Source organism: Nitrosospira sp. Nsp18 (assembly GCF_900103145.1).
GTDB lineage: Bacteria > Pseudomonadota > Gammaproteobacteria > Burkholderiales > Nitrosomonadaceae > Nitrosospira.
Map to the genome: position 1 here is coordinate 1 of NZ_FMWY01000017.1, position 57671 is coordinate 57671.

At 50.8% G+C, this 57671-nt stretch carries 53 protein-coding genes (1 of these 53 running past the window's edge); 33 read left to right on the plus strand and 20 right to left on the minus strand.

Annotation, left to right across the window (positions count from 1 at the left end; translation table 11 throughout):
- Positions 1 to 188: 188 nt before the first annotated feature.
- The 3 genes from BLS94_RS08900 to BLS94_RS14580 form a co-directional block, all read right to left on the minus strand.
- Complete coding sequence (locus BLS94_RS08900) at positions 189 to 671, minus strand: hypothetical protein (protein ID WP_090959897.1); 483 nt, start codon at positions 669 to 671, stop codon at positions 189 to 191.
- 258 nt (positions 672 to 929) lie between these two features.
- Complete coding sequence (locus BLS94_RS08905; RefSeq protein WP_176767840.1) at positions 930 to 3542, minus strand: bifunctional diguanylate cyclase/phosphodiesterase; 2613 nt, start codon at positions 3540 to 3542, stop codon at positions 930 to 932.
- 148 nt (positions 3543 to 3690) lie between these two features.
- On the minus strand, positions 3691 to 3897 hold the full coding sequence (locus BLS94_RS14580; protein WP_143021673.1) for a hypothetical protein: 207 nt from the start codon (positions 3895 to 3897) through the stop codon (positions 3691 to 3693).
- Positions 3898 to 4068: 171 nt separating this feature from the next.
- On the opposite strand from BLS94_RS14580, the gene epsA reads away from it, so the two are divergent.
- Positions 4069 to 4926, plus strand: a complete 858-nt coding sequence (gene epsA / locus BLS94_RS08910) for an XrtB/PEP-CTERM-associated transcriptional regulator EpsA (protein ID WP_090959900.1) — start codon at positions 4069 to 4071, stop codon at positions 4924 to 4926.
- Positions 4927 to 5590: 664 nt separating this feature from the next.
- Entirely contained in the window at positions 5591 to 6001 is a 411-nt protein-coding gene (locus BLS94_RS08915; protein WP_090959904.1) for a PEP-CTERM sorting domain-containing protein, read from the plus strand.
- A 132-nt stretch (positions 6002 to 6133) separates the two neighbouring features.
- On the opposite strand, the gene BLS94_RS08920 is transcribed toward BLS94_RS08915, so the two are convergent.
- The 4 genes from BLS94_RS08920 to purL all read right to left on the minus strand — a co-directional run bounded on the left by BLS94_RS08920 (position 6134) and on the right by purL (position 14081).
- A complete protein-coding gene (locus tag BLS94_RS08920) occupies positions 6134 to 6334 on the minus strand; it encodes a hypothetical protein (RefSeq protein WP_090959907.1) in 201 nt (66 codons plus the stop codon).
- 287 nt (positions 6335 to 6621) lie between these two features.
- Positions 6622 to 8712, minus strand: a complete 2091-nt coding sequence (locus BLS94_RS08925; protein WP_256325359.1) for a M1 family metallopeptidase — start codon at positions 8710 to 8712, stop codon at positions 6622 to 6624.
- Positions 8709 to 9947 (minus strand): ChaN family lipoprotein, encoded by a 1239-nt coding sequence (locus tag BLS94_RS08930; protein ID WP_090959909.1) that lies wholly within the window; start codon positions 9945 to 9947, stop codon positions 8709 to 8711. Before BLS94_RS08930 ends, BLS94_RS08925 begins: the two co-directional genes overlap by 4 nt.
- A gap of 99 nt (positions 9948 to 10046) precedes the next feature.
- Positions 10047 to 14081 carry a phosphoribosylformylglycinamidine synthase gene (gene purL, locus BLS94_RS08935; protein WP_090959914.1) on the minus strand — a complete coding sequence of 1345 codons (4035 nt, stop codon included), beginning with the start codon at positions 14079 to 14081 and terminating at the stop codon, positions 10047 to 10049.
- A 243-nt stretch (positions 14082 to 14324) separates the two neighbouring features.
- Here purL and BLS94_RS08940 point away from each other — a divergent pair, with 243 nt between their 5' ends.
- The 3 genes from BLS94_RS08940 (at position 14325) to BLS94_RS08950 (ending at position 17290) form a co-directional block, all read left to right on the plus strand.
- A complete protein-coding gene (locus BLS94_RS08940) occupies positions 14325 to 15869 on the plus strand; it encodes an NAD(P)H-hydrate dehydratase (protein WP_090960045.1) in 1545 nt (514 codons plus the stop codon).
- Between the two features lie 162 nt (positions 15870 to 16031).
- Positions 16032 to 16634, plus strand: coding sequence for a peroxiredoxin (locus BLS94_RS08945; protein ID WP_072768212.1), 603 nt, complete (start codon positions 16032 to 16034; stop codon positions 16632 to 16634).
- Positions 16635 to 16810: 176 nt separating this feature from the next.
- The gene (locus BLS94_RS08950; RefSeq protein WP_090959917.1) at positions 16811 to 17290 is read left to right on the plus strand and encodes a ferritin-like domain-containing protein; all 480 of its coding nucleotides are present in this window, start codon (positions 16811 to 16813) and stop codon (positions 17288 to 17290) included.
- A 126-nt stretch (positions 17291 to 17416) separates the two neighbouring features.
- Here the strand turns inward: BLS94_RS08950 and BLS94_RS08955 are convergent, their stop codons facing one another.
- From BLS94_RS08955 to hemP, 11 genes are all read right to left on the minus strand, one after another.
- On the minus strand, positions 17417 to 17635 hold the full coding sequence (locus tag BLS94_RS08955) for a hypothetical protein (RefSeq protein WP_143021674.1): 219 nt from the start codon (positions 17633 to 17635) through the stop codon (positions 17417 to 17419).
- A gap of 708 nt (positions 17636 to 18343) precedes the next feature.
- Positions 18344 to 18808: a hypothetical protein gene (locus BLS94_RS08965; protein ID WP_090959925.1), complete on the minus strand. Its 465-nt coding sequence runs from the start codon at positions 18806 to 18808 to the stop codon at positions 18344 to 18346.
- Positions 18805 to 19380: an acyl-homoserine-lactone synthase gene (locus BLS94_RS08970; RefSeq protein WP_256325360.1), complete on the minus strand. Its 576-nt coding sequence runs from the start codon at positions 19378 to 19380 to the stop codon at positions 18805 to 18807. Before BLS94_RS08970 ends, BLS94_RS08965 begins: the two co-directional genes overlap by 4 nt.
- A 767-nt stretch (positions 19381 to 20147) precedes the next feature.
- The gene (locus BLS94_RS08980; RefSeq protein ID WP_090959931.1) at positions 20148 to 22367 is read right to left on the minus strand and encodes a TonB-dependent receptor; all 2220 of its coding nucleotides are present in this window, start codon (positions 22365 to 22367) and stop codon (positions 20148 to 20150) included.
- A 159-nt stretch (positions 22368 to 22526) separates the two neighbouring features.
- The gene (locus BLS94_RS08985; protein WP_090959934.1) at positions 22527 to 23267 is read right to left on the minus strand and encodes a PepSY-associated TM helix domain-containing protein; all 741 of its coding nucleotides are present in this window, start codon (positions 23265 to 23267) and stop codon (positions 22527 to 22529) included.
- Positions 23264 to 23923 carry a hypothetical protein gene (locus BLS94_RS08990; RefSeq protein ID WP_090959937.1) on the minus strand — a complete coding sequence of 220 codons (660 nt, stop codon included), beginning with the start codon at positions 23921 to 23923 and terminating at the stop codon, positions 23264 to 23266. Before BLS94_RS08990 ends, BLS94_RS08985 begins: the two co-directional genes overlap by 4 nt.
- A gap of 65 nt (positions 23924 to 23988) precedes the next feature.
- Positions 23989 to 25005, minus strand: coding sequence for a multicopper oxidase domain-containing protein (locus BLS94_RS08995; protein ID WP_090959940.1), 1017 nt, complete (start codon positions 25003 to 25005; stop codon positions 23989 to 23991).
- A 136-nt stretch (positions 25006 to 25141) separates the two neighbouring features.
- Positions 25142 to 26164 (minus strand): DUF2325 domain-containing protein, encoded by a 1023-nt coding sequence (locus tag BLS94_RS09000; protein ID WP_143021675.1) that lies wholly within the window; start codon positions 26162 to 26164, stop codon positions 25142 to 25144.
- A gap of 98 nt (positions 26165 to 26262) precedes the next feature.
- Complete coding sequence (gene bfr, locus BLS94_RS09005; RefSeq protein WP_090959946.1) at positions 26263 to 26727, minus strand: bacterioferritin; 465 nt, start codon at positions 26725 to 26727, stop codon at positions 26263 to 26265.
- 2 nt (positions 26728 to 26729) lie between these two features.
- Complete coding sequence (locus BLS94_RS09010) at positions 26730 to 26963, minus strand: bacterioferritin-associated ferredoxin (RefSeq protein ID WP_090959949.1); 234 nt, start codon at positions 26961 to 26963, stop codon at positions 26730 to 26732.
- Positions 26964 to 26991: 28 nt separating this feature from the next.
- A complete protein-coding gene (hemP, locus tag BLS94_RS09015; RefSeq protein WP_072768224.1) occupies positions 26992 to 27177 on the minus strand; it encodes a hemin uptake protein HemP in 186 nt (61 codons plus the stop codon).
- 767 nt (positions 27178 to 27944) lie between these two features.
- Here hemP and BLS94_RS09020 point away from each other — a divergent pair.
- From BLS94_RS09020 to arfB, 28 genes are all read left to right on the plus strand, one after another.
- A complete protein-coding gene (locus tag BLS94_RS09020; protein WP_090959952.1) occupies positions 27945 to 28766 on the plus strand; it encodes an ABC transporter permease in 822 nt (273 codons plus the stop codon).
- On the plus strand, positions 28756 to 30243 hold the full coding sequence (locus tag BLS94_RS09025; RefSeq protein ID WP_090959955.1) for an ABC transporter ATP-binding protein: 1488 nt from the start codon (positions 28756 to 28758) through the stop codon (positions 30241 to 30243). Before BLS94_RS09020 ends, BLS94_RS09025 begins: the two co-directional genes overlap by 11 nt.
- A 12-nt stretch (positions 30244 to 30255) precedes the next feature.
- Positions 30256 to 31032: a class I SAM-dependent methyltransferase gene (locus tag BLS94_RS09030; protein WP_090959959.1), complete on the plus strand. Its 777-nt coding sequence runs from the start codon at positions 30256 to 30258 to the stop codon at positions 31030 to 31032.
- Positions 31029 to 32114 carry a DegT/DnrJ/EryC1/StrS family aminotransferase gene (locus BLS94_RS09035; protein WP_090959962.1) on the plus strand — a complete coding sequence of 362 codons (1086 nt, stop codon included), beginning with the start codon at positions 31029 to 31031 and terminating at the stop codon, positions 32112 to 32114. The genes BLS94_RS09030 and BLS94_RS09035 overlap by 4 nt, the downstream gene beginning before the upstream one ends.
- Positions 32111 to 32836, plus strand: coding sequence for a WbqC family protein (locus tag BLS94_RS09040; protein WP_090959965.1), 726 nt, complete (start codon positions 32111 to 32113; stop codon positions 32834 to 32836). The genes BLS94_RS09035 and BLS94_RS09040 overlap by 4 nt, the downstream gene beginning before the upstream one ends.
- Positions 32837 to 33036: 200 nt before the next feature.
- On the plus strand, positions 33037 to 33753 hold the full coding sequence (locus BLS94_RS09045; RefSeq protein ID WP_090959970.1) for a class I SAM-dependent methyltransferase: 717 nt from the start codon (positions 33037 to 33039) through the stop codon (positions 33751 to 33753).
- Positions 33754 to 33761: 8 nt separating this feature from the next.
- Positions 33762 to 34973, plus strand: coding sequence for an aminotransferase class I/II-fold pyridoxal phosphate-dependent enzyme (locus tag BLS94_RS09050; RefSeq protein ID WP_090959973.1), 1212 nt, complete (start codon positions 33762 to 33764; stop codon positions 34971 to 34973).
- Between the two features lies 1 nt (position 34974).
- The gene (locus tag BLS94_RS09055; RefSeq protein WP_218124775.1) at positions 34975 to 36177 is read left to right on the plus strand and encodes a DegT/DnrJ/EryC1/StrS family aminotransferase; all 1203 of its coding nucleotides are present in this window, start codon (positions 34975 to 34977) and stop codon (positions 36175 to 36177) included.
- 37 nt (positions 36178 to 36214) lie between these two features.
- Positions 36215 to 40564, plus strand: a complete 4350-nt coding sequence (locus BLS94_RS09060; protein WP_090959979.1) for a glycosyltransferase — start codon at positions 36215 to 36217, stop codon at positions 40562 to 40564.
- 15 nt (positions 40565 to 40579) lie between these two features.
- On the plus strand, positions 40580 to 41425 hold the full coding sequence (locus BLS94_RS09065) for an NAD-dependent epimerase/dehydratase family protein (RefSeq protein ID WP_090959982.1): 846 nt from the start codon (positions 40580 to 40582) through the stop codon (positions 41423 to 41425).
- Between the two features lie 20 nt (positions 41426 to 41445).
- A complete protein-coding gene (locus BLS94_RS09070) occupies positions 41446 to 42456 on the plus strand; it encodes a GDP-mannose 4,6-dehydratase (protein WP_090959984.1) in 1011 nt (336 codons plus the stop codon).
- Between the two features lie 10 nt (positions 42457 to 42466).
- A complete protein-coding gene (locus tag BLS94_RS09075; protein WP_090959987.1) occupies positions 42467 to 43492 on the plus strand; it encodes a GHMP family kinase ATP-binding protein in 1026 nt (341 codons plus the stop codon).
- Positions 43492 to 44076 (plus strand): D-sedoheptulose 7-phosphate isomerase, encoded by a 585-nt coding sequence (locus BLS94_RS09080; RefSeq protein WP_090959990.1) that lies wholly within the window; start codon positions 43492 to 43494, stop codon positions 44074 to 44076. The genes BLS94_RS09075 and BLS94_RS09080 overlap by 1 nt, the downstream gene beginning before the upstream one ends.
- Entirely contained in the window at positions 44076 to 44768 is a 693-nt protein-coding gene (locus BLS94_RS09085) for a nucleotidyltransferase family protein (RefSeq protein WP_090959993.1), read from the plus strand. The genes BLS94_RS09080 and BLS94_RS09085 overlap by 1 nt, the downstream gene beginning before the upstream one ends.
- Positions 44765 to 45316 carry a D-glycero-alpha-D-manno-heptose-1,7-bisphosphate 7-phosphatase gene (locus BLS94_RS09090; RefSeq protein WP_218124776.1) on the plus strand — a complete coding sequence of 184 codons (552 nt, stop codon included), beginning with the start codon at positions 44765 to 44767 and terminating at the stop codon, positions 45314 to 45316. The genes BLS94_RS09085 and BLS94_RS09090 overlap by 4 nt, the downstream gene beginning before the upstream one ends.
- A gap of 108 nt (positions 45317 to 45424) precedes the next feature.
- Positions 45425 to 46837, plus strand: a complete 1413-nt coding sequence (locus tag BLS94_RS09095) for a glycosyltransferase (RefSeq protein WP_090959995.1) — start codon at positions 45425 to 45427, stop codon at positions 46835 to 46837.
- A gap of 23 nt (positions 46838 to 46860) precedes the next feature.
- Positions 46861 to 47598 (plus strand): hypothetical protein, encoded by a 738-nt coding sequence (locus BLS94_RS09100; protein WP_090959998.1) that lies wholly within the window; start codon positions 46861 to 46863, stop codon positions 47596 to 47598.
- Between the two features lie 33 nt (positions 47599 to 47631).
- Positions 47632 to 48639, plus strand: a complete 1008-nt coding sequence (locus BLS94_RS09105; protein WP_090960001.1) for a glycosyltransferase family 2 protein — start codon at positions 47632 to 47634, stop codon at positions 48637 to 48639.
- 45 nt (positions 48640 to 48684) lie between these two features.
- Positions 48685 to 49794: a non-hydrolyzing UDP-N-acetylglucosamine 2-epimerase gene (wecB, locus tag BLS94_RS09110; protein WP_090960004.1), complete on the plus strand. Its 1110-nt coding sequence runs from the start codon at positions 48685 to 48687 to the stop codon at positions 49792 to 49794.
- 164 nt (positions 49795 to 49958) lie between these two features.
- Complete coding sequence (locus tag BLS94_RS09115) at positions 49959 to 50891, plus strand: glycosyltransferase family protein (protein ID WP_218124777.1); 933 nt, start codon at positions 49959 to 49961, stop codon at positions 50889 to 50891.
- A gap of 148 nt (positions 50892 to 51039) precedes the next feature.
- Positions 51040 to 51252, plus strand: a complete 213-nt coding sequence (locus BLS94_RS15455; protein WP_371130261.1) for a UTRA domain-containing protein — start codon at positions 51040 to 51042, stop codon at positions 51250 to 51252.
- Positions 51253 to 51268: 16 nt separating this feature from the next.
- Positions 51269 to 52129 (plus strand): sulfite exporter TauE/SafE family protein, encoded by an 861-nt coding sequence (locus tag BLS94_RS09125; RefSeq protein ID WP_090960012.1) that lies wholly within the window; start codon positions 51269 to 51271, stop codon positions 52127 to 52129.
- Positions 52130 to 52134: 5 nt separating this feature from the next.
- Positions 52135 to 52443 carry a DUF1634 domain-containing protein gene (locus tag BLS94_RS09130; RefSeq protein WP_218124778.1) on the plus strand — a complete coding sequence of 103 codons (309 nt, stop codon included), beginning with the start codon at positions 52135 to 52137 and terminating at the stop codon, positions 52441 to 52443.
- 156 nt (positions 52444 to 52599) lie between these two features.
- Entirely contained in the window at positions 52600 to 52842 is a 243-nt protein-coding gene (locus tag BLS94_RS09135) for an AbrB/MazE/SpoVT family DNA-binding domain-containing protein (RefSeq protein ID WP_090960018.1), read from the plus strand.
- Complete coding sequence (gene mazF / locus BLS94_RS09140; protein ID WP_090960021.1) at positions 52842 to 53180, plus strand: endoribonuclease MazF; 339 nt, start codon at positions 52842 to 52844, stop codon at positions 53178 to 53180. The genes BLS94_RS09135 and mazF overlap by 1 nt, the downstream gene beginning before the upstream one ends.
- 81 nt (positions 53181 to 53261) lie before the next feature.
- A complete protein-coding gene (locus BLS94_RS09145; RefSeq protein WP_090960024.1) occupies positions 53262 to 54188 on the plus strand; it encodes a glycosyltransferase family 2 protein in 927 nt (308 codons plus the stop codon).
- Between the two features lie 19 nt (positions 54189 to 54207).
- Positions 54208 to 55146: an SDR family oxidoreductase gene (locus BLS94_RS09150; RefSeq protein ID WP_256325361.1), complete on the plus strand. Its 939-nt coding sequence runs from the start codon at positions 54208 to 54210 to the stop codon at positions 55144 to 55146.
- A gap of 115 nt (positions 55147 to 55261) precedes the next feature.
- Complete coding sequence (gene arfB, locus BLS94_RS09155; protein ID WP_218124780.1) at positions 55262 to 55696, plus strand: alternative ribosome rescue aminoacyl-tRNA hydrolase ArfB; 435 nt, start codon at positions 55262 to 55264, stop codon at positions 55694 to 55696.
- Positions 55697 to 55781: 85 nt separating this feature from the next.
- Here arfB and BLS94_RS09160 read toward each other — a convergent pair whose 3' ends face one another.
- The gene (locus BLS94_RS09160) at positions 55782 to 57317 is read right to left on the minus strand and encodes a sensor histidine kinase (RefSeq protein ID WP_090960031.1); all 1536 of its coding nucleotides are present in this window, start codon (positions 57315 to 57317) and stop codon (positions 55782 to 55784) included.
- 38 nt (positions 57318 to 57355) lie between these two features.
- Positions 57356 to 57671, minus strand: the 3' portion of a protein-coding gene (locus tag BLS94_RS09165; protein ID WP_072768239.1) for a response regulator transcription factor. The gene runs 149 nt beyond the window's last position; only the last 316 of its 465 coding nucleotides appear in the window; its start codon lies beyond the right edge, outside the window — the gene reads right to left on this strand; it ends in the stop codon at positions 57356 to 57358.

A 57671-nucleotide genomic window follows, 5' to 3' on the forward strand; every position in this document is an offset into this window, starting at 1 on the left:
AAATCATCTTCGATGCACTAAAATGAATTCCTTTCCTTATGGCACAACGTTAACTGCAAAACTGTTTCGGTAACCTTTTTCTATGGCGCAACGCGGAAGATAACCGCGACTGGAAGGCGCCGTTATTTCTCCGGCTCCGCGCCATATCGTGACTCATCTTCGACGCTTTTCAGCTCATGAGGAACTTACTATTCTCCCGTTCCTGAAGTGGCTCCCGGAGCAGTTGATCCTCCGCCCGGCGCTACCCCGGTAAAGCCGTAACCTTGCCGCTCCGACCCACTTGTCGGGGAGGTCGCGGGACTTGGCGGCGCCTCCCCCGAAACGGCGCTGCCCGATGCGTAGGGGGGGCGTCCTCCCATGGGACCGTGTTGTCCAGTCATCGAATCAACCGCCTTCGGGCTAACCATGCCACCTGCGCCACCTGCGCTGCCTGCGTCACCCACGCCGCCTGGGATACCGATGGTACCTTCGTTAGCCGCACCCGGGACACCTACGCTGCCTGCGTCACCTGCGCCGCCTCCGATACCTGCGCCGCCTCCGATACCAGCGCCGCCTACACCACCTCCGCCAGCCCCGCCAACTTGAGCAGAAACAACGCCGGCGAGCCCCAGCATCATGCCAGCGAGCCCAACGAATGTAGCAGTATCTTTCAAGAAGGAAATAGATTTCATGATATGCCTCCCAATAATTCAGCGAGATTGCTGTATCGAAAGCGTACGCTCGCCCCTGAGTTATTCCGTTCGTTTCCGCACGAATGCACGAATACAACCCGCGCTTGAAACCGGCCAGAACCAGGGGTGAGCATCAGAGGAGTATAGGGCTCGCTCCGGCTAATACAGAAATTGTATTAGCGAGGGATTTCACGATGGATCAGTCGCGTCCGTATTGACGATAGGGGAGGTCGAATTTTTGATGTACGGCTTTATGATCTACGCCGATAGATTTGCGTCACTGTGGGCTTCATCCATGAATTTCCCGAATCTGTCCGCCGCCAGCGGTTCGGAGAACAAATTGCCCTGACCATAATCGCACCCGGCGAAGGCCAGAAGGTAACGTTGTTCTGATGTCTCTATCCCTTCAGCGATCACTTTTATCCCCAGCTTATGTGCCATCACGATGATGGCCTCGCATAATGCGAGATCATCGGAATCCGGAGCCAGGCTTTGCACGAAGGATTGGTCTATCTTCAGGTGATCGATGTCGAATTTCTTGAGGTAGCTCAGGGAGGAATAACCGGTTCCAAAATCATCCATGGAAACCTCGATACCCGCCTCCCTGAAGCTACGCAGCTTCGAGGTAACGTCGGGGCTGACGTCCATCAGCAAACCTTCAGTAATCTCGATGGCAATACTTTGCCCAGGCAACTCCAGTTCCTGTAAAAAATCAAGCCATGGCTTGTGGAGATCGACATTCTTGCGAAACTGTACGGGAGAAGTATTGATGCTGATCTGAAACGAAGCAGAGTGCGATGCACGCCAAACCTTGGCTTGCTGCGCTGCCATCCGAAATACCCAATCGCCGATATCGATGATCATTCCGGTTTCTTCCGCGATGGAAATAAAATCGACGGGACTTACGAGGCCAAGCCTAGGATGGTGCCAGCGCAACAACGCTTCCGCCTTATGAACTCGCCCGGTTTCGAGTTCCACGATAGGCTGATAGTGTAGTTGAAGCTGGTTGCCAGCCAAAGCGCTACGCAAGTCTCCGGCCAAGCGCATGCGGATCTGTGCAGCTTCCTGCAGTGTATGGGTAAAGTAGCTAAAGCAGTTCCGGCCCTTATTTTTGGCGGCATACATGGCTTGGTCGGCATTCCTCACCATGGATTCGGCGTCGGCGCCGTCATGCGGGTAAAAAGTTACGCCTATACTGGCGGACACATAAGCTATCTCATCCCCTAACTTGAAGGGTTCGGACATCCTGTGCAGGATGTCCCGGATGACGCGGTTGATACTGATGAGGCTTTTTAGCGACCCCAGGATCACAGTGAATTCGTCCCCGCCAAGTCGCCCTACCGGATCAACGCCGCGAACGCAACTGCTCAGGCGCCACGCCGCTTCTTTGAGCAAAAGATCACCCACGTTATGTCCGTAGGCGTCATTGACCGCTTTGAAATTGTCCAGATCCAGAAGAATCAAAGCTATCGATGATTCAAAGCGATCCGCTTTCCTGATTTCCTGCTCCAGCTGGTTATGGAACATATGGCGGTTGGGCAGACTCGTCAGGGGATCGAAATTGGCTTGCTGCCAGATCAGTTCTTCCGATTTCTTCTTTGCGGTAATGTCCGAGAACAAGGTTACCCACCGATGTACGGAACCATCATCATTGTAGATGGCATTCATCGTACGCCACTCGATGTAGACTTCCTTGTTCTTGCGCCGGCCTGCCATTTCTCCCTCCCAATGGCCGTTGGTCTCCAGAGAGGTTTTCATTGCTAAAAAAGAAGATTCTCCTTGAAGACCGGCATTCAGAATGTCGGGATTCTGTCCCGAGATTTCATCAAACGTATAGCCCGTCACCCTGGTAAAGGCCGGGTTTACGGCGACGACGACATTTTCGGCATCGGTCACTATCATTGCCTCGCTGCTGTTCTCAAATATCGCGATAGCCTGCCGCATGGATTCCTCGGCTTTCTCGCGCTTGCGAATGTCCTGCTCCATTGCCAAAGCCATGGAGTTGAATGCACTGCCGAGCTCGGCCAATTCATTATGCGTTTCGATATGGCAGCGGACAGCGTAATCGCCTTGTGCGATATTTATTACCTTGCTACGGAGCTGGGCCAATGGAAGCAGTACGGCGCGGCGGGCGTAGAAAATCGTAGCGGCGACGGCAAGCATCGCGATAACGATGAGCGCCATTACTAACAGAATGTGGCGATGCAGGCGAGCGAGTCCAGCCTTTACTTCCGCTTGCGTTCGTGTATCAAGCAAATCGGTAAATTGCTGAATTGGCGCCATGACGGCGGCTTTTTCAGCGATGTAGCGTTCTCCGAACAAAAGGTCAATGGAAAGTTGCCGTTCAGGTAGCCGATGGTTTGTGAGTTTATTCTTGCTACCCCTCTCTCGTATCTCGTCCACCACGGCAATTGCCTGTTTCTCCAGCATGGTTAATTTATCGGAATTTATTTTGGCTTCCCATAGCAGGGCGGTTTCCTGCTTGTCGAGACCTTCTTTACGCATCATCTCGAATAAGGAAACAGGCCTGCTCAGCTCAGCGGCAGAACTTTTTCCCGCACCTGCAAGATGCCAGTATGTGTTGGGATAATCTTGCAGGCGCGGCTTGATACCTTCCCGGATGTCGAGAATATCGAAAAAATAATGCTTATAAATCGGATTTCCTGTGATTACGTAGGTGCGGGCCATACGCGTGAGGTCTTCAGAGCTTTGAAACAACTCACCAGCAAGCAGCAGAGAGCGATAGCGGTGATCCTCGCTGGCGGCGACGTCATCGCGAATACCCAACGCCTGGAAAACCATTATTCCAATTGCGAAAAGAAGCAGCATCAGGATGACGGTGAACAGCTTGGTAAAAAAACCAATTCTCATGAAATCGTCCCCCACCTCGTCAAATTATGCATTTGCAACTTTTGTCATTTTTCTTCGCATCGCAGATGTTGTATGGATTGAAGCATGAGCATGCCCCGCTACTCATATTTTGAGCTGCATGGACAATAACGGCTGTAATACAGGGCCACTAAAGCCGATGGGTAAATTTACCTCGAAGACGAGAGGAATGACCTGCTGTGAAATACTGCGCCTGAGTCTTTATCTCCATCTTCAGGTAGTGGCTCTTGCGCCCGCTCGCCACCCCGCTATCCAAATGGGGGTTGCGCCTCAATAGCCCAGGTCCAGCCATACCGACCTGTACCGCACCTGCGCAAGGAGAAGCAATGGTAAGCACGAACTCCTGCACTAGTCGGTATTTCTTACAGTATATGAAGTCAGTGCGAATTTATTTGCTTGCCTATTGATCCAATAAGGTTTTTTTTCTGGAATGATTTTTGCTTAACAAAAAAGGGCCCATCATCTCGACATTTCATTCAATTACCTGACTTAGGCAGATCTATCGCAAATGGTTATTCCTTCCTCCTTCTCTTTTCCGTCCTCGCTCTCCGACGAGCATCTGGAACGGTACTTCCGAGTTATCCGCGAAGGAATAGCTGTGCAAAGCCATTCCGACCTTTTGAAGTGGCTGCAGGGAGAGATACAGCATTATCTTCCCCACGAAATCATGCTCGCGGTCTGGAATGATGCTGGCGCGAACCATCTTCGACACGACCTTGTTTCTGTATTGCCCGGAGTCAGAACCGAGCATTTACATTTGGAGAATCTTTTGGCCTTGCAACGGGGGCTATATAGCTGCTGGGTCGAATTGGGCAAGGCGCCCTATAGATTAAGCCTTGGTGCATGCGGCTTTCGATTTGGCGACCGCGGGCCGCTATGCGCTTTTCGCGAAGCATTGCACGACATGCGGTCTCTGCTCGTACACGGTATCAGCGACGAACGCGGAGGCCAGGATTGCCTCTATGTAATATTCAGTTCAGCCGGCAACCTCAATGATTCCCCGCTGGGCGCAATGGAGAACCTGCTGCCTTATCTTGACACTGCATTGCGCCGGGTCCGACCCCTGGTTCGTCAGAATAGCGCTGCACCATCCCCGGCAGATGCGTCCCAAAACAGCGAAAATTACGGATTGAGCACGCGTGAAGTCGAAATACTCGATTGGGTAAGGACGGGTAAAACGAACGCCGAGATCGCATCCATTCTGGCCATCAGCATTTATACGGTTAAAAATCATTTGCGGCACATCTTCAAAAAGCTGGATGTTTACAATCGGGTGCAGGCCATTTCCAAGACTGGCCCGGTCCCACATATGCCTGAAGCTAATTCGGCGCTTCCCCGTCAGTCTGTTTCCACCTTAAACCGCTAAAGCTCATTCGACATTAAGTATTGAGCCTCCACCACGCAGTTCCGCTTACAGGTTTAGGGCGGAGGGACCATTCACCATCCCAGACTGGCAACCGTTTATCTGGCTGCCGGCCTCGCTTGGGCCATCGGTTTACACCAAACCTTTCTCAAACTCCTATCTGTTCTTGTTTTATAGCTCCCAAGCATAGTTCTCATATCACTGACGAGCTATTACTCCCGACTAGTCGTGCTATTTCATCTTCCTGTTTTTACGCGAATAATAACCACTGAATTAATGGGGCCAAGCTCGGAAAGTCCGTCAAGCAAACTGTGATGGCTTCCACGTGAGGCCAACCTACTCCGCACGGTGCCTTTACCGGCCATGGGGTGTATCCGCTGACAGCGTTTGATGTGAGAGTTTTACGGCAAAACTAAAAATGGCTACGACGTCTCATCGGAAACATTTCCGCGGATGTTTCGAGGCATTAGTCAAACACCACAATTGAAAAATAAGGAAGATAAAATGAACAAAAAAAAATAAATTCTTTTCCACGATACTCGCAACACTGGTTGGCACAGCCATCTGGATACCGTCTGCACAAGCGGCTTTCATACCTTACATACTTGACATCAAAATAGGAGAGGCTCGTCTTAAAGAATCCGGAGATGCGACTGAGCTCGCCAAAATGGAATTTTTTGCCGGTAATACCAATCTGGTACAAGACCTCAAGGACAAGTCGTTCACCGCTGTTGAGAACGGTACAGATTCAGGTCAATGGTACCTGGATGTCGGCCCGACTGGGCCAGGTTATTTTCTTTTGAAATTTGGCACCGGTAACCATAAAGATATGGCGAATACTTATTTCTTTCAAAACACCGGGGAGATGACAAAACTGGTATGGTCCAACGAGCAGGTGAATTTCCTTTCCGGAGGGGGTAACATCAAAGGCAATATTGGTAAGCTAAGCCATTACACAACGTATGACGCTGCATTTGGCCAAACTGGCGAGATCCCGGAACCAGCGACTCTTGCCCTGGTTGGGCTCGGCCTTTTTGCTATCGGGGCCGTACGCAGGCGTAGATCATCACATTCCTGACTCGACGAGCGAACAAACCCGCTTCGGCGGGTTTTTTTTTGCCGCCGTTCCCGCCCGACCTTAAAAATTGTACAAGGTACCTGTACATTTACCAAAACTTATCAAAGCGCGGTGCAACTCGTGCCACTTTAGCTATTGCTTATCTATCCATGCGCGAGCTTCTACGTTAGCAGCTTCACCCGCCTGATCCTGATCGGGCAACGGCTCGACAAAGCTTTCATAAACAACGATTCCTTTGTCATCAAGAATCCTGTAACGGCCGTTCCAAAGACCCGTGGTATCGTCGTGATCCGCCCCGGCAACAATACTGTATCCTTTATAATCAGCGTTCATATTTTCTCCATAAAGAGTAAGTGTATGAAGAAATAATAGTCAAGTTTCACTGAAACATCCATGCTCACAGATAAATACTTGCCTCTATGGCCAGTCGCATCCTCCCGATGGCCGTTTTCTTTCTCAGCTCTATTACAGTTTCAATTGACTTCGCATTAGAAGGGAGCGGGAGCGAATGCGGGAAAATGATGCGAATCGCTAAATTCACGATTGCGGCGCAGGTTTCCCGGTCGCCGCGCAGCAGACAGCACAGCCGAAAACAACGTATAGCGTGCCGCTAGTGGCTATTAGTCGAGCTTTACCATCGGCGCACGTGTTGGCCATGCGCCGCGTCCGATCACCTTCGAACCATTGAATATTACATAGCTCTGGCGGCCATAGTGCGGTAGCGGCCGCGTTAGCGCAGCGAGAGATTCGATATCCCGCGCCGATATTACTGCGAGTGTCACGCCATCGGAACGGCTCACCGTCCAGGCTTGCGCCGTACCTTTGCCGCGCACGATGTCAGGCCGTGCAGGCAATCGATGTCTTGCGAGCCATGTATCCACTTGCTCTTCGAGACCGATCACCAGCACCGGCACAGCCGGTGGCGCCTCCTTTCCCGGAACCAGGTTTGGGGTGCGCTGTTGAAGTTTTTCCGCCAGCGTTCCGGCGGTACTTTGCGCATCCCCGCTTTCAGGAAGCAGAACGGTAGCGGCTGTCCTGTCCACCATCACCTGCCGCAGGATCGGGGGCGCCTCATCGGGCATCAAGCGCCGGAACAACCGTAAATCCGGATCGAGCGTCACCTGCAGCGGTTGGGCGCCAACGTCAAGCGTGAATACTTGACGCGCTTTCTCAAGGTCAAGCGTGCGAAATTCTTCGCCCTCGGCGGTACGCACCGCGACAGGTACATGTAATCGGTATGCAGGCTCCGCTTGCTCAAGCGTCACCGTAACACGATGATTTGCGGAAGCAGCCGGGTCCGGCTTTGCGCGTCTCGCCTCTGCAATGCGTATGACCGGCGCACCTCCACGAGTGAGCCACTGGTCGAAGAAACCACTCAGGTCCTTCCCCGAAGATGCCTCGAATGCGCGCTGCAAATCTATCCATGATGCAAGGTGGAAGCGTTGCTCCTGCCAGAATGCCTGGAGAGCACGATCGAAAGTTTCGCGCCCCAGCATATCGCGCAGCATGAGGAAGACCATTGCCGATTTGTTGTAGCCAACTATCTGGGTCGCCCCATGCGTACGCGAGGTGAATGTGCTGAGCGGTGCGTCCTGCCCGGACGATAGCGCGGCGAAGTCGCGCAGCCACCCGCGCCGCATGTCCAGCGCAGCTTCGGGATTTTCACGCTCCTTATATGCATAATCCGCCATAAAGGTGGTCAGTCCCTCTGACCAGTTGCCGTGTGCGTAGTCGGTGTATACGCCATTTCCCCACCAGTTATGCAACACCTCATGGCCCAACGATGTATAACGAATGAACGGAAGCCGCAGCACCTCCGTCCCAAGATAGGTGAGCGTCGGCATGCCAAAGCCTGTCGGCGTAGGACTGGAGACGACACTGAATTCGGTAAATGGATACTCGCCGATCCAGGATTCGTAGAGATCTATATAGCCCTTCACCGAATCGAGATATCCGCTTGCGAGATCTGCGATCTGCGGGTGAAAGTAGGTTCGCAACTGGATTGGCTTGCCGCCGGCGCCGCGCATCGTATGCGTTTCGATGCTATAGGGGCCGGCCATGAGGTCGATACCGCCCGTCGGTGACAGGAATTCAAAACGTGCCCGGTATCCGTCAGTCGATTCGGATTCTTCCACCAGACGACCTGGAACAATCGCCCGTTGCCCCGCCGGAAGTTCGATGCTCACCCGATAACTGGCGAGCTTTCCCGCAATGTACGGATACCAGCCGCTTGAATCAGGCAGGAAGGTTCCGGCCTCGCCACTTGTCGGCTCGTCCCGGCCCAGCGTTTGCGCATGATCGAGTGAAGTATCGAGCGGCGTTAACTGGCCGCGCCAGTACACTTCGATACGGCGCGGCAGACCCTTGTCGTTGAAAACCCGCCAGGCCCGGACTTTCCCCATGCTTGCAGCGGGCCCCAGCGATGTGCCATTGACCTGCGCACTCAGCACGCCAAAACGACGGCCCAGCACGAGAGTCAGTTCTTCCGACGAGTTCGCTACAATGACGCTGCGACCCTCGATACTGTGTGCCACCGGATCTATTCGAACCTCAATTTCATAGGTGACCTCAACGGCGTCGGCCGCCTCGGGGGATGTGGCGGATGCGCTGTTTGAAACAAGTGTCGACAAAATCAAAAACAGAAAAGAGACGATGGAGACGTTGCTTCCATGGATATTCAAAATATGCCACCCTGTCATCAGCCTTGTCATTCGCCTCCCCTCAGCATCGCCGGAAACTTGGCAATAATCTCGATTGTATCCCCGCCGCGCTTCAATTTGAGCGGCAGCCACGTTCCCGGGGCCTGTCGTTTGACTATTTCGACGATATCATCCATTTGCGTGACCGACACCCCGGCGGCTTCCCTTATCACGTCACTGTCGCGTATACCCGCCGCCTCGGCAATGCTTCCCTTCTCTACCTGCAGTACTCGCGCGCCGCCATCCTGTGCCATTTCAAAACGGATGCCAAGGCGCTGCCGTGGACGTTCATGCGATACCACCGATGGCAAGGCAACACCGAATACTGCATCGGCCAGCCCCGCGGTAATTTGTCCGCACGCGATACCGCTATTCCAGGGGAGTAGCGCGCCAACGTCGGTCACCCCCAGGTCTTTCAGCTGGTGGGGAACGCCATAACCGTATTTGATATGCCCCGAACCCATGATTCCAATGACAAGAGGACGCTCTGCGCGGCCCACCGCTGAATTTAACGCTTGAGCCATGGCCCGGTCCCAGAGCTGCTGGCTCTCGACAAAACGCAGGAAATTCGGATTATCACGGCTGGCCTCGCCGTTCTTCTTACCGCCGCGCTCGTGCTCACCGTAAATCGGCAACAGATAGTCAAGATAAGCCGTGCTCGCAGCAGCGGGGGCCATTACGCCTTCGCGTTCATTCTCCGGCACGCCAGCCAAACCTTGTGCCGCAACCGATTTTCTCAAACGCGTATCGATATTGAGAGCCAGCATCGGTATCCGATTCATGCGCGCAAAACGGAACAACGGCAGGTAGAGATTCGCATCCGTGCTCCAGACGGCATTCCAGTCGGAGGCAGCAAGAAACTGCGATTCGGTAAGCTCGCCGGCTACCCATTGGTCCAGGGCCTTCTGTACGCGTCTCGGAAACATTTCAAAACCGATAATCATGTCCGGCCGCAACGCGTGCAGCGCGGCCAGCGTCTGCAATTGCCAGCGGTGGTGTTCGGGGTTGTCGTGCATCTCACCCAGCAGCACTACCGAACGCCTGGCAGCGCGATTGATGACTTCAGTGCCGGATATTTTCCCATTGCCAGGCACGACCCAGTTCCCGGCCGGCACGCAGTCCGGGTTGTCCTTCGCAGGGGCTTTCGTCTGCGCGGACGCGATATCGAGGGAGAGGCCGGAGGCGATCAATGCGAGACTAACATAGGCAAAAAAGGGAGCAAGGAACGCGCTCCGAAAGATTTTCAAACCGGATACTCCTTCATCGAACTCTCCTTTTCATATCCAGATTATATGATCCGGCAAACACCGGCGGCCAGCCGTAACAAGCACCGGTATGCCGATGCCTCAGCCCACCCACTTACGCGCATTCCTGAACATTCGCATCCACGGCGCATCCTCACGCCAACCGGGATGCCACGAATGCTGGACAGCGCGAAACCCGCGCTCCGGGTGAGGCATGAGTATGCTGAACCGTCCGTCTGCTGTCGTCACGCCGGTAATACCTTGAGAAGAGCCGCTGGGATTAAGCGGATAAATCTCGGTAGGTGTTCCGCGATTATCCACGAAACGCAACGTAACCAGCGGCGAGATTAACGAGACTTCGTTCTTATCGGTAAATTCAGCATAACCTTCACCGTGCGCAACGGCAACAGGCACCCGGCTCCCCGCCATGCCGTCGAAAAACAGCGAAGGACTTTGCTGGACCTCCACCATGACGAGACGCGCCTCGAATTGCTCGGATTTATTTCGCACGAACCTTGGCCAATGCTCAGTCCCGGGAATGATTTCATGCAGGTTGCTCATCATTTGGCAGCCATTACATACCCCTAGCGCAAAGGTGTCATCTCGCGAAAAAAAAGCCTCAAACTCATCGCGGGCATGCGCGTTAAACAGGATTGAGCTGGCCCACCCTTCCCCTGCCCCGAGCACGTCGCCATACGAAAAGCCGCCGCAAGCGGCGAAGCCCTTGTAACCACTAAGCGAAACACGCCCCGCAATGATATCGCTCATGTGTACGTCGGTCGCATCAAATCCGGCACGATCAAACGCTGCGGCCATTTCGACGTGACCATTCACGCCCTGCTCGCGCAAAATCGCAATTCGGGGTCTGGCGCCGAGAGCATACGGCGCCGCAATATCACTTTCTACATCGAAGCTCAGTTGCGCGTGCAGTCCGGGGTCACGGACATCGAGTATACGATCGTACTCCTGTTGAGCGCACTCGGGGTTATCGCGTAGCTTTTGCATCTGATAAGTCGTCTCCGACCAGGCGCGATGCAAGTCCACGCGCTTCTCTGAGAATATCGGCTTGTTGTTGCGCAAAAACCGGATTTCATCCCCGCCATCGACGCTGCCGATAATAAAGCTCAGGTCGCGCAAACCTTCTGCCGATAAAATATCGAGTACATGCTGGCGCTGCGTAGCCTCTATCTGGATCACGGCGCCCAATTCCTCATTGAACAGCGTTGATATGATGCGCTCCAGGAACCTTCCACCCAGCACTTCCGGTTTCAATTCGCTGCCGTCGATGTCGTTTGCCGCCGCATCGAAACATAACTGATCCAGATTGATGGTTATGCCAACGCGTCCGGCAAAAGCCATCTCGCATAATGTGACAAACAGCCCTCCATCCGAGCGGTCGTGATAGGCGATTATCCTGTTTTCACGATTCAGGCGTTGTATGGCGGCAAAGAAACTCTTGAGTTGATCCGCCCCCTCCAGCCCCGTCATGTCCGGCGCATCATTGCCCACCTGCTTATAAACCTGGGCCAGGGCCGACCCCCCCAGGCGGTTTCTGCCCGCACCGAGATCGACCAGGATAAGCTCGGTCTCGCCGCAATCCGTGCGCAATTGCGGCGTGAGCGTTTTACGCGTATCCGCTACTCTCGAAAATGCGGAAACGATCAACGACAGGGGCGCAACCACCTCTTTTTTTACTTTCGCATCCCCAGGGCCGGCTTCAGCTTCCCACAACGTCTTCATCGACATTGAGTCTTTGCCCACCGGGATGCTGATTCCCAACCGGGGACACAATTCCATCCCTACCGCCCGTACCGCGTCGAACAAAGCTGCATCTTCGCCAGGATGCCCCGCCGCGGCCATCCAGTTGGCCGAAAGCTTGATCTCTCCGATATGTTCAATCAGCGCCGCTGCCATATTGGTGACGGCTTCGCCTACCGCCATACGGGCTGAAGCGGCGGGGTCAATCAGCGCCACCGGCGTACGCTCGCCCACGGCGAATGCTTCTCCGAGATAGGCGCGGTAATCCATCAACGTCACCGCCACATCCGCTACCGGAACCTGCCACGGCCCCACCATCTGGTCACGCGCCGTCATTCCGCCCACGCTGCGGTCGCCAATGCTGATGAGAAAAGTCTTATCCGCTACCGCCGGCAGCCGAAGCACCCGATATGCGGATTCCCGGAGATTCAGTCCCGCCACATCAAATGACGCCAGCGTTTTTTTGATATGCGTCGCTTCCCGGGTCATTTTTGGTGGTTTGCCCAGCAGTACGGAGAGATCCATATCTACCGGCCGATTGCCGAAAGCCGGATCAGTCACGATAAGCTGCTCTTGCGCGGTCGCAGTACCCACTACTGCGAATGCGCATCGCTCCCGCGCGCAAATCGCCCTGAACGACTCCAGCGATTCGGGCCTGATCGCAAGCACATAACGTTCCTGCGCCTCGTTACTCCAAATCTGCATTGGCGACATGCCCGGCTCTTCCGAGGGAATATCACGCAGGTTGAAATAGCCGCCCCGTCCGGAATCGTGCAGCAGTTCGGGCAACGCATTCGATAAACCGCCCGCGCCAACGTCGTGAATTGAAAGAATCGGATTAGGCTCGCCCCGTCTTTCCAGTTGCCAGCAATTGTCGATGACTTCTTGCGCACGCCGTTCCATTTCCGCATTGCCGCGCTGCACTGAATCGAAATCAAGGCTCTCGGTATTTGTCCCCGTATCCATGCTGGAGGCCGCGCTACCGCCGAGGCCGATCAGCATTCCAGGTCCGCCCAATTGAATAAGCAGCGCGCCGGCTGAAAATTTTTCCTTGAAAGAATGCCGCTCGACAATGTGGCCGATGCCTCCCGCCAACATGATGGGTTTATGGTAACCACGCATCTCGCCGGCGATGGATTCCTCGAATGTACGGAAGTATCCCGCCAGATTGGGCCGCCCGAACTCGTTATTAAACGCCGCGCTCCCAATTGGGCCTTCAAGCATGATTTGCAGAGCAGATGCGATACGTGCCGGCTTTCCGTAAGAATGATCCGTTCCCGTTTGCGCGTACGCTTCCCAAGGGTGAATAAACCCCGGGATATTCAAATTGGAAACTGAAAAACCGCTGAGCCCGGCTCTTGGTTTGGCGCCGCGGCCGGTGGCCCCTTCATCGCGGATCTCCCCGCCCACGCCCGTGGCGGCACCTGAAAAAGGCGAAATAGCGGTGGGATGATTATGCGTTTCCACTTTCATCAATATGTGGGTCTGCTCATCAGCATAACCATATACATTATCCGTACCGGGGTAAAAGCGCGCGATTTTCGCTCCCTGTATTACGGAGGAATTATCGGCATACGCTACCACTGTGCCTTGCGGATGCTGCTGGTGGGTATGGCGAATCATCGAGAATAACGATTTCGTTTCGGGCTTGCCATCTATCACCCAATCAGCGTTGAAGATCTTGTGGCGGCAGTGCTCCGAATTAGCCTGGGCAAACATCATCAATTCCACATCGGAGGGATTGCGTCCGATGCGCATGAAATAGGCTGCGAAATAGCCGATTTCATCGGGTGAAAGCGCGAGCCCCATTTCGTCGTTGGTCTTTTCCAAGGCTGCTCGTCCGCCTCCCAGCACGTCCACTGACTGAAGTGGCGCTGGCGCGAAATGCCTGAATAAACTTTCTGCCGCATCGAGCGAGTCGAACACTGCCTCTGTCATACGGTCGTGTATCAGCGCAACCAGCGCGCCTTTTGCATGAGCGGAAAGCTCGCCCCGCGCCTGATCTGCCGTGCGGAAATGAAAGACGACGCCCCGCTCCAGCCTGTCCACCGCATCCAATCCGCAATGGCGAGCAATATCCGTCGCCTTGGTAGACCAAGGCGATATGGTGCCGGGGCGCGGCACCACCAGCAGAAAATTGCCTTGAAGCAATTGGGTTTGTGGTGCCGCAGCTTCTATCGGTGATATCTCTGCCGGAGAGCACTTGAGCAGCCTCCCAAGGACCGCTGTCTCTTTCTCGCGCAGATCGCGCGTGACTGCGCAAAAGTACCAAAATTCTGCATAAATATGGGAAACTTGCGGAGCGATAACTTTAAGGGCGGCCGCCAGTTTTTCCAGGCGGAACGGGGAAAGTGCGCTACCGCCGCGAAGTCGAAGCATTCGATAACCTGAACGATAAATTGAGAGCTTCATTTTACACGAGAAGGCAGGCTGCCCGTAGCCGGGGAGGCTTTAAAAAGGGGCGCTTACTCTTTTAAGGACTGGCTTGTCGCCATAAGGTGTCCCTAAGAAAATATTGCACAGCTTGTAATTAATTACGCAAGCTGATACACAAGAATCAATTTCCTGAAACATCATGTAATGATGAGATTCAGGTTTATAGATACATTGACGGTCGATACCATGAACCTAACAAAACACAATAATTCCAGCGCCGTTTATCTCGCCGCCGAGATCCGGGAGATCGAGCAACTTGCGGCTGCTTTACCCGGATGGCCCCAACTTATGGAAAAAGCCGGTTTGGCCGCTGCCGAAATTGCGCGAGAGAAACTTCTGACGGCCGGCAAAACGAGAGCGCTAGTGTTGGCCGGCCCGGGTAACAATGGTGGCGACGCCTTCGTCGTGGCCCGCCATTTGCACGGGTGGTGGTACAAGGTCACACTGGTGTTTACTGGTGAGCGGAAAAATCTTTCAGATGATGCGAAACAGGCATTGAACGCGTGGCTCGCCGCGAGTGGCGAGGTACTTTCCGAAATCCCTGAAAATGAAACGTGGGATGTCGTAATAGACGGTTTATTCGGGATTGGTCTTGATCATCGCGATGGGCGAAACCTGGCCGCTGAATATCTCGATCTTATCGAGGCGGTTAATCGCATGAATCTGCCCGTGCTCTCACTCGACATTCCGAGCGGCCTGGGCAGCGATACCGGCACGGTGCATGGCGCCGCCATCAGGGCCGCCATCACTGTGACGTTCATCAGCCTGAAAGCTGGTCTTCTGACCGGACATGGCCCCGAGTATTGCGGGGAAATATTTGTACGTGACCTTGATCTGGACGTGTCATCGCTGAAAGAACCCGGCTCATGGATGATAGATCAGGCCAATGCTCAACAATTATTGCCGCTACCCCGCCCCTCGAATAGCCACAAAGGCATGTTCGGCAGCATCGGCATCATCGGCGGCTCAGCCGGAATGGTCGGGGCGGTACTTCTGGCCGGAATCTCAGCGTTGAAGCTGGGCGCAGGCCGCGTCTATCTCGGGCTGATTGCCGGCGATACTCTCGGCGTAGATCCAGCCCAGCCCGAATTGATGCTGCGCCTGCCCCATGATTTATTCAAACTCGATAACCTGAACTGCATGATCGTCGGCCCCGGGCTAGGTATGGAACCAGACGCCAGCTTCTGGTTGAGTTGCGCGCTGGAATCGGACTTGCCGCTCGTGTTGGATGCTGATGCTTTAAACATCATCGCAAGTGATACCGGAATTGCCACCCTACTCAAGGAACGTAAAGCCGCTTCCATTCTTACACCTCACCCTGCCGAAGCTGCACGCCTGCTGAATACCGATATATCAGCAGTTCAAAATGACCGCATGACTGCGGTGGCAAATCTTGCGACCCGTTTCAATTGCTGCGCGGTGTTGAAAGGTGCCGGCAGCATTTGCGCCGAACCCGGCGGCAAAAGGCATATTAATACCACTGGAAATCCGGGCTTGAGCAGCGCGGGTACGGGGGACGTATTGTCCGGCATTGCCGGCGCTTTTCTGGCACAGGGATTAAGTCCGGAAAATTCTCTATTACTCTCGGTCTATCTGCATGGCGCTGCAGCGGACGTGTTGCAGAAACAACATGGCGGCCCAGTGGGGATGATCGCGTCGGAAATACCGAATGCCGCGCGAAGCCTGTTAAACCGATGGATTTACAGCTATAGACCCGCTCTATATAGGTGAAGTTTTGCGCTGTGCGGTGCGGCGCACAGATGGCGCTATTGGCTTCGGTCTATAATTCAAGACCGACTAACGTAAAAAAACGTCGAATATATGCAACGTCGAAAGCGCATTTGTGCACATCTATGACGCCTCGATTCCATCAATCAAAAAGGAGAAATATCAATGTCCGTACTCGTAACCCATCTCGCACCCGACTTCACCAAGCCCGCTGTCCTGCCGAATGGCACCTTCAATGATACTTTCAATTTCCATACGGAAATTGCCGGCAAATATGCGGTCCTGTTTTTCTATCCGCTCGATTTCACATTTGTCTGCCCTTCGGAGATTATTGCTCACTCGCATCGGGCAGAAGAATTCCGCAAACGCAACGTAGAAGTGATCGGCGTATCCGTGGATTCCCAATTCACCCATTATGCCTGGCGTAATACTACCGTGGACAAGGGCGGGATCGGTCCGGTCGGCATTACTTTGGTAGCCGATGTAGGCGGCGATGTCATGCACGCATATGGCATCAGCCACCCGGATCACGTTGCGCTGCGAGCCTCTTTTCTGATCGATAAAAATGGTGTCGTGCGTCACCAGGTCGTCAACGATCTGCCGCTCGGACGCGACGTGGACGAAATGCTGCGCATGGTAGATGCACTGCAGTTCCATGAAAGCCATGGCGAAGTTTGCCCTGCCGGATGGAAAACAGGAGACCCTGGCATGAAGCCGAGCCCGGAAGGTGTAGCAGAATATTTAGGTGCTCACGGCTCGGCGCTGTGAAACATCACGATACCTTGCGCAGCACTATAAGTTGCACAGCGCTATAAGCGCTGCTGCAAGGCAGGAAACCGCGAGAAGAAGGTACCGCGACAATAAATCGTTCCGCTGTGCTGCCTGTTATGGGATAGACGTAGCCACCACCCTGCCAATTCTTGCAATCCAAAAAGGAGAAGCTCATGGACTTCGATAAAGACAAGGCGATCGCACTGCTGAACAAGATCATGGAACTGGAACTCGCGGGAGTGGTGCGTTACACGCACTATTCATTGATGGTCTATGGCTACAACCGCATTCCTGTCGTCGCATGGCTCAAGGAGCAGGCCGAAGAAGGATTGCTGCACGCGCATAGGGCCGGCGAACTTGTCACGCTCCTGGGGGGATACCCGTCACTTTCGATCGGGCCCCTGCTGGAGACACATCACCACGACATCGGCGATATCCTCAGGGAATCTCTGGCTAATGAAAAGGAGGCCTGTGGCGCCTATTACCAACTGCTGGAGCTGACCCAGGGCAAATCGGTGCTATTGGAGGATTATGCACGGGGCCTCGTCGTCGAGGAAGAGATGCACGCGGATCAGGTCAACAAGATGCTGCGCAGAACCGGCAGAACCGGTGTTTACGAGGCGCCCCAGAGCGGCGGATCACAGCAGCCATAACTTCGGCAATCGTGGCCCTTTCTTTAAAGGGGGTCATAGCAAGATAACTTTTACGATGGATGAACTGGCCAGCATGAAGGCAATTCCGCCTTCGCTTCAATCGAACCGGCAAAAAAAGAAACGGAATTACTCGCCACTTTCCGTACTGCTATGCACCATGCCGCTTAGCTGAATCATCAAGTCAATCTCACTTTCCCCTTCACTCGGAATTTCGCCGGGTAGACGGGATTCCATCAACACGCGAAGTGCGGCGAGCGGGCTTGCATCAAGTGTGCCGCTGGATTCGGTCGATTGCAAGGCCGCTGCGGCCGGACCCAGGCCCGTCCCTTTAGCACCGGTAATCATTCGGTACCTTTTATATATACCCATGCGCCTGATCCCGTGTATCCAGGATGCCAAAATTCAACTGCCGGAAAGCCCGATGATGTTTAGAAACTCGCGAAGGGTTCACAAGCATTTTTTTTTGGATTGGGTCGGCCCTTCCTGACACTGATACGAAGTTGTATCGATCGTAGCATTTGAACCTCAGCCAAAACGTTTTTTCCGGATTTTGACGTTTGATTTAGCGGGATAACCACGCCGGCCCAAGCTGGGAGAGCCTACCAGGTCATCCTGGACATTAAGCGATGGTCCGCGAGGGTCGACTTGGCTTTCGCCAGCAGCGCCGCGGCTGCTAAACATTGCAATGATCGGATCAGCGCCAAAATTTCTACGCCCTGATGCAGCACGTCTTTGCCGAGCAGGGCCGACGCCAGCTTGGGTGTTCCTTGTTTCCGTTGACAAAAGCTTCACTAACGCAGGTAATAAGGGATACATGGTTGTCTCCTATGATGAACAGCGCTGCTCAAGCTGATTTGTGAACTGATCAGAACATTCAGGTTACCCGAAATAGATGACGTTACGATGAAGCTTTATCAAGTTTGAAAAAACAACGGGACCTTGCGACTTTCTTCGGCACCCTTCCTGCCGCCAATAGTTGAAAGGTTGAATAATCGATATGGAAACCGGAGGCGGAAAATTGTTCTGGCTCTGCCCGCTTGCTGGTCAATATTTTTATCCCCGTCCCGAATATTCAAATGTTATCGGCTCCAGCATTGGCCGCTCGCACTCATCCCGCATCAGGGCGGCGGTTTCTCCCAACGCTATTTCCTGGAGGCGGCAGCGCATATTCAGCACCCCATTGCCGGACTCGAAAACACCACAGGTATGCAAAGGTTCGCGGCTCGCTTTATATTGGTCAGACGCCACTTTGGGCGCTACGTCAGAACCCACGTTATTCATCACCGCCACCGGCAGATGGGGGTAGCGGCGTCTCGCTTCCCGTATCCATTGCAGGAGATTCACCTGTTGGGTGCAGTCCTGCACCGCTCCATCGACAAGGACCATATCGTAGGCGCCCAGGTCCGGCTCGGGGAAGCTTTCCAGGGACTTTCGCTCGAGCCTGTGTTTTGACTTCTCAAGTAATAGTTGCAGAATTCGGCGGGTATCCTGCTTTTCCCCCATAAGTAAAATATTCATGCTGCCTTCCTTTGCGCGTTCTCCGGTAGCGTGCCGAACAGGCAGAACTCCGTGATTGCGTCGATCTCGATATAACATGCCACGGTTAAAACGCGCCCGATCTTGATGGGCGGCCCTATTCTTGAGACATTAACGCCAAGCTTGCGTATCAATCTCTCTACCGCGACGGTAGTCACGGTTACGTAGCGCTTGATGCCGTTATGCCGGGCAAAACAGAATAACGTCTGCATCATTTTTACCGGGATCTCGCTGAAGCCGAAACCGGCGCTTTCGTACTTCGGTACCGTCACAGCGAACCGGCTTAATTCCCACACATCGGCTTGCTGAGGGGCCGCCTGGCCATGCAATAGCTGAGGGAAAGTATCCTTCAACATATTGGGTCCCATGGTCGGAAGCAAGCGCCAGCAACCCAGCACCTCATCTTCATCTCCTTTTGCCAGGACATACACCGGATTGGCACGATCAAACTCATCATGTTCCATGCCGTTGTCGTCGGTAACCTCCCAGCCCAGGCGCTCATGAAAAACTTCGTGCCTCAGCCGATACATTCCTGCAACCGCCCGTTGGTCCATTGACCCGTTTCCGTGTTGCGCAAGCATTATCTGTCCCATTGTTTTCACCCGTCGTTGATTGATGACGGTGCTATGAAACTACGGAACCAAAACCTAGAACAGCTGTAGAATCTTACAGGCAGAAGGGGGAAATACCTGCTGTAACCGTTGCCTATAGCGGGTTTGCGGCGTTAGCATACACCTTGTATTTGAGGGGCTTTTTCGGAGAATTAGTGGTAAAAACGAGCTTGGATAAGGTACCTTTCGGCAATTGTATTGCTGTGATGTTTCAGGTTTTCACCTGGGTTCGATGCCGTTATGAAAATTTTGCAATGAAACCTGAGCGGACGCGATGACGGTCGATATCGGTTTTGGAAAATGCTTGAAAGGCGGTGAAAACGGGGACGCGAATGAGCGTTTTTTGTCAGAAAATCGGCAAAATAGAGGTGTGAGCGGCGAGATGGAAGGCGCAATAAGCGCAGCGCATTGCGCCTTCAACGAGCTACATCAAATTTCCCGTCGGAAGATCGTTACCGTAACGGCGCAGCGATTTTTGGGGAAGGAATCTGTGCTGAACGCATGCCAACCGGGATGATGGTGGCAATAGTTTCGTATCACCTGGACTCCCATACTGGTTGACCCGGAATTGATGGACTCGACGGGCGTCTTCATACGGCGCAATGCGCTGCGCTTATTGACGCCCTACCGTCGGGTTACAGTCGGGCTATTCTCGGGTCTTGCGCAGGTTTAACTACCCCGTATGGTTTAACTTCAGTTCATGAAAGCGTTCAATTAAAGTTGAAGCGGATGCTACCGAACGCGCTGAGGGGATTGCCGGGCAAGGCGCCGGCAAACGTGGGATTGATATAGTAGGTTTTATCCGTCAGGTTCTTTATGTTGAGGGCGAGATCAACTCTCTTTACCCGATAAGATACCGCCGCATCCAACACGACGTAAGATGGCACCTTCAGAAGATTCAAGCTGTCAGCATAAGCATCGCCCTTGTACGTGACACCGAATCCGAACATCAAGCCGCGCGCGAGGCCGTTCTGTATCTGGTAGGTAGTCCAAAGGTTACCCATATGGGTGGCAACGCCGGTTGGCCGGCTTCCGTGGACGCTTCTCGTAATCCCAAGTACGGAATTGCTGGCCACGTTGTCAGCCATATTTTCAGGATCCATCCATACCCCGGTACCAATGATGCTCAACCCGTTGACAGGACGCAGGCCCAGGGAAACCTCTACCCCGCGGGACCGGTCTTTGCCATCCTGAGTCGGTATACCGCCGGAACCCGGCAAAGTGACGAAATAATTGTTGCGGCTGGTTTGAAACAAAGCCACGTTGAAGTCGGCTTTGCCATCCAGCAGCATTGTTTTCGCCCCAACTTCTATCTGATCCGATGTTTCCGGCGCCGTGGACAGTGCCTGACTTTCCGTTGAAAGGTTGATAAACGCGCCGGTGCTATAACCTGCGTAAAAAGCCAGATTCTTGGTAGGCTGATACACCCCGCCCGTGGAATAGGTGGTCAGGGACTTCGTTTGTGCTATTTCGCGATATAGGGTGGGTGATACCTCTGCTGTTGGCGATGCTCTTTGCAAGCCTTTATCGCTGTAATGCACCAGATCATTGCGGATCCCAAGGCGAAGCTTGAACTGATCGGTCAGATCGATCTGATCCTGAGCATAAAATGACGTTTGATTACTGCTGATCCGCCGGTCAAAAGTCTGCGCCCCCCTAATTCCGGGACTATTGAGTGACGTTTCCACTACCGGATTAAAAATGTCTTGCATGTCAGGCAAAACGTAGGTCGAGCGAGCCGCATTGATGTCTGTATTCTTGTATTCGAAGCCGCCCAGAAACGTGTGTTTCACAGGCCCGGTGGCTGTTTTCCATATAAACTCGTTCTGCAATATGGTGTAACCGGCATTATCGAACTGGCTGTATGCGGTGCGTCCTGTGCTTATCCCCTCTGAGTTACCCTGATTGCCGCCCGCATTTCGCAATAGCTCCAGGGTCCGGGCATCGTATACGAAGGCAGTACGCATGCTCAAAGCGTCGGATATTGCCCAGTTATGGGTAAGGCCCAGACGATTGATTGTATGGTCTGTCTTGTTGAATCGACTGTAATAGCGCGTCTCGCGGGAAACGTTCGCTATATTGGAGTTGAAGTCGAAGAGTATGCCGTAGTTATCCGGCTTGATTTTGATCTCCCGATGATCGTAGTCAACCACGAGTGATTTATCCGGTGCATAACGCCAGATGAAACTGGGAGAAACTTCGACAATATTTCGCTCCAGGCCACGAAAACCATCGGTATGCTCCATATCTGCAATCAGGCGGCCGGCAACATTCGGCAAATAAGGTATAGCGCCGGTTACGTCGACATATCCATTACGTGTTCCGAAACTGCCCAGCATGGTACCGGCGGACAAGCTGAAATCATTTCGCGGCTGTTTGGTGATCATATTGATACTGCCGCCAGGACCCGCTACGCCGAAGAGCGCAGAGCCCGGACCTTTTAATACTTCAATACGATCAACATCGTACATCGTGCGGAAATAGTTGTTTTGGTGGCCCCCATCGGGAATATTGTCGCGCAAAAAGCTCAGTGATAATCCGCGCGAAGTGAAAGAGTTCGCGAACCCATAGCCCCCGCCCATCTGGGGCTGAACACTGCTGACGTTGCGCATGGCGTCGTTCATTTCGATTACACCCTGCTCTTTCAGTACGGCGGCCGGCACGACGGTGATGCTCGCGGGAATATCGCGCGACGGTGTGTCTGTCTTGCTTCCGGTCGTCGCTACATCCTCAATTGTGCCGGGTCGGACCCGGCCGGTTGTAATCTTGATTTCCGGCAACTCCGCTTTTTTTTCGTCTTTTCCGGGGTTAACGTTTTTTTCCGGGTTGCCTGCACTTTCCTGGGCTATCGCGTGCGTTGGTATAAGTACCCACGCCAGTAACAAGGCCACATGGACGCGCCGGAATTCGAACTGGGACAGATTTTTCATTGATCGCTCTGTTATTTTAATTATTGGCTGGCTACAAGCGACGATGGCGTTGGCTGGCTATGGGATTTGTTTGCGCTGTAAGAGCAAGGGAACTATGGATTTACATGGGTAGTGTTTTGTCTCGACCCTGGTTGATTGGCGATGGGAAAAAAGACAGTCTCATGATAGCGATAGCGTGGTGAGCATAAGAATGACAGCAGAGGTGAATACCGTACCGATCAATCCCGCCGCCATAAGCCGTGGTCCATGTAGACGGCTCCACAGCAAGGTGCCGGTAATCGCAAGAACCAGCAAACCGCAAGCCAGCGTATCGGTCAGCAATATCCACACATTGGACATGCCGGTTCCCTTGTGAAAATTGGCCAGTGTCGCCCAGGCATTGGCTTCCTTCTGCTCGATGCGTGTCTCCATGTCGCCTTGCCAATACTCCGCGGTAAGGCTGAGGTTGGGCGTGGTAAGCGTGACGCGCCAATTTTCAGGCTGGTTGATCTGTCCACCACCCCAGGGGACCGGACCGCCGGGTTTTTTCACGATACGCGATTTAGCGTGAGGCATTTTAAATTTCACACGGAGCCAAGCTTCCAGCGCCTCCGCCGATTGCAGGCTGCCGAGGGGCGGCATGAGCGTCTGGTGAGTTTCGTGCTGCGCAGCAAGCGGGATTTTCATCTCGCTGCGATGATTCAGCAGAATACCGGATGTGCCGAATATCAGGCCGAGTACGGCTCCCCATAGCCCCAACCAGGCGTGCGTGCGGCGCAGCCAGACAAGAAAACGCCCACGCTTCATACCCTGCGATAAAAACAGGTACCCGCGCGGCTCGGTAACCGGGCGCGGCATTGCGTTTTCCCTGGTCGCGCTTTGCGTGGTTGGTGCCGGTGCGTCGGGTTGCAGCGTACTCATCTGTAAATGCTAAGCGTAACCTTGTGGCTTTCGACGGCGTATGCCTTGCCCTCGAAATTTCCCGGATTGATTAACTCATGCTTCGCCTCGACCACATAAAGGCCGGGTTCCAACATGGTAAGCGGAACCTCTCCTTTCTCGTTCGTATGCAAATGCTTTTCCCAGCCATTGGGCGCAATAATGATAACCTCCGCCTTCGGGACGGGCTTCCCCTGGAAGCTCAAACGCAGCAGGTTGTCGCTGCTATGTATATCAAGCGGCAAACTGCCGCCGTTGCCCAGCCGCGCATAGAGAAACCTTCTTTGCACCGGGGCAGGGTTTTCACCCTGTGGCTCGCGTATGGGTTGTTTGAGCGCTTGTACCAGCACCGTCGCTCCACCGCCGGGTATCGCAAAGTGATTATTCTCGCGGCTTGCGTCGACAAGTTTTTCCGCGCCGCTCGCATCGATCACAATAACCAGCGGTTGAATGATGTTGTCGAGCTTGCCGGGTGAGGCTTCGCGCCGATCTTCCGCGTATTCGCCGAAATAAAGCTTCGAGGCCCCAGCCTCGCCCTTGTCATTTTCGAGCCACAATGCGTGCGCCGCGGCATTGAAGCTAAGCAGTCCGCCCAGTAAGGCAACAGCGGTGGCAGGGATAATGGCTGCAATCTTCATAATATTTTTTCCTTTTTTGTTTGTATATCCCGAGGTGGGCTAAGCTATTTCCAGGCTATTCGAAGCTATTTCGAGCGACTTCCCTTTGTTTCAGGCTGGACGCGCCAACGCGTGGACATCCCAGCCATCATGTGGTCATCCACATGGCAATGCAGCAGCCAGTTTCCAGCCGAACGCGGGGTCATGTCGACCGACGTCATGCTGGCGGGCAGCACCTCAACCACATCGGTGCGACGCCCATGGTCGAGTACCGTCTGACCGTGCCAGTGCACGGTATGATTGTCTGTTTCGTTGCCGAGCGCGACGACATGCCAGCGGACGCGCTTTCCCAAACTTGTTTCATAGCCTTCCAGATTTCCGAAAATACGGCCGTTGATCGTATGCTTCATGCCGCTTTCTTCCCCGTTCTCTTCATTGAAGATCATGAACAGGGTCGTAAATTCCTGATCTACATCGTGCGGCGCCGGATCAGCAGCGGACCGTGCCATGCCCTGACGCGTGACGATAATAGTGCCGATGAGGCCGAGGTTTGCTTCTTCTTCTTCCATCACATGAGAGTGATAAAGCCAGACGACTGATGAAGGATCTGCCGGGCCGGGGCCTGCGTCTGCGTCCACAACCCAGGTGTAGGTGAATGATTTACCGGGAGGAACGGCCGCCCCTATGCCGGAGCCATCCGCGCCTTCGCTGGATTTGTCATAAAACAATCCATGCGGATGCATGGAAAGCGGCCGGTCTGTTTTATTCAGGAAATGAACTTTGAGGGTATCTCCCACCACGGCTCGGATCTCGGGTCCCAGTATCCCCATCCATGTAGGCTGTGGCAGCTGTTTGTTATAGTTTTTGTCTGCATAACCGATATAACGGTATTTAGGGTATGTCAGCGTCGTACCCCACACCCCGAGCCCCGCATCCGGCTTGATCAGGTTTTGCCCGGACGGCGCATAGCTCCAGGAAGTTTGCTCCGCCGCTACCCAGTACTCTCTCACTGCCGCCTGTGCTGCCTGCGCCGGAATCCACATACAAAAGGCAATAATAAAAGTCGCCAATGCCGTGATTCTGCCTTTATAACCAACGCTCATGTGCTTCTCCGGGTCCAGGAAATAGTGACAAAGACAAATAATGAATCGACGGGCCTCCTCCGCCTGGCGTCCGCCCACGCGCCTCTGCCGTGGCTCCGCACGCAAATCATGTTTAGCTCTATCATGGATAACGTTGTTAGACGATGGGAGTGGATTTCGTGGATTGAACAGGGTTACCGCACCCGGCGGGTGCCGTAGCCAACGCAGCCAGCGTTGCCACACCCTTGCGAAAAGTGGGCAGGCCGGAACGGTCGAGCAATACGCAAGGCTTGCCCGAATATTTACAGTAGCGCTTCACAGTAAAATAAGTGTAATGGTTTACGCAATCGACCGGGCAAACTACCAGATCGGCATGGTCGAGCAACGCAGGGAGATGATCTCCACCGTGAAGTGGGCCTCTACGATAGATGAGCAACCTGCCGCCTGAAGCCTCCACCATGCGGTGATACTCCGGGTAGAGTGCGGCGCGGCCGCCTACGCACAGGACGCGACGACCCGCAAGATCGAAACCAGCATGCGCGGCGGCTTGTTTCTCACCAGGACTATCGCAATCCCATGCGGGTCCTGCGGCAGATGCACTGCCAGGACAACCTTGCGCCCTAAGCGTCCCGGGCGCTCCCGGCGTGGCGGAGACCTTGACCAGCGGAACCCAATCTGTTTCTGGCGGAACCGGGATTTCGGCATCGGCGAGCTTGCGCTCAAGCAGATCAATGCGCGACAGCAATGCCTGGTGAGTGCCAACCGGCTGCGATACAGTTGTTGCGCTCTCTGCCGGCAAAAACGAGGGGCTATTCGAAGCCCGTCCGTGGCGCGCGGTCCTGGTGAGCCCGGTATGCTGTAAAAAAAAAGGGCTGCGATTGATCCTGAGAAATGAAAACGACTCGACGACCTGATGAAATTTCCTTTCCAGCAATGTCAGCAACTGGCTAGGAAAGGAATCATCGATGTTATGAGCATTGTGCGAACTGGCGCGGCCGGTCCCGTTAACGGCTTCTTGCCGCAGGCCGGACAACAAGTGTGCGCTCAAGTCTTCAACGGCATGGAGGCAAGCAAGTAGAATCACGTCGGGGCGGGGTGCTTCTGCAATCATTGGGGTTGTAACGCCCAAGGTCGCTGAACCGGTTGTCCCGGTTGCCCTGATTGTCTTTAGCTGTTCCACAGCCTGCGCTCCATGACAGGTTATAAAAAAATGCTGGCTTGCCCCGTCGGACTGGCTGGCTAAAGCCGCTGGGTAGGAGAACCCAGCGGCACGGATAATTACATCTGGCTCTGCAGCCAGTTCTGTATGCCCACCTTCTGCATTACATCCAACTGCGTTTCCAGCCAGTCGATATGCTCTTCGGTATCTTCGAGGATTTCTTTAAAAAGCTCTCGCGAGACATAATCCTTCGCCATTTCAGAAGCTGAGATGGCGGCAAGCAAAGTCTCACGGGACGCCATTTCGAGCCTGAGGTCGCAATCGACGCATTCTTCAGCCTTTTCACCGATCAGGAGCTTGCCGAGCTCTTGCAGATTGGGCAATCCCTCAAGGAAAAGGATACGCTCGATCAATGCATCGGCATGCTTCATCTCCTCTATGGATTCTTCATATTCTTTCTTGCCCAGGCTTTCAAAACCCCAGTTTTTATACATCCGGGCATGAAGAAAGTACTGATTGATGGCCGTCAATTCGTGTTGCAGTTGGCGGTTGAGCCAATGGATAATGTCTGCGCTGCTTTTCATGTTTATGCCTCCTCAGGCGAGATCTCGTATAAGCGAGTGGGTTTGTGTAGATGATGTTGCGTCAAGGTTTTTTGCATCAGTGCTTTTTCCAGCACCTCCTTGGCGTGGCAGGCACATATTCCACATTGCCCGCTCACACCCAGACAGGTCTTCAAATCCCGCATCCGATCGGCGCCTTGAGAGACGGCCTCCCGGATGGCGGTATCAGTTACACCTTTGCATACACAAATATACATGATGAGCGCCTTAAGTCTACTAGTTCCACTACTTGGTTAAAATGAGCTTGCCGTTACGAGTACGCCGCAGGCGATATTGTTCGCCCTGGTGCTGGATAAATACCTCGTCTCCCTGCGAAAACAGGGTATCGCTGAAGATGCGCCTGTTGCGGTCGAGCACGCCGAAGTTCTGTTTATCAACGTTGGTTTCCGGAACTGTAAGTGACTTATCCATTTGGGCCGTTTCCGCGATTATTAATGAGAATGATTCGTATTATATGCAACTTTAAACGAAATGCAAGAGAATGGATAAAAATATTTTAGGGATGTATTTTGGAAGGAATTTTTGGGCTCGGTACCGCGCCGGCAGGCGCGTAGCCAGAACGTCTTTCTCTTAAAGCTCAATAAGATGCTTCGTTCCAGGTAGAAAGCTAACGGTAGCCTCATCATTTTCACGCAAGCGCGAATCTGGAACGCAACATCGTCTTTTCTCAAGGACTGAATCGGGATGCCTTCTCTAAACCAAAGACCAAAGGCAGCGACTCTCTACAATGATAAAAAAATGAATGCAGCGCAAGCTTATGGGCGCGCCTGGTATTTCTCCGAAGTTTAAAAGCGGAAATGAGATGCTTGCTGTTGGCGCCTAAGCCTGAGAGTCGGCCTCAATGTGTAAAATATTTTGTGTTATGCTTTACGTCTACACGGGTCTACACGGCACGCCGCAAATGAATTCGTCCTATCCTGCATATTTTATTAGCGCCGCTTTCGGAAGCGACTAAATGATGTCGCATGAGAAAGACAATTCCCACTGACAGTGATTCAGCGTTCCTGTCATATGGAAACTGAAACGAAAACTAAAACACTTCTGTTTCGCGATTCTGCGAAACGTCCTGACGCTGCGCGTGAAACGCGCTGCGACTTCTCAACTAATCAATACCCGCCACCTATATCATTCACGTTGTGGCCACAGCGGTACACGCGATACTTCTAACATCCTACCGCATGCAAAACTTCTCCATCCTGCCGCGCGAAATGGCCGCAAGCCTTTGGCGTAATCGCGACCTGATCATTGCATTGGTCAAACGCGAGGTCATCGGACGTTATCGGGGCTCTGTCATGGGCATTGCATGGTCGTTCTTCAACCCCTTGCTCATGCTGGCGATTTATACATTTGTGTTTTCCGTCGTATTCAAAGCACGGTGGGGTGTGGGCGGGGAAGAAAGCAAAACGGATTTCGCGATTATTCTTTTCGTCGGCATGATCGTGCATGGGCTCTTCGCCGAATGCATCAACCGAGCTCCCGCACTGATATTATCCAACGTCAACTATGTGAAGAAAGTGATTTTTCCACTGGAAATACTGCCGTGGGTCGCATTTGGCTCGGCGCTGTTCCACACGATCATTAGCGTCGGCGTGTTGCTGATCGCCCAGCTAATCTTCAGCCATCAGATGCCATGGACAGTGGTTCTTTTCCCCTTTGTCTTACTGCCGCTGATTCTCATTGCCATGGGTTTCGCCTGGTTTCTGGCGGCGTTTGGCGTATTTGTGCGAGACATCGGGCAGGTCACCGGCATGTTCACAACTGTGTTGCTGTTTCTTTCGCCAGTGTTCTATCCTTTAAGTATCTTGCCCATAAAATACCAGGGCTGGCTGCAACTCAACCCGCTCGCATTCATCATTGAGGAAGGACGCAAGGTGCTGGTCTTCGGCCAGTTGCCGGATATTGGACAATGGGGCGTCCTGATGGCAGCAGGATCAATAATCGCCTGGGGGGGATTTGCCTGGTTCCAGAAAACCCGCAAGGGATTTGCGGATGTTCTCTAAGACTCGCAACATCGCAAAATCTGACCCTATCTCATCCCATCTTCAGGATGAAGCACAAGAACAGCAGGGTGAAGTGAAAAGCGATGACGCTGAAAGTATAGTGACGAATTCCAGTAGCACCGCCCTCCCCAGCGATATTGCGATACGCGTTCAGAATCTTTCCAAGTGCTATCAGATATACGACACTCCGCGCGATCGCCTCAAGCAATTTATTGCCCCTCGTCTGCAACGCTTGGCAAGACGGCCGCCGAAGCAATATTTTCGTGAATTCTGGGCACTCAAGGATGTCTCGTTTGAAGTAAAAAAAGGGGAAACCGTCGGTATAATCGGACGCAATGGCTCCGGTAAATCTACTCTCCTCCAAATTATCTGCGGCACCCTCGCGCCTACTGGCGGCAGCGTAGAAACCATGGGGCGTATCGCTGCCTTGCTAGAACTGGGCTCGGGGTTTAACCCTGAGTTTACCGGGCGAGAAAATATATATATGAACGGCACAATACTTGGACTTAATAAAGAGGAAATTGATACACGCTTCGACGACATTGTAGCTTTTGCGGATATTGGTGAGTTTATCGCACAGCCAGTCAAGACATATTCTAGCGGCATGTTTGTGCGGCTTGCGTTTGCGGTTAATATAATGTCACAGCCGCAAATTATGGTCGTCGATGAAGCACTCGCGGTGGGTGACATGAGTTTTCAGGCTAAATGTACAACAGCGCTCAAACGCATCCAGGAGAATGGAACGACAGTTCTTTTTGTAAGCCACGACATTGGTTCAGTCAAAAACCTGTGCTCACGCGGTATATATCTTGAGCGTGGAAAAGTATTCGCGATTGGGCCCGCTGGTGATATAGCTGAATACTACGTTCGGGCCATGCGGGAAGAAATGAGTGATGAGCACAGAAAATATTCTCGAATTCCGACAGAGTCTGATGAAACTCAAGTTAAGCCTGGCACGTTGGCAAATAGATCAGAAACAAATTTCAAAACATCAGAAGAGTTTACAAATAGAGTGGCCCAATTTCGATATGGTACGGGAGAAGCCAGAATAACATATGCAGAACTGCTGGACCTCGCTGGCAAACCCCTTGTTGACGTAGATTTTGATCAGCTTGTCCAGTTAAGATTTTACTTTACAAGTACATTAAATACAGAGTTAGGGCCAACCTACTATGTAATGGACGACAAGAAAAATCACATATTGGGCGCGGGGCCAGCACAACTGGGGCAACCTCTACTCAAAGTAGAAAGTAATAAAAAATATGTTATAACTTTTAAGACACGTTTACCTTTGCATGAAGGAATCTATAGTATTCAGCTTGAGTTAGCCAGGCCGATTGTGACCGGTGTAACAGCGGAATTTATGGATGTCATAGCTGATTGTATTATCTTTCGAATGGCCAGACGCCAGAACGTTAGAATCTGGGCAAAAGTGTTTATCCCTGCAACAATGGAAATTGGCGAGATTGAAAATTAATAAGGGGTATCTGTGATTAATGAAAGATTAAAACAGCGTATTTTGTCATTACAAGACGACCTCGGCGTGGAATATCATCCAAACTTTCGAATTGAGAAGAAGGACCTTCTAGACATCGCGTTTGACAGGAATTCACCCGAGAGTATTGCTGAACTAGGTTGTGTATGGGGTATTGATTGTGCCTATGGACGTTATGCGCTGGAAAAATTCAGATTAAAATCGGTCAAGATGGTCGATACCCATTGGACTGAACCCGCACTGGAAAAAGTAGCAAGACACCCCGAAATTGAGATATTTCGCGGAAATTTCGGTGAATTATCGATGCCTGAAACTTTGGGACATGTTGATGCAATTCTTCTTTTCGATGTATTGCTTCATCAGGTCGCGCCAGATTGGGACAGACTGCTACAAATTTACGCCCCATACACCAAGTCTTTCGTCATATTCAATCAACAATGGGTTGGCTCCCCGCTGAGCATACGGCTGCTGGACATGGGGCACGAGGAATACTTTCGAAATGTTCCTCACGACCCAAGTCATCCGCCGTATCAGAAATTATTCGATAGTATGTATGAGATGCACTCTGACCATAATAGGATCTGGCGTGATGTTCATCATGTCTGGCAATGGGGAATTACTACAGCTGATTTACTATTTACAATGGACCGGCTTGGGTTTCAGCTAGATTATTTCAAAAGCTATGGAAAATTGAACGGTCTGCCAAACTTCTCCGAACAAGCCTTTGTTTTTAGAAAATGTCATACTAATTCACGTAGCAAAACAACGTGATTCCCGTCACCAAGACTTATCTCCCATCGCTCGACCAGTATGTGAGCCAGCTTGAAAGAATCTGGCAAGCCGGCTGGATTACGAATAATGGCCAATTAACGAAAGAGCTTGCCGAAGCGCTACGCGCTTATCTTGGCGTGCCAAATCTTGAGCTCATTACAAATGGCACGCTTGCGCTCCAGTTGGCTATTAAGACGCTCGGCCTCAAGGGGGAAATTATTACCACCCCGTTTAGCTATGTGGCGACCACGACAGTTATTCTTTGGGAAAACTGTGAACCAGTGTTTGTGGATATTGAAGATAAAACATTTTGCATTGATACAAAAAAGATTGAAGCTGCAATTACCGAACGTACCAGCGCCATTCTGGCAACCCACGTGTATGGCTATCCGTGTGATGTAAAAAAAATAGAACAAATCGCCACAGAACATCAACTCAAAGTTATTTATGATGCCGCGCATGCCTTTGGAGTAAAGTTAAATGGCCAATCCATCCTATGTCATGGGGATATTTCCGCGTTAAGCTTTCATGCTACCAAGCTATTTCACACAACAGAAGGGGGTGCGTTGATTTGCCAAAACGAAGATATTGCCAAGCAAATCGCACTGATTAAGGGGTTTGGACATATTGGGGAAGACTACTACCGGGAAATGGGAATTAACGGCAAAATGTCGGAATTACATGCCGCCATGGGACTGTGCGTTTTGCCTAAAGTCGATGAAATCGTAGCATATAGACGCGCCCTATCTGAACGTTATGATTCCCTTTTGAACAGTCAAGGCCTGATTCTGCCGCTAGTCACCGAGGGGCTCGAATATAACTATGCCTACTACCCCGTGTTATTTCCCTCACATGAAGTTATGATGCATGTGCGCCAAGCCATGATACGCAATAACATTCTGCCTCGTCGGTATTTTTATCCCTCACTTAATACCCTCCCTTATTTGCGTCCGGAGTGGCAGAGAACATGCCCGATTTCAGAGAGCATTGCTAGTCGCGTGCTATGCCTGCCGCTTTATTTTGGATTGGAACAACAAGAGCTAGATGGAATTTGTGGCATCGTCACTGATGCGATGCAATGAAACTAGCGATCATGCAACCCTATTTTTTCCCTTACATCGGATACTGGCAACTGATCCATGCTGTGGACACATTCATTTTATTTGATGATGTTCAATACATAAGGCATGGATGGGTTAACAGAAATCGAGTTTTGAAACATGGCGGTGGCTGGCAATATATAACAGTGCCATTGCGTAAACACTCCTTGAACGAACTTATAAAAAATATCTATGCACATAACGAAAAAGATTGGAAAAACAAGATCCTAAGGCAACTAGACCATTACAGTTATGGCTATAAAAACAAGGCGCCGTTTTATAGCGAAACAATAGATCTGCTGGAAAACATTTTCTCCAAAATCCAGGGTGAAAACCTAACTGCAATAAACGAAACGATAGTAAAAGAAATTTGCCGCCACCTGAATATGAATACACAGATATTGATCTCATCGGATCAAAAATTTAATTATGAGTACGTCCAGGACGCAGGTGAGTGGGCTTTAAGAATTACTGAACAAATGAACGCGCAAGAGTATATAAATCCAATTGCCGGGGCTCATATCTTCGATAACGGCAAGTTCCAATTAAGCAAAATAAAACTATCTTTCCTGAAGAGTGACGACCTCAATTATGCTCAGGGCGATGGGTTTGAACCATCATTATCCATTGTGGATGTTTTAATGTTCAACGGACAAACCGGAACTAAAGATCTTTTGGGTAGGTATTCGATTGAGTCTGTGTAATAAAAGAATCAGGAGAAACAGGCTCTATTACTCATTAAAATAACCGCAAAAACGGCTTCATACACATATTTTCACATATATCTGAACAAGATTCCGCTAGGCACTCCGTATTTTCTTTTGATTCGCAGGTAGAGCTTAATGATAAGGTATTTATCGCGTTAACGATTTCAAATAATCAAAATTTTTACAAGCATATTCCTATGGTTAGCAATAAATCACCCTACCTAAAATTCAATCATGATGAGTATGCGAGATCGCAATCCCCAGACAATTTTTGGGGGCAAATCCGGCGCACTGTTCAGGGCAGGCCTGTTACAGACGATCAAATAAATATGATTGTCGAAGCAATCAAGACGGGGCTCGATATAAGATCTGACGACGTTCTTCTCGACCTTGCCTGCGGTAATGGAGCGCTGCCTCATCTTTTTTTTGACTCGTGCGCGGAATATCTCGGGGTTGATTTCTCTGAGTATCTAATTTCAGTTGCAAAGAAAAACTTCGAGAGGTTCCCGAACATCACTTTCACTCTTCAAGGAGTAGCAAAGTATGTCTGCCTTGAGTCGCGACCAGACCGTTTCACGAAAGCGCTCTGCTATGGAAGCTTCTCCTACTTTCCTGAGGCTGATGCGATAGAAGTTCTACGATTGCTTTTTGAGAAATTCAGCAACATTCAAAAGCTTTTTATCGGCAATCTTCCTGATAAAGACCAAATGGCGAAATTCTACACGACGAGGACTCCTGATCAGTATGAGTTATCTGACCCATGCTCACAAATTGGAATATGGCGGTCACGAGACGAATTCGCGAGGCTCGCTGCTAACGCTGGTTGGAACGTTAAATTTCTATCTATGCCTTTAGAATTTTATGCTGCGCATTATCGATACGATGCACTTCTTAGCCGAAATTCTGAAAAATAGAGAAACCCATGCTTAGTAAAACTAATGTTGAGGAACTTGCCATATTCGGAGCCAATAGTCTATTTTCCACCCCAAAATCAACGTCGAATTTAGTTCGTCCAGATTTTGAAACCTTTCTCAGTTACTCAAAGCTTTTTTATGACCAACATCGATATATAAATGACCACGCACCCGTAGAACTTCTTGAACAACGGCTCGCAGATTTTCATCAAGTAGATTTCTGCGTTACCTTTTGCAGTGGATTTTGGGGACTGGCCCTAGCGATGACCGCGCTGGCCCTTAAAGGAAAAACGGAAATCGTCATTCCTTCCCTTACGTATCGACGTATGGCTGATATCGCGGCGTGGGCTAAATTAAAACCTCATTTCTGCGAAGTAGAGGAAAACTCTCTCGCTGCCAACGCTGAGACCGTAGGCCGTTGTATTAATCAAAATACGGCTTTAATAGTCGGCGTTCATCCCGTCGTGAATTGCTGCGATATTGATGGCCTAGTTCAATTGGCACAAGTACGGGCGATTCCCCTCCTGTTCGATTCGGTTGAATCCCCTTTCGAATCCACATTACATGGAAAAGTTGGAAGTTTTGGTAATGCCGAGTGTTTTTCCTTGCACGCCAGTAAACTATTGAATGGATTTGAAGGAGGTTATCTGACAACTAATGATGCGATTCTGGCTAGGCAACTGGCCTCAGCACGCACATTTGGCGTGGATGAAGAAGACAGGGTTACAGTATCTTACGGGTTAAACGCAAAGATGAACGAGATTCACGCGGCAATGGCGCTTGCGAGCCTTGATGATCTCGAGAGCCAGATTTCTCGCAATCGCCAACGGTATTTTACCTACCAGAAATTGCTAGCTTCTGTACCCGGAATACGGCTAGTTGAATTTCTTGAGACGCCTCCCACAAGCTATAAGAATATCGTGATAGAGTTTCTCGCTGAGTGGCCACTGACCAGGGCCGATACCCTTAAAATCCTGAACGCAGAAAAGATTTTTGCCCGAGCATATTATTCGCCCCCATTACATCGCAAGCAAATGACTTATGCTCATTTACCGGCAAGCTTGCCTTTGTCCGACCTACTCTCTGAAAAGTTCGCCCTTCTTCCCTGCGGGCATTTGGTAACTTGTGAAGATATTCACCAGATTGTCGAATTTTTGAGCTTCCTTTATATCAGCGCAGATTTGATCAAAAACCGCTTGGACGGAAACAATGAGATGTAGCGTGAATTCAGAAAATTTTGCAATTTTCGGTGCAATCCCTGAGTTCGACAAGCCTCTTCCTATTGGCCAGCACTATTTCCCCTCGTGGGAACGTTATACTACATCCTTCCGTGGGATTTTTGAGCGGCAATATTATACAAATCAAGGCCCATTGACTGATGAGCTTGAAAAAAAGCTGGAAGCATTTTTAGGTGTTGAGCATGCGATCTGTGTAACCAATGCAACCATTGGTCTCATGATGGCGGCTGAATCGATGGAACTTTCCGGTAAAGTAATTCTTCCTGCATTCACTTTTGTTGCTTCGGCGCAGTCGTTGACCTGGACTGGACTCGACCCGGTTTTTTGCGATGTTGATCCGGTCACTCAGCAAATCGCACTTGATCAAATAGGGGCTCTAATAGATGAGGGTGTGAGCGCAATTATGGGGGTCAATCTGTGGGGTGACTCGTGTAATCCAAAAGCGCTTTCAGACTTAGCCGTCTCTTACGGTATTCAGTTATATTTCGATTCCGCACACGCCTTTGGCTGCAAAATTTCCGATACTTCTCTCGGTAATTTTGGGGATATGGAAATATTCTCTTTTCATAGTACTAATATATTGAATGCGATGGAGGGAAGTTGCATTTGCACAAATAATGACGATTTAGGAGCACGTTTAAGAAATATCCGAAGTAGCTATGGAGCAGGCCATCCTGTCGATGTTGTTAGAACCTCAAATGGGAGAATGTCTGAGGCTCAAGCCGCAATGGCGCTTATGAGTCTTGAGGACTTTCCCTCGAATCAGAAAACGAACGAATATTTACACCAACTCTATGAGAAATATCTTGAGCCAGTTCCTGGTCTTAATATTGTAAAACCAACAGAGGTTAGTTTCTCGAATTATCAGTCTCTTGTATGCTTAATAGATGAGCAGGAATTTGGTCTTTCCAGAGATTTATTGCGTGAACTCTTAAAAGCAGAGAACATAAACGTTCAGCGTTATTTTTACCCGGGTTTGCACCATCACCCTCCCTATGTTCAAAACTTGTCGCATTACCCTGATCGCTTGCCAAATACAAACCACCTCTGTGCGTCAACCATTCAGTTTCCCATAGGTGCGCTTGTTTCAGTTCAGACTGTTGAACGTATCTGCAATCTTTTATTAAGAATCCATCAGGCTTCGCCAGTTATTCGTTCAAGATTGCAGGGCACGAACTGTCCTTAACCTCATTTCTTTTATAAATACTTTGTAACGCATAAGTATGCCAAAAATATCCATCATTCTTACCTCTTTAAATCATGAAAAATATATTTGTGAGTCGATTGATAGCGTTCTGGCGCAAACCTTTACCGATTTTGAACTTATCATTTGGGATGATGCCTCGAGCGATAATTCATGGCCCATTATCAAAACGTACTCTGACTCCAGGATAAAGACTTTTCGCAATGATGAATGCCGAAGAGCTATTTATGGTGTCAACAAGACCATTACAGAAATAGCTTCGGGTGAATACATCGCCTTCCAGCATTCAGATGATGTTTGGGAAAAAGACAAACTGGAAAAACAGGTTGAATTTCTGGCGGCCCATCCGGAGATCGGTGCTGTATTCACGAATGCGCTCGCAATCGGAGAAGATGGCAAACCGCTTAATGATACTGGACATTATTACTCGAGTATTTTCGATCAGCCTAATCGAACCAGGCATGAATGGCTCAACTACTTTTTTTATCACGGCAACGCCCTATGCCACCCCAGCGTGCTGATCCGGAAGCGCTGCTATTCTGATTGTGGGACCTATCGCTACGGATTTGCACAGGTCGGGGATTTTGATATGTGGATCCGACTTTGTTTGAAGTACGAAATTCACGTTCTACAAGAAAAGCTCGTTAGATTTCGTGTTCGCGCCAACGAAGCCAATACGAGTGGAAATCGACGAGAGACCAGGGTTCGCGGCGTTACTGAATTTTATCAGTTATTTCCTAATTATTTGAAGCTTGATTCTTTCGATGAGTTCGTGAAAGTTTTCCCAGAAGCGGAAAGTTTCTATAGAAAGGATGGATTTGTCCCTGAGTTTGTTCTCGCCATGCTTTCGCTTGAACCAAATTCGTTACATATGGCTAAGGCATTTGGCAGTATTTCGCTCTTCAATTTGCTGTGGGACAATAAAACGTCAGAAAAAATTAAAGAGCTCTATCATTTTGATTATAGGAATATTATAGAACTAACTGGCAAACACGACATATTCTCTCTGGAAGCTGTTGCAAACTTAGGAAAAATCGTAACCGAGCGTGATGAACACATCAAGAGTCTTGCCCAGGCAGTAGCTGATACTGATACCGATACTGCTACTGATACCGATACTCAATTACCTTCATCTGATGCGAGCGAGCCTGAGGCGTTTTTTACAATTTGCTCGAAGAATTTTTTGGCGCACGCAAGGGTCCTATACAACTCGGTACGATCCCATTACCCGAAAACTCAGTTTTTCGTAGTTTTATGCGATCGACTTGACGGCATGCTTGACCCGGCTCAACAGCCATTTGAGTTCGTCTACCTTGAAGACCTTAATATGCCAAATCTTGGTGATATGGCTGCACGCTATAATATTACGGAGTTCAATACAGCGGTTAAACCTTTTGCTTTTAGCTATTTAATGGAGAAGCATGGATTTAGCTCCGTCATTTACGTTGACCCAGATCTCTTGTTCGTCGATAGAATGCATGAGATAGATCAAATGCTCACCGAAGGGGTCGAAGCAATCCTCACACCGCACATCCTCCAGCCAGCGGAACACGATGAGGTACATGATAGGAAGATATTGCTTTATGGTATTTATAATCTCGGATTTTTGGCGTTACGCAACACGCCAAGTGTTCGCTCCTACCTAGCTTGGTGGGGACGCAGATTAGAACGGGATTGTACTATCAAACTCGACCAAGGCATCTTTGTTGATCAGAAATGGGCTGACCTGTTGCCAGCTTTTGTACCTGGCGCACGAGTGATACATCATCCAGGCTACAACGTGGCTTACTGGAATCTCCCCCAGCGTCGGGTTACTCGGCGCAATGATCAATGGTTCGTAAACGACCAGCCATTGCGTTTTGTGCACTTTAGTGGCAATAGGATTGATGATCCAAAAGTGTTTTCTCGACACAGTCAACAAGTCACCATAGAAAATATTGGCGATCTGGGATGTTTACTCGACAATTATCGTGAACAGGTTTTTGCTCATGGGCATGAGTTCTATCGAAGCCTTCCATATGCGTACAATTGGAACGGCGAGGCAGGAATAAACCTGCATACGCCTGACTCACTTGATATGTCCACGTCTGTCCGGAAGCTACCACCAACAGTGCGAGCTGCACCTCCCAGAAGCCAGATCACATTGATCACTAAAACACGCGTCCGAATTGATGTGCTGACTCGCGCATTACCGGTAGCGCGCAGGCTTTCGGGCGGCTGGGTGCCGCTTGCTCGACGCGCGTGGGGCGCATATCGGCGTAACGGCCTGGCCCATCTAAAAGCAAAAAGCCTGGAATTGAGCAGTTTACGGGCACCTCCTGAACTTCCATTAGCGGCGAAGCGCAACATCACAAATAAGGAAACTGACCGTCTCCTATACCTTGATTGGGCAATTCCCAAACCCGACCAGGATGCTGCCTCTGTTACTTCCGTGCTGCTTATGCGAATATTTCAATCACTTGGTTACGCAGTAACCTTTATACCCTCTGGACTGAAATATGAGGAGGGCTATTACGAAGCGCTCGTGGCCAACGACATTGAGGTGCTCTGCTATCCGCACATTGAGTCTATTGAAAAATGGTTAAGTACGAATGCGGCAAATTTCGACATCTGCGTCGTGGCTCGCGGTCCGGTGGTTTGGCCTTACCCCAGTATAATACGGCGAGCTGCTCCGAGAACGAAACTGATATTCAACACAGTTGATCTACATTATCTACGGGAACTACGTCAAGCTGAATTGACTGGTGATGAGGAAGCGCGTACCGCCGCTCTGCTTGTTCGCGACCATGAATTAGACCTCATTCGCCAGTGCGATCTGACCATACTGTTAAGTAGTGAAGAGTTATACGTGGTACGTGCTGAGGTCCCCGAGGCCCCTTTGACTGTTTTACCCATCGTATTTGAAAACATTCCAGGAGCAACTAAGGCTTTTGAGGATCGGCGCGACATTCTCTTTATTGGCAGTTTTCCGCATTTGCCGAATATTGATGCGGTCATTTATTTTGCGCAATCGATTTTCCCATTAATTCAGAAGCGCTTGCCCGGAACGCGATTCAAGGTAGTTGGCGCAAACCCACCAGAACACATTCAACGTCTAGCCGAGAATCCTGATATTGAGGTTCTAGGCTTCGTGAAAGACCTCCAGCCATTGTTCGAGGGAATCAGACTTTCGGTAGCACCTCTACGTTATGGAGCAGGTATTAAAGGCAAAATCGGTTCGAGTCTTTGTTATGGCGTCCCCTGCATAGCAACAACTATCGCTGTCGAGGGCATGGGCCTCGTCGATGGTCGAAATGTACTCACCGGAGACACTCCGGAAGCGTTTGCGGACGCGGTATGCCGTGCCTACACAGACAAGACTTTATGGCACCATATCAGTTCCAATGGATGTCGGTTCGCACTCGAGAACTACTCTTATGATGTAATTCGGGAGCGAGTACGGGGGTTAATTTGGTCTGTACGACAAGGCTGGCGTGCTATCGAATCTGCTATTGGGATCGATAGTTGGAGTATCTGGCAAAGACATCAAGAGCGCATGAAAACAGAGTATTCAGCACGCATGCTTCGCGAGCAGGCCTTACTTCCCATGGGTAGCAACGAAGGCTTCCTTACCCCCGGTTTCTGTTGCGTCTGTGATCGAGAAACGGAGTTTTTCACTAGTTTCATGTACTCCACAAGTTCAACACCTGATGGAAGAACAATGCCAAATTGGCGCGAACACATGCAGTGCAAGCATTGTGCGCTAGTGAATCGAATGAGGGCTGCTCTCAATGCGCTGCATACGCTCGCCCCTCCTAGTGCCGAAAGCCGTATTTATTTAACTGAACAGATCACCCCTATGTATCGCTGGCTCCAGGCAAGATACCCGAATATGCAAGGTAGTGAATACCTCGGTAGCAAGCATGAGCCCGGCGCAATACTAGATGGCATTCGTCATGAAGACGTGATGAGATTGAGCTTTCCTAATGCAAGCTTTGATCGCGTACTTTCTTTTGATGTTCTTGAACATTTGCCAGACCCAAAAAATGCTCTACGCGAGATATACCGTGTATTGGATAAAGATGGTGTTTTCCTATTCACAGTACCTTTTTCCAGCGATAGCCCTACCGATATCATACGCGCCACGCTTAATGAGGACGGCTCAATTGAGCATCACTTACCTGCCGAATATCACGACAACCCAATCGACCCGGAAGGTGGAGCTCTGTGCTTCCGCTATTTCGGTTGGGAATTGCTTGATGAGCTGAGAAAAATCGGATTCAACCACGCCCGCATACTGGCTTACTGGTCTGAATATCAAGGCTATCTATGGCGAGAGCAGTATCTTTTTATTGCACACAAACCATTTATAGAAAATACTCTAGATTAATCTAGGTGGTGTTATATGAAGATTGTGGTCGTTGGTGCTTCAGGCTACATTGGTAAGCCGCTTTACATTTTAGCAAAAGAAAAATTTGATGCGTACGGCACCTCACGGGCTGGGGTGCAAGGACTGATTCCGCTCAGTCTTGACGTGCCAGACGAATTTAACTATGACTTAATCCACTATTCTGATGTAGTGCTTGTGGCAGCCGCTATTTCCGCACCCGATGTTTGTTCACGTGAACATGACCGAGCATGGGCGGTAAATGTTACGGGGACGTCGTCATTTATATACAAAGTCATTTCCAAAGGTGCGAAAGTCATCTTTTTCTCGAGTGATGCGGTTTATGGCGAAAGAGTAGATGAGTTTGATGAAACTGCGATTTGCAATCCTTCAGGGGATTATGCAGTTATGAAACATGAGGTAGAGAATAGATTTATTGGAAACCCTGGCTTTAAGTCGATCAGACTTTCCTATGTATTTTCAACAGAAGACAAATTCACCAAATATCTTCACGGATGTGCTAGGAGCGGCGAAGAAGCAGGAATATTTCACCCTTTCTATAGAGCCGTCGTACACCGTGATGATGTTGTGCAGGGCGCAATTGCCTTAGCACAGCGATGGGGCGAATTTCCACAAAGCGTGATTAACTTTGGCGGCCCTGATGTAATTGCGCGCATCCAGTTCGCGCAATTGCTAAAGGATAGGCTACTACCTGCACTACGCTTTAAGCAGATTGAACCAGAATCAGATTTTTTTGCTAATAGGCCACGTGTAATTCAAATGAAATCACCATTGCTGGCCTCACTTTTGGGGCACGCTGCCCATTCGCTGCACGAGGCGGCTCAACTAGAATCTGGAATTTGATCAATAAGAGAAGTAACAAGATGAGTAAACGGGCTTTTATTACTGGAATTACAGGCATGGTGGGGTCCCACCTTGCCGATTTTCTTTTAGAACATACAGATTGGGAGGTATACGGTCTATGCCGTTGGCGTAGTCCCCTGGATAACCTTTCTCACCTATTGCCGCGGATCAACGCAAATGAGCGGCTACATTTACTTTACGGGGATCTCCGTGATTATCTGTCAATTCACGAAGCGGTGAGAAAAGCACAACCAGATTTTGTATTCCATCTCGCCGCACAGAGTTATCCTAAAACAAGTTTTGATTCGCCTTTGGATACGTTGGAAACAAATGTGCAGGGTACGGCCCATGTACTAGAGGCGTTGAGAAAAAACGATATTCAAGCTGTTACGCACGTTTGCGCTTCCTCCGAAGTATTCGGACGGGTTCCTAAAGAAAAACTGCCGATTGATGAAGAATGCACCTTTCATCCGGCATCACCTTATGCAATTTCCAAGGTTGGTACCGATCTGATTGGCCGCTACTACGCGGAGGCCTACAACATGACTGTGATGACTACCCGCATGTTCACCCATACTGGCCCACGCAGGGGTGATGTGTTTGCTGAATCTACTTTCGCTAAACAAATTGCGATGATCGAGGCAGGACAAATTCCGCCCGTCGTTAAAACCGGCAATCTGAACTCGCTACGTACATTTGCCGATGTGCGTGATGCCGTACGGGCCTATCACATGCTAGTCACAATTAATCCGATATCCGGGGCCTATTACAATATTGGTGGTACTTATACCTGCACGATTGCCGATATGTTGAAAACACTGCTTTCGATGTCTACAGTCAACGACATCCGTGTCGAAACAGACCCCGAACGTTTGCGTCCTATAGATGCCGACTTACAAGTGCCCAATACCAACAAATTCAAGGCTGTAACGGGTTGGGAGCCTGAGATTCCGTTCGAACAGACTATGCATGATCTTTTGCAGTATTGGCGCGACCGTATCCAGGCCGGGCATGGTTTTCTGACACGGTAAGTATATCGGTATGCTTGTTCGCGCCCGCGCTCCCCTACGCCTCGGTCTCGCCGGTGGCGGCACTGATGTAGCTCCCTATTGTGATGTCCATGGCGGCTACGTTTTGAATGCCACCATAGACCGCTATGCCTATGCCGTAATCAAAACGTTAGACGAGCCCAATATTCGGTTTGTGGCAACTGATCAGCAAATGGAAATAGTTAAAACCAAAAGCGATTCCTTGGAGCTTAATGGCAAACTCGACCTGCATAAGGCTGTTTATCGCGAAATGATTCAGCGGTACAACGGCGGCCAGCCGATTCCGCTGGAATTGAGCACATTTTGTGACGCTCCTGCTGGCTCTGGACTGGGTTCCTCATCCACCTTGGTGGTGGTGATGATTCGAGCATTTATCGAACTGCTTAACTTGCCTCTGGATGATTATGCCATTGCTCACCTGGCTTTCAAGATAGAACGAGTAGATTGCGGTTTACAAGGCGGTAAGCAGGATCAATATTCTGCCACCTTCGGCGGCTTCAATTTCATGGAGTTTTACGCAGATGAGCGGGCAGTAATCAACCCCTTGCGTATAAAAAACTGGATAATCTGCGAGCTGGAAGCCTCCTTGCTGTTGTTTTACACGGGCGTATCTCGCGAGTCGGCGAGAATCATTGCGGATCAAAGCAACAACGTAAAGACTGGGGCAGTGGATGCTATCGCGGCCATGCATGGAATCAAGCGTGAAGCTTTGGAAATGAAGGAGTGTCTACTCCGAGGAGATTTTGATGGAATTGTGGCATCCATGCGCCAGGGCTGGGATAACAAGAAGCGCTCCGCCCAAACCGTTTCCAATCCTCACATTGATGAAATCTATAACACCGCTATTAATGCAGGTGCGCTGGCTGGCAAGGTGTCTGGTGCGGGTGGAGGTGGTTTCATGATGTTCTTTGTAGCACCGGACAAGCGCATGGATGTGGTCAGAGCCTTGAGTCGCCTTGACGGCCAAGTAAACAATTGTCATTTTACCAAACATGGTACCCAGGCATGGAGGGTTTAATGAGAAACTATATTGTTGCGCAAATTACAGAAGCACAACGTGTCATGTCGAGCATATTAGCTGACGAGACTTTGCTTTTGACTGTGAAAACTGCTGCTGAGGCCTGCATTGGTTGCATAAAGCAAGGGGGTAAGATTTTACTGGCAGGAAACGGGGGTAGCGCTGCTGATGCGCAACATATTGCGGGTGAACTTGTCAGCCGCTTTGCTTTCGATCGCCCAGGCTTGCCGGCCATTGCGCTGACGACAGATACTTCTGTCCTTACTGCCATAGGCAATGACTATGGTTACGAAAAGCTCTTCGCACGTCAAATACAAGCACATGGTAATAAAGGTGATGTATTTATTGGTTATTCCACTTCTGGCAAATCACCAAATATTATACTTGCTCTTGAAGAGGCGCGATCTCGCGGCTTGGTGTGCGTCGGGCTAGTGGGCAATCGTGGCGGAATCGTACGGGAACTGTGCGATTACGTATTGGAAGTTCCTTCGAGCGATACGCCTAAAATTCAGGAAGGGCATCTCGTGCTGGGGCACATTTTATGTGGCTTAGTGGAAAATGCCATTTTCAAGACAAATAACTAGTGGAAGCAATCGTATTAGCAGGGGGTTTGGGCAGCCGCTTGCAGCAGGTGGTGCCTGACTTACCTAAGCCCATGGCATCCGTAGCGCAACGTCCTTTTCTGGAAATCTTGCTCATGTCTCTGAGCCGCAAGGGTTTCCGTCGGGTCGTACTATCGCTTGGCTATATGGCTGAGAAAATCGTCACATATTTTGGCGATCGGTTTGCGGGCATGGAACTGGTGTATGAGATTGAAGACAGACCCCTGGGTACGGGGGGGGCGGTTCGTCAGGCATTGGTACGGTGCCTAACTAATCATGTGTTTGTGTTCAACGGAGATACATTTCTTGATCTTGAGGTAGCGGATGTGGAAGATCATTGGCAAAAGCATCACGTACCCATCATTGTGGCGCGTAGCGTACCTAACACTGCACGATATGGACACCTGGAAGTGGCTAATGGGCGGGTCTTGGGTCTGGTAGAGAAAGGTGTAGCGGGGTCAGGACTTATAAATGCGGGTTGCTATGTGCTTCCCATCAACATTCTTGACAGTTTCGCGCTGGGGCGGCCATTTTCCTTGGAGGCCGATTTTCTGGTTAAGGTAGTATGCGAACAACAGTTTGATTTGTTCGTGTCCCATGGATACTTTATCGATATCGGCATACCAGAAGACTATGAGCGGGCTCAGATCGAGTTAGCGAGAATTAGCCATTGAGTCGCCCCGCGCTGTTTCTCGATCGGGATGGCGTTATCAACATTGATTTTGCATACGTCTATAAACCAGAACAGTTTGAATTTATTGAAGGCGTTTTTGAACTTTGTCAGTGGGCCAGCCAATGTGGTTATCTAATCTTCGTAATAACTAACCAAGCGGGCATTGGACGCGGTTATTACACCGAACAAGACTTTCTGAAGTTGACCGACTGGATGTGTGGAATCTTTAAAACTCAGGGTTCCATTATCACCAAAGTCTATTTTTGCCCGTCTCATCCTGAATATGGTATCGGGGAATATAAGGTAGATTCATTTTTTCGCAAGCCTGGGCCTGGAATGATCTTGCAAGCTGCGGAAGAGTTTTGCGTTGATCTCGCAAGATCAGTGTTAGTAGGCGATAAAGAGAAAGATATTCAAGCAGGTATTGCTGCTGGAGTGGGTTGCAATCTTCTGTACCATCCCGATGTAAATGCGCGAATTGAAACATCAGCCACCATTGCCATAAGTGACCTTTCCGCTGCGCAAAATTATCTCGCTAAAATTGATTAATGAACATGCGATTTCAAATAGTAATGTAACCCCTCTTGGAGCCTGCATCCAGGAAGAGTAACTAGCCGTATCGTTATATTACCTTGTTACGGATAGCTTGTGAAACCAATGGCTACTGGTAAATATGTAAACTTCGGAAGACTGGTGGCATTCACGCGATCCATTTGGTTCAACAAACTGTTGCGTCAAGTATATAAGAGTCTGCCATTGCCATGGCATGTCAAACAACGGCTCAAGGAAATTTATCTGCGCCGACCTGGCGCTTGGAAAATCCGCCATAAAGACACCTTCCAGCTTGCCGCGAATCGAGAAGCGCTACCTCAGGTAGCGGCAAGTGCCAAGCAATTTGATCCCGCTGATCCCTGGGTACTAGTGGTCGATTCATTGCCAACTGATTCCGACCAGGACTCGGGCTCCGTGCGCATGTTGACCATTCTTCGCGTGTTAAGAGAGATGGGGCTCCGTATCACTTTCATCTCCGATTCCGAAAATTACTTGCCCCATTATCAAGAAGACTTGGAGAAAGACGATATCGACGTTCTGTATGGGTTCGACGCAGCTCGCTCTCATCTGGCGGCAACGGGTGGCAAGTATCATTTTGTGCTGCTATCCCGGCCCGAGTTCGCTTTTCGATACCTGTCCTATATACGTGCGTATGCGCTTTATTCTCAAGTCATATATGATACTGCTGACCTTCATTGGGTAAGATTTGAGCGTGAAATGCGGGTTTCGGGCGACAACACCTTGCTCGATGTCATCATACAATTTCGGCGCATCGAACTCTACAATACTGCCTGCGCGGACTTGGTTCTTGCCATCACCGATGAGGAAAAGAATCGCCTGCTCATAGAGCAACCCGATGCTAAGGTAACCGTCCTGCCGAACATACACGAGATTATTCCCCCAAAAACGCCTTTCGCACAACGTCGGGGGTTACTCTTTATTGGCGGCTTTTGGCACAAACCTAACGAAGATGCCGTTACATTCTTCGTCCAAAATATTCTCCCGCAAATCACGGAAAAGATCCCGGACCTCGTCTTTTATATAATCGGAAGCAATATACCTCCCTCGATCGAATCGCTACGCTCGACTAATGTTGAGCCGCTCGGAGCTGTGCCGGATATCACCCCCTACTTTGAATCTTGCCGCATATTTGTAGCGCCACTACGTTTTGGCACAGGCATGAAAGGCAAAGTGGGTCATAGCCTATCACACGGTCTGCCGACAGTAGCCACACGGATTGGAGCGGAGGGAATGGACCTTCGCCATGAAAAGCATCTTTTAATCGCCGATGATCCCGAGGATTTCGCCGATATGGTGATTCGACTTTATAATGATGAAGCGCTGTGGCGCAGGCTTTCTGCCGAATCGCTTATGCATTTAACGACCAATTACTCGCTTGCGGCAGCCCGAGAGCGGATGATCCGCATCTTTGCTAAAAGACAGGATGAAGCTAGCCGAGGTGGATGCCAGGAAGACAATACCGCGATTCCAGCTTGCTCAGCAAACGTATCGCTCTGACCCATAGTAGCCATAGGCGTTGTATGAGCAATGAATTACAGAAACAGACGGCGCCTCGAGTATTGGTAGTCGGAATATATCTTGTGGATAAAGAGAATCTTGCCTCTCGGATTACTCAGGAACTTGCTCTAAGCTGCGACTGGAATGTAGAGCAACGATGGGTTTCGCTAGGCAAGAGTCAGCCAGATTCGAATATGGCACCATTCACCGTGCAAGTTATCGATACGTTTTCACCGAAGTTTTTACTGTTGAATCAGCTACTCGAAAAAATTGATTTATACGACTTTGAGTATGTCATCGTGAGCGATGATGACATCCAGTTGCCGGGTGGTTTTTTGGATCGCTACCTCGCCATGGTCTCCCGCTATGACCTCGCCTTGGCGCAACCGGCACGCACGCATGATAGCTATATTGATCATTGCTTCGTGGAACAGCTTGATGGTATTGATGCCCGTCGGACCCATTTTGTTGAGATTGGCCCCCTATTCTCCTTGCATCGCAAGGCATTTGATTGTTTTTTGCCATTTGACGAGGTCAGTCCGATGGGTTGGGGTAATGATTTTGTATGGCCGGTCCTGGCGGAAAAACACGGCCTTAGAATGGGCATAGTCGATGCTGTACCGGTCGCACATAACTTTCGTAAACCTGTAGCGTATTACGACCATGGGGCTAGCGCGAAGCACATGAATAAGTACCTTGCCGAACGACCGCATCTGTCAAAAAAAGACGCCTTTTTTATATTGGAATCTTATGTCGGATAAGCTACTGTTCGCTTGGCATGGCTTGATCAATCAATGCTGAGCGTAGTAATTTGCACGTACAACCGGGCCGCGTTACTGGATAAGGTGCTAGGTAGCCTCTGCAAACAGACGCTGCCTGCGCATGATTTCGAGGTTGTAATAATAAATGATGGGTCTGTCGACAATACTGAGGTGGTGGCGACGTCTCATGCTGCAAAGCTCCCTCTTCGCTATGTTTATCAACGCAACGCCGGGTTAGCCAGCGCAAAAAATCATGGTCTGTTTGCCTGCCGGGGTGATGTGGTGCTTTTTCTGGACGATGATGACATTGCGACGGAAGCCTTGTTGGAAGAACACGTCAAAACACACGCTGAATTTCCTGCTGAGCACTTCGCGGTACTCGGATATACCGCGCTTAGCCCGGACATCAGCGAGGACCCCCTCATGCATTTCGTTACGGAGGTCGGCTGCTTCTTATTCTCTTATCCATCGCTAAAGCATGGTGATGCTCTGGATTACACTTATTTCTGGGGCGGGCGTTCTTCTTGTAAACGCTCCCTGTTACTGGACTTCGGCGTATTCAACCCGGTTTTCCGATTCGGCGCTGAGGATATTGAATTGGGTTACCGGCTTTCCAGGCTAGGATTGCAGGTTATTTACAATAAAAACGCCGTATCCTACACAATAAGGAAAATTGATTTCGATGCTTTCTGTCATCGTCTTGAGCGCCAAGGGGCTTCAAGTTATGTCTGTAGTCGACTCCATCCTGCACCTGAAATTCAACAGTGGGCTGGAACGGCTGACTCGGAGCAAAGCTGGACGATGATCGGTGGCCACTTTGAAGCCATCATTAGATCAGCCCGCCATCTTGACTCAATGGCCAATCTAAAGCTGGCCACCGGCTTGGGTTTGGATGAAGAAACACGCGGCCTGCTCTACCGTGCGTACTGGGCAGCATTCAAGGCATGCAAAGTAAAAGGAATCGTGGAAAAGAAAGAAAGTCTTAACAAGATGGAGGCATTTATTGGGCAAGAGAAGACGGCTGGCTCAGTTCAGGGCTGATTGTCGTCAAATCGCGGCAATCTTGTAATTCCAAGAAGATAAAAAATGACCTACAAAATTCTTTGCGCTGTAGGTACACGCCCCGAAGCCATCAAAATGGCCCCTGTTATTCTGGCGCTAAAAATAAATTCGGATATCGAATGTAGGGTTCTCGCAACCGCCCAGCACCGAAGCCTCCTTGATCAGGTCTTGCGCATTTTTGATATCAAACCCGACATCGACCTTGATATCATGCGCCCTAATCAGGCATTGACCACTCTCACTGCACGCCTGTTGCTCAATCTCGACGATGTGCTTCTAGCCGAGAAGCCTGATGCTGTGCTTGCCCAAGGCGATACAACCACGGTGATGACCGCTGCTCTTGCCTGTTTTTATCACAAGATACCGTTTGGACACGTTGAAGCGGGCTTGCGTACCGGTAACATGGCGGATCCATTTCCTGAGGAGATGAATCGAGTGGTGACGGGAAGATTGACGAAGTGGCATTTTGCACCTACGGAAAGTGCCAGGCAGAACCTGTTAAAAGAAAGTATCGCGGACGAAGATATATTCGTAACCGGCAACACAGTGATCGATGCACTGCTAAGTGTTGCTGAACGTGACGCTTCCCTTCCCTTCGTGCTTGATCCCGCTCGCCGCCTGATCCTCGTGACGGCACATCGCCGTGAAAACTTTGGCGAACCTTTCAGGGAAATTTGCCGCGCTATTCTGGCACTGGTGGAGCGCAATGAGGATGTGCAGGTGTTGTTCCCGGTGCACCCCAACCCAAATGTATATAATATAGTTTCTGAGGTTTTAGGTAATCATCCAAGGATTAATCTTTGCGAACCACTAGACTATATCTCGTTCGTCGCAGCTATGAAACATGCCTATCTGATTCTGAGCGATTCCGGGGGGATACAGGAAGAAGCCCCTGCTTTGGGTAAGCCTGTATTGGTCCTGCGCCGCGAGACGGAACGGCCTGAAGCTGTCCAGGAGGGCGTAGTGCGGCTGGTGGGTTCGGATTTCGAAGAAATCACGGGCATAACGCAACATTTGCTGGACGACGAGATGGCTTATAAAAAAATGGCTCGTGGCGTCTCGCCTTATGGGGATGGCAAGGCAGCCGGCCGTATCGCAGCGGTGTTGCGTGACCATTTCGCGACATGCGGCTGATTTATCTTTCCCCCGTCCCGTGGAGTAGTTTTTCCCAACGACCGCATGAGCTCGTCCGATATTTTCATTCGCTCACTGGAAGCGAGGTTTTGTGGATCGATCCATACCCAGGCCGATTCCCGACCTTGTCCGATGTGCTGGTTCGGCGCCCAAAATGCGGCGATATGGCGCGTGGCATTCCGACCTGGCTGACCGTCGTAAAACCAAAAGCATTACCGATAGAGCCGTTGCCGTTTTCAGAAGTGGTTAATTGCCTGCTCTGGGGAGATGTTGAATTGGCGGTTGACCGATTCGCGGACAGCTCGACCGTACTCGGTATCGGCAAACCCACGGCGCTGGCATTGCGATTGCTCTCAAAGGGAGGCTTCATCTCGTCTTTTTATGATGCGATGGACGATTATTCGGCTTTCTATAAAGGTTGGTCACGGCATGCAATGGCAAAGCGGGAGCGCAAGATGGCAGGCCTGGTATCCAGGGTACTGACATCATCCTCCGCATTGCGGGATCGACTGGGGCATCTGGCACGGGATGTCCGCCTCGTTCTGAATGCTTGTGCGGCGGAAAGAATGCCTGAAATACCAGAAGCGCGACCGTTGAATGAGGTGCAGCCATTGGTAATTGGCTACCTCGGCACTATTGGGCACTGGTTCGACTGGGAGCTTGTTGTCGCCCTGGCGAACTCGCACCCCGACACAACGTTGCGGCTCATCGGCCCCATGTATGTGAAACCGCCAATACCGCTGCCCAATAACGTTCGTCCGGAACCGGCGCTTCCCCATCCAGAGGCGCTGCGGGCAATATGTCAGTTCGACGTTGGCTTGATCCCGTTCAAGAAAGACACGCTCACTGCTTCGGTTGATCCAATCAAATACTACGAATACCGGGCCCTGGGGCTACCCGTGTTGAGCTCAGCTTTTGGAGAAATGACCTCCAGAGGTGAAGGTCAAGGCGTGTATCTTATTGACCGCGATTCAAATATGACTGATATCGTCAACCAGGCGCTGGCCCATCGCACGAGCCTGGATAATACCGCGCAGTTCAGAAAGGAAAATTCATGGGAGAGTCGGTTTAATCAAGCAGGTGTCTTTGCCTTTTGACACGGCTGAGCTATTCTGGCTTCTCTCCGAGTTCGTTAGGCCGAGTGGCGATAATAGATAAGATATGGCCGCCGAGTGAGTAAGCGTTGCAGAAGGTTGAGGCATTCGGGCGCTATATCTGTCAGTTTCAAAAGTCAGGTGTAACAATATCAGTCGAGCCCAATACCAACTCAATGCTGTCGCGGCAGAACGAACACGTCACGTAGGCCTTGGGCCCGAGGCCGGAAGCCCGATTTTTTTCATCGAACGTACCTCCTACAGCGAGGGGCAACGGCCGGTTGATTACGAAAAGCTTTACTACCGTGGCGAACTGATCAGGTTTGCTACTCGACTGTCCCGGCGTCCGCGCACGCGGACGTAACCCGGAAGTCGCTCCAATGGAAACATCAACTATTCTTTGGCTATTCGTGGCCGCCTTCGGCGCGAGCGCGCTTGGCGGCGTGCTCGGCATGGCAAGCGGTATCTTCATCGTGCCGATTCTCACGCTGCTATTTGGCGTGGACATTCAGGTGGCAATCGGTGCGAGCATCATATCGGTTATCGCCTGTTCTTGCGGTAGCGCAGCGCCATTCTTGAAAGGGCGACTAACCAATATCCGCCTCGCTATCGTTCTGGAGACGGGCACCACGCTCGGAGCGCTGACTGGGGTGTTCCTGATCGGCATCGTCTCGACTTCCTTTCTCTATGGCCTGTTTGCCTTCATTTTGGCCGTCTCTGCAAAGCAGATGCTTACGCGACGCCATGAAGTGATCGATGCAAGCGCACCCGATGCCAGAAGCTGGGCCACCGTGCTGCGCCTGCATTCGAGCTTTCCCGATCATGTGCTAGGTCGGGACGTGCCTTATCAGGTAAGCCGCGTGCCGCTCGGCCTATCCCTGATGTACGGCGCAGGCCTGATTTCGGCACTGCTCGGCATCGGTTCCGGCGTACTCAAAATCCCCGCGATGGACACCGCCCTGCGACTACCCATCAAGGTTTCGTCCGCCACGTCCAATTTCATGATCGGCGTGACGGCTGCCGCGAGCGCCGGCGCTTATTTCGTACGGGGAGACATCGACATCGATATTGCTGGCCCGGTCGCACTGGGATCAGTGGTTGGGGCGCTCCTCGGAGCGCGCCTCCTGATGGGGCTTGCCGCCGACAAGCTGCGCCTCTTCTTTGTCATTGTCCTTGCGCTGCTCGCTGTCCAAATGTTCCTGGGCGCTTTGGGGGTGCATACTCCCCGCAGTCTGGCATGAAGCCTATGACTGACGATTACGAGCGCCATGAACAGTTCATTGCCGCGTTGCTCTGGTACGGCACGTGGCTCGCCTCGGCCGTGATTGCTGCCGGGATGGCCTTGAGTGCTCTACAGCAACTCGAGGGTTTGCCTGGCTTCGGCCTCAGCGGCTACGACCTGGTAAAAGCCGGTGTGGCGCTGTTCATTCTTTTGCCGGTTGCGCGCGTGACGCTGATGCTGGCCATCTTCCTGCGGGAGCGTGACTACGCCTATATGGTGATTTCTGCACTCGTCCTGGCGATCATCGGTGCCGGAATTCTGATCGGTCTTTGAAGTATCCAGGCAAAGAAATATCGCGACCAAGCAAGATCCGCTTCGTGTCGTTTCCGGATGAGGCCGCACCCGTAGAGCGAGGCATGTATCTACAATGTTGACACATTCCGGTTTTATCGCTATCGTGTCAGCATTGGCTCAACATAGGAGACTACCATGCGCGTAATCGTTAAAAAGTGGGGCAATAGCGCATCGGTTCGCATCCCCGCCGGTATCATGGAAGCTGTCCGCTTAAACTTGGAAGATCCGGTTGATATTCGTGAAGAAGATGGTCGCATCGTCATCGAACCGATTCACAAAAATAAATATGACCTTACTCAGATGCTTGCCGAAATAACACCGGAAAATCTGCATGCCGAGGTTGATTTCGGTACACCGGTCGGCAAAGAGCTTTTGTAATGATTCATCGCTATGTACCTGAGGCTGGCGATATTGTTTGGTTGCACTTCACCCCCCAAGCCGGGCATGAGCAAGCTGGGCACCGTCCGGCACTAGTGGTTAGCCCTTCGTCCTACAATGGTAAAACCGGCCTTATGTTGTGCTGCCCGATGACCACTCGGGTTAAAGGCTATCCTTTCGAGGTTTTTATTTCAGACGATCGTCCCTGTGCTGTGCTGGCCGATCAAATCAAAAGTCTCGATTGGGTTGCGCGTAAGGCAAGCCACAAAGGAAAAGTCTCACCCGGCGAATTAGCTCAGGTCCTGGCAAAAATTGCTGCCCTCATCGATAAACAATAATTCTCATCACAGCAGGAAATTGACGCGTGCAATAAGCGCCGCTTCCTCGCAAACAAGATTGGCAGGGTAGGTGGAAAATAGATGGTTGCTGAGGTAAATACGCCTACGGATCACCTCCCGGTCTCGGTCATTGTCGTAAATTACAATGCGGGGCAAATCCTGGCAGAGTGCATACATTCGGCATTGCCTCAGGTAAGCGAAGTGCTGGTGGTGGATAATGCCTCTTCAGATTTCAGCCTTGAACTTTGCATGCAACGTTTTCGTGAAGAACCCAAACTCAGGATCATTCGCAACGCTTCGAACCTCGGATTCGCTGCGGCCTGTAACATAGGCGCTGCACAGGCTATCGGGCCTTATTTGTTATTCCTGAATCCTGATTGCGTTTTGAGCGACGATTCATTGCCGCGCATGGTTCAGGTATTGGAAGCGAACCCTTCCGCAGGAATGATCGGCGGACTATTAATCAACCAGGATGGCACTGAGCAGGCTGGCGGGCGCCGTGCGATTCCTACGCCCTGGCGTTCGTTTGTTCGTGCCTTTGGCTTGTACCACTTTGAACGCTACTGGCCCCGGCTGTTTTTTGATTTTCATCTGCACAAGCAAGCATTGCCGACTGGACCGCTTGAAGTGGAGGCTGTTTCGGGCGCCCTCATGCTTGTTCACCAGAAGGCAATCGAAGATGTTGGCCCATGGGATGAAAGTTATTTTCTCCACTGTGAAGATCTGGATTGGTGCATGCGCTTCCAGAAAAAAGGCTGGCAGATTCTTTTCGTACCGGACGCCCCGGTTGTGCACTATAAGGGGACCTGCAGCCGCTCCCGCCCTATATTTGTGGAGTGGCACAAGCACAAGGGGATGATGCGGTTTTATCGCAAGTTTTTCCGGCATGAGTACCTAGGTGTCGTGATGTGGCTGGTGGCGCTCGGCGTATGGCTGCGCTTTGGGACAATAGCGACAATTTATAGCGTTCGACGCGCTGGACGGCTACTGGGTCTGGGACGAGAATAGTGTTACGCCGGATTTCCGGATGGGAGCGCATCAAAAGTTTAATGGTCTTAGCCCGATGCTTATCAAGACAATGCCTGGCCTTGCTTCTCCACATAAAATTATTGTCACGGGCGCAACCAGCATAATTGGGTACTTCCTGCTATCCAGGCTAGTGGCTGCCGGCCATGAAGTTCACGCAATCAGCCGCGATGGCGGAAAATACGTGGGAACAACGAGTAATCAGCTGATTTGGCACGAGGCAGATATAAGTCGTGCAGGGCAATTTCCGCTGATTCACGCGGAGGCACTCATTCACCTCGCCCCTCTCTGGTTATTGCCCCCGCTACTGCCGGTTTTAGCCTTGCAGCGAATTAAACGGGTGATTGGCTTTGGTTCAACCAGCCTGTTCAGCAAGGCGGACTCTGCTGATGCGGGGGAGCGCCAAATCGCATGTCGCCTGGCTGAAGCGGAAGAGGCTATCAGGCGTCTTTGCGACGCCTCAGAAACAAACTGGACGGTGTTGCGTCCAACGCTGGTCTATGATTGCGCTCGGGATAAAAATATAACGCGTATCGCGGGTTTTATTCGGCGTTATGGTTTTTTTCCCCTGCTGGGAAAGGCGGCGGGGCTACGCCAGCCCGTTCATGCTGATGATCTTGCGGAGAGTTGCCTTATGGCGCTTGAGCTGCCCGCCACGTTTAACAAGGCATATAACGTGAGTGGTGGCGAGACGTTAAGTTACCGCCAGATGGTCGAGAAGATATTCACCTCGCTTGGAAAACCTGCCCGTTTTTTAACCGTGCCTCCATGGATGTTCCGTGGCGCGATAAATGTCATGGCGGTGATATCGGATAAGCAGGGCACAACGCTGGAAATGGCAACACGGATGAATGTCGATTTGTGTTTTGACCACACAGAGGCAACACTGGATTTTGGTTTTACGCCAAGGCCGTTTACGCCTCATTGGAACGATGGGTGAAAATGAGCGATGCATGCTTCCCATATAGGCACGCTCGCCCATCCTGTCAAACAGCGGCGATGTCGAGCATGGCTAATAGAAATCGAAGCGTGGACACCGCTACCCAGGAATAATGATGGAAAATCCCAGCAAAATAACCGTCGCCATACACGCGATCGAGAACGAGATCGAGATAAAGGCAATTCGGGCACAGGGTTCGGGCGGGCAAAATGTGAACAAGGTCTCCAGCGCGATCCACTTGCGCTTCCACATTGGCGCTTCATCGCTGCCCGAAATTTACAAAGAGCGTTTATTGAAACTGAACGACCAGCGAATCACACGAGAGGGCGTGGTCGTTATCAAAGCGCAGCAATATCGCAGCCAGGAAAAAAACCGCGAAGAAGCGCTGCGACGTTTATACGAACTCATCGGGCGCGTAACCGAATTACATCCGAATCGCAAACCTACCCAACCGACGCGCAGTTCGCAGAAAAAACGGCTTGACAGTAAAACCCAGCGAGGCCAGATCAAGATCATGAGGAAAAAATTCTTGAGTGAGCAGGTGTCGTAACGAGGAGAAGGACTTCGATCCGCTTTCGTGTAAGTCATGCGCCAGGTTCAACCGCTGGCTTTACCACGTGGTGCCGGGATTATTTCTAATGAATAGGTGCTAGATGAGATTCATTTTTGTCGGGCTCAGGCAATTCAACGGGTGGATTCGCCGGACGTGCAATAAGGCTCTCAGTTTGCTGCAAGCTCTTTTCCGTGGCGGGGGCGCTTTTCGCGTTGTGAAAGACTACAGAAAAGGTGGTTCCGACATTCTGCTCGCTGGAAACCCTGATGTTTAGTTTATTGTTCTCAGCCACGGTTTTTACTATTGATAAACCTATTCCGCTTGATGTTCGGTTGTGCAACGCCGCCCTCGGGGTATAAAAATACTCGTCGAAGATATGCGGAAGGTCTTTATCGCCGATGCCAATCCCATAGTCGATAATAGTTACTGTCGCGGATAGGCTGTGCTTATCGAAAGAAGACCCGATCTCCACCGAACGTCCATCATATGAATAGACAATTGCATTTGAAATAATATTCTCGAAGAGTATTTCAAGCTGATTGGGGACACATTCCACCACAAAATCTTCGATCGACGGGTTGATAGCGATATGATGCGAATTGGCAATAGGTTGTAATTTGTCTATACATTTCTGGAGGACACCAGCAATATTCGCCCACGTCAAATTAGCGGGATCGCGGGCTGCAGCTTTTAACCGTTCAAGCTTGAGCACATCCAGAATCAGACCTGCCATGCCGGCGGCTCGATCATCGACCTTCATAATGACATTCATTATTTCCGGCGAGGCCTCTCCACAATAATTTCCTTTGATCAGACTGATCTTGCTGCGAATCGCATCAAGCGGCGCTTTAAGCTGATGTGTCATCAGGACGGCATACCGGTCTTTCTCCGCTTGCGCCCGGCTGATCTGCTCGTAGGCATCCATAAGGTGTCGCTCGTGGACGCGCACGACGATCGAAAGCCGTGAAACGACATACCAGACAATGACAAAGAGCACATCCAGCGTAAACATCCATAAAAACGTATTGATTTTAAGCGAGCTGATGCCAGATGCACCCGGGTCTATCAATACCGACTGAGGCGCCAGAAAAAGAAGCGGATTTTCAAACAACAAAACAATGGAATACATCGCGCAAACCAGAACCGTGACAATCAGACTCTCCACCGTCGAGAAAAAGATGCACGATAAGGCGATATGCAGCACATAAAAGAAGGGAGCTGGAGTCGCAATACTGCCAACGTAATGCACGACGACCGACAGGCAAAGGAGGTCGACGATGATTTGAGCCCAGATGTTTATGGAGGGGGAGTTATATTTTGTCCGCTTGCGAAAATCCAGGGCATAGATGCAGATGATATTTGCGATAAATAACAGGGCTGTTATGACAACAGGCCATCCCTGCTGGTGAGTGATGCCGATTTCGGTAAGCGTATCTGAAGCAACGAGCGCAAATATTTGAAAAATGAGGAGAACAGCGATGACCCCCCATCGAAAAATGATAAACCACCGCGCGTTGCCAATCAGTACTTCGTCGCTCAGCTTCGAGCCCGTTAACCCGGCACGCGGGAAAGCGAAGGCGGTTTTGGATGCAGCCCAGGAAAATTCGGCAATCGCCATGTTAAATTCTGCAGGAAGAATCTGCTAGAAATTCGAAATTACGCAGGCGCATCCAGCCGATGGCGAACAATCGATAAAAAGCTGATCGGGTCGACGGGTTTTTCCACGATTAAAATCCATTCGTCGGATATGCCGGTGAAATAAGGACGGATTTCCTCGCCGAGAGAGGTCATGAATATCATGTGTAGTTGGGGAAAATGCTTTCGGAGCTCCACATAAGCTTCCAGCCCCGAATCCATCGATTCAACCATTACATCAAGGATCGCCAGATCAGGAGGATTTGCAGGATTCTTTAATAGCGATACTATAAAATCGCGCATCGTCTCGTAGCTATCGACTGTATATCCATTTGCA

What these genes read in the sequence shown, in the direction of transcription:
- BLS94_RS08900 (WP_090959897.1), bottom strand. Translation starts at nt 671, where the DNA reads ATGAAATCTATTTCCTTCTTGAAAGATACTGCTACATTCGTTGGGCTC.
- BLS94_RS08905 (WP_176767840.1), bottom strand. Translation starts at nt 3,542, where the DNA reads ATGAGAATTGGTTTTTTTACCAAGCTGTTCACCGTCATCCTGATGCTG.
- epsA (WP_090959900.1), top strand. Translation starts at nt 4,069, where the DNA reads ATGGTTATTCCTTCCTCCTTCTCTTTTCCGTCCTCGCTCTCCGACGAG.
- BLS94_RS08915 (WP_090959904.1), top strand. Translation starts at nt 5,591, where the DNA reads ATGGAATTTTTTGCCGGTAATACCAATCTGGTACAAGACCTCAAGGAC.
- BLS94_RS08920 (WP_090959907.1), bottom strand. Translation starts at nt 6,334, where the DNA reads ATGAACGCTGATTATAAAGGATACAGTATTGTTGCCGGGGCGGATCAC.
- BLS94_RS08925 (WP_256325359.1), bottom strand. Translation starts at nt 8,712, where the DNA reads ATGACAAGGCTGATGACAGGGTGGCATATTTTGAATATCCATGGAAGC.
- purL (WP_090959914.1), bottom strand. Translation starts at nt 14,081, where the DNA reads ATGCTTCGACTTCGCGGCGGTAGCGCACTTTCCCCGTTCCGCCTGGAA.
- BLS94_RS08940 (WP_090960045.1), top strand. Translation starts at nt 14,325, where the DNA reads ATGAACCTAACAAAACACAATAATTCCAGCGCCGTTTATCTCGCCGCC.
- BLS94_RS08945 (WP_072768212.1), top strand. Translation starts at nt 16,032, where the DNA reads ATGTCCGTACTCGTAACCCATCTCGCACCCGACTTCACCAAGCCCGCT.
- BLS94_RS08950 (WP_090959917.1), top strand. Translation starts at nt 16,811, where the DNA reads ATGGACTTCGATAAAGACAAGGCGATCGCACTGCTGAACAAGATCATG.
- BLS94_RS08955 (WP_143021674.1), bottom strand. Translation starts at nt 17,635, where the DNA reads ATGATTACCGGTGCTAAAGGGACGGGCCTGGGTCCGGCCGCAGCGGCC.
- BLS94_RS08965 (WP_090959925.1), bottom strand. Translation starts at nt 18,808, where the DNA reads ATGAATATTTTACTTATGGGGGAAAAGCAGGATACCCGCCGAATTCTG.
- BLS94_RS08970 (WP_256325360.1), bottom strand. Translation starts at nt 19,380, where the DNA reads ATGGACCAACGGGCGGTTGCAGGAATGTATCGGCTGAGGCACGAAGTT.
- BLS94_RS08980 (WP_090959931.1), bottom strand. Translation starts at nt 22,367, where the DNA reads ATGAAAAATCTGTCCCAGTTCGAATTCCGGCGCGTCCATGTGGCCTTG.
- BLS94_RS08985 (WP_090959934.1), bottom strand. Translation starts at nt 23,267, where the DNA reads ATGAGTACGCTGCAACCCGACGCACCGGCACCAACCACGCAAAGCGCG.
- BLS94_RS08990 (WP_090959937.1), bottom strand. Translation starts at nt 23,923, where the DNA reads ATGAAGATTGCAGCCATTATCCCTGCCACCGCTGTTGCCTTACTGGGC.
- BLS94_RS08995 (WP_090959940.1), bottom strand. Translation starts at nt 25,005, where the DNA reads ATGAGCGTTGGTTATAAAGGCAGAATCACGGCATTGGCGACTTTTATT.
- bfr (WP_090959946.1), bottom strand. Translation starts at nt 26,727, where the DNA reads ATGAAAAGCAGCGCAGACATTATCCATTGGCTCAACCGCCAACTGCAA.
- BLS94_RS09010 (WP_090959949.1), bottom strand. Translation starts at nt 26,963, where the DNA reads ATGTATATTTGTGTATGCAAAGGTGTAACTGATACCGCCATCCGGGAG.
- hemP (WP_072768224.1), bottom strand. Translation starts at nt 27,177, where the DNA reads ATGGATAAGTCACTTACAGTTCCGGAAACCAACGTTGATAAACAGAAC.
- BLS94_RS09020 (WP_090959952.1), top strand. Translation starts at nt 27,945, where the DNA reads ATGCAAAACTTCTCCATCCTGCCGCGCGAAATGGCCGCAAGCCTTTGG.
- BLS94_RS09025 (WP_090959955.1), top strand. Translation starts at nt 28,756, where the DNA reads ATGTTCTCTAAGACTCGCAACATCGCAAAATCTGACCCTATCTCATCC.
- BLS94_RS09040 (WP_090959965.1), top strand. Translation starts at nt 32,111, where the DNA reads ATGAAACTAGCGATCATGCAACCCTATTTTTTCCCTTACATCGGATAC.
- BLS94_RS09045 (WP_090959970.1), top strand. Translation starts at nt 33,037, where the DNA reads ATGGTTAGCAATAAATCACCCTACCTAAAATTCAATCATGATGAGTAT.
- BLS94_RS09050 (WP_090959973.1), top strand. Translation starts at nt 33,762, where the DNA reads ATGCTTAGTAAAACTAATGTTGAGGAACTTGCCATATTCGGAGCCAAT.
- BLS94_RS09060 (WP_090959979.1), top strand. Translation starts at nt 36,215, where the DNA reads ATGCCAAAAATATCCATCATTCTTACCTCTTTAAATCATGAAAAATAT.
- BLS94_RS09065 (WP_090959982.1), top strand. Translation starts at nt 40,580, where the DNA reads ATGAAGATTGTGGTCGTTGGTGCTTCAGGCTACATTGGTAAGCCGCTT.
- BLS94_RS09070 (WP_090959984.1), top strand. Translation starts at nt 41,446, where the DNA reads ATGAGTAAACGGGCTTTTATTACTGGAATTACAGGCATGGTGGGGTCC.
- BLS94_RS09075 (WP_090959987.1), top strand. Translation starts at nt 42,467, where the DNA reads ATGCTTGTTCGCGCCCGCGCTCCCCTACGCCTCGGTCTCGCCGGTGGC.
- BLS94_RS09080 (WP_090959990.1), top strand. Translation starts at nt 43,492, where the DNA reads ATGAGAAACTATATTGTTGCGCAAATTACAGAAGCACAACGTGTCATG.
- BLS94_RS09095 (WP_090959995.1), top strand. Translation starts at nt 45,425, where the DNA reads ATGGCTACTGGTAAATATGTAAACTTCGGAAGACTGGTGGCATTCACG.
- BLS94_RS09100 (WP_090959998.1), top strand. Translation starts at nt 46,861, where the DNA reads ATGAGCAATGAATTACAGAAACAGACGGCGCCTCGAGTATTGGTAGTC.
- BLS94_RS09105 (WP_090960001.1), top strand. Translation starts at nt 47,632, where the DNA reads ATGCTGAGCGTAGTAATTTGCACGTACAACCGGGCCGCGTTACTGGAT.
- wecB (WP_090960004.1), top strand. Translation starts at nt 48,685, where the DNA reads ATGACCTACAAAATTCTTTGCGCTGTAGGTACACGCCCCGAAGCCATC.
- BLS94_RS09115 (WP_218124777.1), top strand. Translation starts at nt 49,959, where the DNA reads ATGGCGCGTGGCATTCCGACCTGGCTGACCGTCGTAAAACCAAAAGCA.
- BLS94_RS09125 (WP_090960012.1), top strand. Translation starts at nt 51,269, where the DNA reads ATGGAAACATCAACTATTCTTTGGCTATTCGTGGCCGCCTTCGGCGCG.
- BLS94_RS09130 (WP_218124778.1), top strand. Translation starts at nt 52,135, where the DNA reads ATGACTGACGATTACGAGCGCCATGAACAGTTCATTGCCGCGTTGCTC.
- BLS94_RS09135 (WP_090960018.1), top strand. Translation starts at nt 52,600, where the DNA reads ATGCGCGTAATCGTTAAAAAGTGGGGCAATAGCGCATCGGTTCGCATC.
- mazF (WP_090960021.1), top strand. Translation starts at nt 52,842, where the DNA reads ATGATTCATCGCTATGTACCTGAGGCTGGCGATATTGTTTGGTTGCAC.
- BLS94_RS09145 (WP_090960024.1), top strand. Translation starts at nt 53,262, where the DNA reads ATGGTTGCTGAGGTAAATACGCCTACGGATCACCTCCCGGTCTCGGTC.
- BLS94_RS09150 (WP_256325361.1), top strand. Translation starts at nt 54,208, where the DNA reads ATGGGAGCGCATCAAAAGTTTAATGGTCTTAGCCCGATGCTTATCAAG.
- arfB (WP_218124780.1), top strand. Translation starts at nt 55,262, where the DNA reads ATGGAAAATCCCAGCAAAATAACCGTCGCCATACACGCGATCGAGAAC.
- BLS94_RS09160 (WP_090960031.1), bottom strand. Translation starts at nt 57,317, where the DNA reads ATGGCGATTGCCGAATTTTCCTGGGCTGCATCCAAAACCGCCTTCGCT.